Below are 56,741 nucleotides of genomic sequence, written 5' to 3'. Positions count from 1 at the left end.
AGCTCCGCGGGCCTCTCGACGCCCAGCCGGTGGTCGAAGTCGCCGCTCGCGACCGTGCGCACCTGCTCGGTGAGCTGGGCGATGGGCTTGAGCACGGTGAGGTGCACGATGAACCCCAGCCCCACGCCCGCGGCCAGGAGCACCAGGAACAGCACCCACAGCGCCACGTTCAGCAGGCCGATCTGCTCGGCGACCTCGGGCCTGGGGCTCATGGCGCGGGCGTCGGCGATCATCTTCATGATGACCGCCGCCCCGGCCAGGAACGCCACCGTGGTCACCGCGCCGGTGAAGACGAACAGGCGGGCGACCGGCAGCCTGCCGACCCCGGTGGCCGGCTTGGCCGGAGGCAGAGGATGGATGCTCATGTGCCGCTCCTGCTCACGAGCATCGCGGCGAGGTCGTCGCTGAGCGTGCCCACATGCCTGATGAGCCGATCGAGGTCGATGGCGCCATGCTGCTTGACGAGGTCCACCAGCCCGTCGACGCCCAGCAGTTGCCGGTTCTCGCCGACCGCCGCCTCGATCAGGCCGTCGGTGTAGAGCATCATCGACCACCTCTCGCCCAGCGGCACGTCGATGGCCGTCCACTCGATGTCGGGGAAGATGCCGAGCGGCGGCCCGGACGGCCCGCCGCCGAGCGCCTCGATGACGCCGTCGCGCACCAGCACCGGAGGCGGATGGCCGACCACCCGCATCCTGGCGTGCGTCAGGTCCGGCGTGATCGTCGCCATGCAGAGCGTGGTGAAGATCTCCGGCGCCTTGCGCTCGGCCCGCAGCAGCGTGTCCATCGTGCGCAGCAGCAGGTCACCGCTCTGCCCGGCGAGCACCAGCGTGCGCCAGGCGATGCGCAGCGCCACCCCGAGCGCGGCCTCGTCCGGGCCGTGCCCGCACACGTCACCGACCACGATGTGCACCGAGCCGTCGGGAGTCTGCACGGTGTCCAGGAAGTCACCGGCGAGCCGGGAGCCCTGCGTCCCCGGCAGGTAGCGCGTGACGTGCCGCAGCTTCTTGGTGTGCAGCAGGGGGACGGGCAGCAGGCCGTTCTCCAGGCGGGCGTTCTCCTTGGCGGTCAGCTCGGCCTCGACCAGCCTGATCTGCGCCAGGTCCGCCCGCTTGCGCTCCATCGCGTACCGGACCGACCTGGCCAGCAGTCGCGCGTCGACGTCCTGCTTCACCAGGTAGTCCTGGGCTCCCGCCTGCACGGCCGCCACCCCGACGTGCACATCGCGCAGACCGGTCAGGACGAGCACCGCCGCGTGCGGGGCCATCGCCAGCACCTGCTCCAGCGCTTCGAGACCGGTGGCGTCGGGCAGCGAGAGGTCGACCAGCACGCACTGGATCTCCGAGGTCAGCTTGGCCCTGGTCTCCGCCAGGTTGCGCACCCAGGTGATCCTCGGTGGCGCCTCGGCCTGCCTGAGCAACTCCTCGACGAGAAACGCGTCCCCGTCATCGTCCTCTATGAGGAGCAGCGTCAGCGTTTCGGAGAGAGTTGCCGTCACACACGCCTCTTCGGGAAGTGGGGGTCGTCGGGCTCATTCTGCGATGAGTTCCACCCCTTGCGGAAGGGTGCCGTCCTGGCCGGCTTCATGGACGAAGGCGAGCAGAGTAGCGCGAAACGCCTGCGCCGCGCGGGTCGGCTCCACGTCCTTACGGTGCGCCAGCGCGATCGTCCGGGTCAGTCCCGGCGGCGCCAGCGGCGTGCCGGCCACCCCCGGGCGCCCGTCGAGCACCATCGACGGCACCACGGCCACGCCCAGCCCGGCCTCCACGAAACGCAGCACCGCGTCCATCTCGCCGCCCTCGATGGCGAACCTCGGCTCGAACCCGGCCTGCCGGCAGGCCGCCAGCGTCGCCTCCCGCAGGTCGTAGCCACGCCGGAACATCACCAGCGGCCTGCCGCGCAGGTCCTCGATGCGCAGGTACGGCTTGTGCACGCGATCGTGCGCGGGCGAGACCACCACGAGGTTCTCGCGCAGGATGTCCTCGGTCACCAGGGAGGGGTCGTCGTGCTGCAACGGCATGATGATCAGTGACAGGTCGAGCTGGCCGCGGGCCAGGGCGCCCACCAGGTCCCGCGAGCCGCCCTCCTCCACCAGCAGGCCGATCCCCGGGTAGGCGTCGTGGAAACGGGCCAGCACGTCGGCCACCAGCCCGGCGCACAGCGACGGCGTCGCCCCCAGCCGCACCCTGCCCCGGCGCAGGCCGGCGAGCTCGGCGACCTCCTGCCTGGCGGTGTCGGCGTCGGCCAGCATGCGGCGGGCGAGCGGGAGCAGCGCCTCGCCCGCCGGGGTCAGCGTGACGTTGCCCCGGGCACGGGAGAACAGCGGGGCGCCGAGCTCGGCCTCCAGCGCCTTGATCTGCTTGCTCAACGACGGCTGGGCGACCCGCATCCGCTGGGCCGCGTGGGTGAAATGCCTGCTCTCCGCCACCGCGACGAAGTACGCCAACTGCTGCAGCTGCATGTGATATTCCTCGCACCGGCTGACTCGGATGCCCGTACGGCTGCCGTACAAACCAGACATCATAGCCGGAGGCTATGGAAACCAGGCCCGTGATGACTTGGACGGGCACCCGCGCGATACCTAGCGTCAGGAGATGTGACAGCCACGATAGAGCGCGGCGCCGCTACAGCGCCGATTCCCCCCAAGCCCGCTGACAAGCCAACGCGCGGCAGGCCGCGTGGGTTCCTGGCCTCGTCCAACGGCAAGAAAGTCGTCATGGCCGTCACGGGGGCCGTGATGGTGCTCTTCCTCGTCGGCCACATGCTGGGCAACCTCAAGATCTTCATCAGCAGGGACTCGTTCAACGACTACGCGACCGCCCTGCGCACCCTGCTGGAGCCGCTCGCGCCGTACCGGACGCTGCTGACGATCGTGGAGGTCGTGCTCGCCGTCTCGGTCGTGCTGCACATCTGGGCCGCCATCTCCCTGTCGCGCCGCGCCCACGCCGCGCGGCCGGTGAAGTACGCCGCCAAGAAGTCGCAGGCCGGCGGCTACGCGACGCACATCATGCGGTACGGCGGCGTCACGATCGTGCTGTTCCTCGTCTGGCACCTGCTCGACCTGACCTTCGGTGTGGTCAACCCGAAGGGCCCCGTCTCCACGCCGGCCGACCGGATGATCGCAGGGTTCGACCCGTCCCGGTGGTGGATGACGCTGATCTACCTCGTGGCCGTGGTCATGGTCGGTCTGCACCTGCGGCACGGCATCTGGAGCGCCTTCCAGACGCTCGGCTGGGCCAACCGCAACCGCTACAAGGCACTGCGCACGGGCGCCGCGCTGGTCTCCGCCGTACTCGTCATCGGCTTCCTCGCGCCGCCCCTCGCCATCACGTTCGGAGTGGTCAAGTGAAATACGCCGAGGGATCGCCGATCCAGGACACCAAGGCTCCCGAGGGTCCGATCGAGGATCGCTGGGAGAAGCGGAAGTTCGCCGCCAAGCTCGTCAACCCGGCCAACAAGCGCAAGCTCAACGTGATCGTGGTCGGCACCGGCCTGGCCGGCGGGTCCGCCGCCGCGACGCTGGGCGAGCTCGGCTACAACGTCAAGTCGTTCTGCTACCAGGACACGCCTCGGCGCGCGCACTCCATCGCCGCGCAGGGCGGGATCAACGCCGCGAAGAACTACCGCGGCGACGGCGACTCGGTCTACCGCCTGTTCTACGACACGGTAAAGGGCGGCGACTTCCGCTCCCGCGAGTCGAACGTCTACCGGCTGGCCCAGGTCTCGGTGAACATCATCGACCAGGCCGTCGCGCAGGGCGTGCCGTTCGCCCGCGAGTACGGCGGACTGCTCGACACCCGCTCCTTCGGCGGCGCCCAGGTCTCCCGTACGTTCTACGCCCGCGGCCAGACGGGCCAGCAGCTCCTGCTCGGCGCCTACCAGGCGCTGGAACGGCAGGTCGCGGCCGGCACCGTGGAGATGTTCACCCGGCACGAGATGCTCGACCTGATCATCGACAACGGCCGGGCGCGCGGCGTCATCGTGCGGGACATGGTGACCGGCGAGATCGAGCGGCACGTGGCCGACGCCGTCGTGCTCGCCACCGGCGGCTACGGCAACGTGTTCTTCCTGTCCACGAACGCCAAGGGGTGCAACACCACGGCGATCTGGCGGGCGCACGAGCGGGGCGCGTACTTCGCCAACCCCTGCTACACCCAGATCCACCCCACCTGCATCCCGGTCTCCGGCGAGTACCAGTCGAAGCTGACGCTGATGTCGGAGTCGCTGCGCAACGACGGCCGTGTCTGGGTGCCGCTGCGCAAGGGCGACGACCGCCTGCCCGGCGACATTCCGGACGACGAGCGCGACTACTACCTGGAGCGGATCTACCCCGCCTTCGGGAACCTCGTCCCCCGGGACATCGCCTCCCGCGCGGCCAAGAACGTCTGCGACGAGGGTCGTGGCGTCGGCCCCGGCGGCCTCGGCGTCTACCTCGACTTCCGCGACGCGATCGGCCGCCTCGGCCGCGACGCCGTGGAGAAGAAGTACGGCAACCTGTTCGAGATGTACGAGCGCATCACCGGCGAGAACCCATACGACCAGCCGATGCGCATCTACCCGGCCGTCCACTACACGATGGGCGGCCTGTGGGTGGACTACGACCTGCAGTCCACGATCCCCGGCCTGTTCGTGATCGGCGAGGCGAACTTCTCCGACCACGGCGCCAACCGGCTCGGCGCCTCCGCGCTGATGCAGGGCCTGGCCGACGGCTACTTCGTGCTGCCGACCACGCTCGGCGACTATCTGGCGGCCGGGCCGTTCGGCGAGGTCAACGAGGAGGCCGTCGCCGAGGCCGAGGCCAAGGTGACGTCCAGGATCGAGCGGCTGCTCGCTGTCAACGGCACCCGCACCCCGGACTCCTTCCACCGGGAGCTCGGCCGGCTCATGTGGGACTACTGCGGCATGGAGCGCACCGAGGAGTCGCTGCGCAAGGCGCTGGAGCGGATCCCCGAGCTGCGCGCCGAGTTCTGGGCGAACGTCAAGGTTTCCGGCGCCAACGAGGAGCTGAACCAGGTGCTGGAGAAGGCCGGCCGGGTGGCCGACTTCTTCGACCTGGCCGAGCTGATGTGCCTGGACGCGCTGGTGCGCTCGGAGTCGTGCGGTGGCCACTTCCGCGCCGAGTCGCAGGACGCCGACGGCGAGGCCCTGCGCGACGACGAGCACTTCGCGCACGTGTCGGCCTGGGAGCACTCGCCCGAGGGTGAGCCGGTGCTGCACAAGGAACCGCTCGAGTACGACTACGTCAAGATGAGCCAGCGGAGTTACAAGTGAACCTGACCCTCAAGGTCTGGCGGCAGAGCGGCCCCTCCGACTCCGGACGGATGGTGAAATATCGGGTTGAAGAGGTGTCTCCGGACATGTCTTTCCTGGAGATGCTCGACGTCCTGAACGAACGCCTCATCCTCGAAGGCGACGACCCGATCGCCTTCGACCACGACTGCCGCGAAGGCATCTGCGGCATGTGCGGCATGGTCATCAACGGTGTCGCGCACGGCGAGCAGGTGGCCACCACGACCTGCCAGCTGCACATGCGCCACTTCGAGGACGGCGCCACCATCACCATCGAGCCGTGGCGGGCCGCGCCGTTCCCCGTGGTCAAGGACCTGGTCGTGGACCGCAGCGCGTTCGACCGGATCATCCAGGCGGGCGGCTTCGTGTCCGTCCCGGCCGGCTCGGCGCCCGACGCGCACAGCCTGCCGGTCCGCAAGGAGGACGCCGACTCGGCGTTCGACGCGGCCACCTGCATCGGCTGCGGCGCGTGCGTGGCGGCCTGCCCCAACGGCTCCGCCTCCCTCTTCACCGCCGCCAAGATCACCCATCTGAGCCTGCTGCCCCAGGGCCAGCCGGAACGCCTGTCCCGCGCCAAGGCCATGGTGGACCAGATGGACGCCGAGGGCTTCGGCGGCTGCACCAACACCGGCGAGTGCACGGCCGTCTGCCCCAAGGGCATCCCGCTGGACACCATCGCCCAGATGAACAGCGACTACCTCAAGGCCAACGCCAAGTAGGCCGTGTCTTCGGAGAGCCGTACGGGTGCCGTACGGCTCTCTTCAGCTCTGTCTCGTCGGCCGGCATGCCGGCCGGCCCACGCAAAGGGCCTCGCCCTCAGGCGCTTCGCGCCGACCGGCTCAGGCGCCCTCATAAGGCGCCTGCGGCGCAACCCCGGCCTGCGGCGACCGAAGCGGTGTGGCTGGCCATGATCTGGCAGACCACGACGATGAGTAGACCGCCGGCTGCTTTCAACGACCACGTCTGGAGTCGGTGGCCTTCGGGTGCCCGGTCCCCGCCCGGGTTATCCACAAAGTTCGCTGCTCTTCGTCGATTGCGTACCACAAACGGCCGCCCGATGTCGCCTCGTATTGCCACTGCTCCAGAGACTCACCACCAATCTTGACCTCTCCGAGCGCACCTCTCAGGGGATGCTGACGGCTGTCCACATGTCGTGGATCACTGGTGATGGCGACCCAAGCCCGATCCAGATTTTCCGGAGCCTGAGCGAGGAGATGCCCCCACCCCTCAGCGGCACGCCGGTCGGCGAACCGTATGTGCCACGGGTTGGGCCGCGGCACCTCGTCACCTCGGCCCGCCATCACGGTGCGTCTGCCGGCCGGGTGACCTCTGGGCCGTCGCCAGGGAAGGGTCCCTGGAGGTCGCCGGCCAGCTCGGGGTCGCTCCAGATCACAGCGGTGGATCGCCAGGAGGTCAGCGCGCGCCCGAAGGGCAGGAGCTCTCCGGTGTCGGCTCCTGCCATCAACTGACCGAGCAGCTCGCGTACGCACTCCTGCCGCTCTGTCTCCGGCAACCAAGTGAGCCAGGGCAGCTCTTCGGCCAGGACTTCCTCAGCCAGACTCAGGTTACGTCGGGCGACGATGGCCAACGCGCGGGCGGCGATGTGCAGGCTGTCGGATCCGGCTTGGAAGCGCTCCATCCGCATAAGGACAAGGTTCTCGTCATCACGTCGTTCGAGGATGATGTCGGCGTGGTCGAGAGAGGGGAGGACCTGTGATGGGCCGCGCAAGAAAGCGCTGTACTGAAAATTCTTAGTCACCATGGACACAGAATATCTGAACTAGTTCAGATAGGGAACGGTTCGCCTGTGTGGCTCGCCCTTGCCATGGTCGGCGTGACGATGATCGTGCTGCTCATGGCGTCGAAGTCCGCTCTCGGCAAGTTCGCCCGCCCGCGATCCGCCTGATCAACCACTGGCTGTGGCTCCCCCTTCCGGGCGGATGCGCTCATTTTCCGGGGTCCCCCGGTTCATGAACGCTGCTACGCCGTCCAGGATGCGCGCGAGGCCGAAGGAGTAGTCGAACTGCCGCTCCTCCTCGGGAGTGTCCGCCGGGTAGTCGAACGCCCCCGCGTCGATCGCCGTACGCAGGGCGGGGAAGCGCCGCTCGTCGGCGAGCGCGCCCAGCAGGCCGCTGTAGGCGGCGATCGACTCGCCCGAGGCGGCCTCGCCGAGGTCGGCGGTCAGGCGGGCGGCGGTGTGCATGTAGTTGGCCACCAGGAGCACCACCCCGACCTTGTCGCTCTCGGTGAGCCCGGTGCCGCGCAGTGTGCCGAGAGCGCGATCGGTCCAGGCGAGCTGGTTGGGCGTGATCGGCGGCCCGGTGATGGGCAGGTGCACGATCCAGGCATGGGCCCGCAGCATCACCCACTGGGCCCGGCACCAGCGCTCCAGCCCGAGCCGCCAGTCGTCGCAGGACTCGGCTGGCTCGGCCATCTCGGCCGGTAGTGCGGCGACCGAGTTCAGCATGAGGAGCAGCAGCTCGTTCTTGCTCTTGACGTGCCTGTAGAGCGACATCGTGGTGAAGCCGAGCCGCTCGGCGACCCTGGCCATCGAGACGGCGTCGAGGCCGCCGGAGTCGGCCAGCTCCACCGCCGCTCGCACGATGCGGGACAGGCTCAACCCCGTCCTGGGCTCCGGCTGGTCGAGCCGTTGCCAGAGCAGGTCGAGCCCGGCGGGCAGCTTGTCGTCCATCGTTCCTGCCTTCGTTCGAGCTTGCGCTGAGCAGAAGTGTATGTCATACACTCGGTGTATGACATACACAGCGGTGATCGTGGGTGGCGGAATCGCAGGGTCGCTGAGCGCGATCGCTCTGCACAAAGCGGGCATCACCTCCGTCGTCCATGAGGCGTACGACCGGAGTGCGGACCACGTCGGCGCCTTCCTGACCCTGGCGGTGAACGCGCTCGACGCATTACGCGCGCTCGATCTCGACCTGGACGGGGTGGGCTTCGACACGCCGAAAATCACCTTGACCAGTGGTTCCGGCAGGAAACTCGGCGAACTGCCCTACGGCACGGCCGTCTCGGAGGGCGCCAAGAGCCGGACCGTGAAACGTGCCGACCTCTATCGGGCGCTCCGCGACGAGGCCGTCCGCCGCGGCGTGCGCATCGAGTACGGCAAGCGGCTCGTCGAGGCCGAGACCACCGGCGGCCGGGTCCTGGCGAGGTTCGCCGACGGCGGCACGGCCACGGGCGATCTGCTGATCGGCGCGGACGGCCTGCGCTCGCGTACCCGCGAGATCATCGATCCGCACGCTCCGGGCGCGCGGTACGCGGGGCTGCTCAATACGGGCGGCTACGCGCGCGGCGTATCGACCGGGAGTGAACCGGGCACGATGCACGCGATCTTCGGTAAGCGCTGTTTCTTCGTCTACACCGTGGATCCGTACGGAGAGGTGTGGTGGATGGCGCAGCCCGCGCGGGCCGACGAGCCCGCACCGGGCGAGTTGGCCGCGATCACGCCGGAGGAGTGGCGCGCCCGCCTGATCGACCTGTTCCGCCACGACCGCGGGCCCGCGGTGGACCTCATCACCGCGACCGGCGAGATCTTCACCGGCTGGAACACCTACGACCTCCCCACCGTGCCGCGATGGCACCGCGACCGGATGATCGTCATCGGCGACGCCGCCCACGCGACCTCCTCGTCGATCGGGCAGGGCGCGGCCATGGCCATCGAGGACACCGTGGTGCTGGCCAAATGCCTGCGCGACGGCCCCGACGTCGACTCCGCCTTCACCACGTACGAACGGGCGCGGCGCGGGCGCGTGGAACGCGTCGTCGAGCAGGGCAAACGCACCGGCGAGTGGAAGGCGCTCGGCCCGCTCACCAGAGGGGTGCGTGACCTGGTCATGGGCCTGGCCATGAAGCGCATGGCCCGCACCGGCGACGACCCGAGCGGCTGGATCTACGACCACCACCTCGACTGGGACGCGCCGGTCATTGGTCGCGCTGTCGGAGGTCGGCCGTAGAGTGCCGGAGGACACTGTTCGACGAGCCTTCGGGAGACAAGCAATATGGCGGTCCGCATCGACCTGACCTTCGACTGCGCCGATCCGGTGCGGCTGGCGGAGTTCTGGAAGCTGGCGCTGGGCTACGAGGACGAGCCCCCGCCGGCGCCTTACGCGACCCGGGAGGAGTGGCTGGAGCAGTTCGATCTGCCCGAGGACGACGGCGACGGGGCCTGGCTGCACGACCCGGCCGGTGTCGGGCCGCGGCTGAGCCTGCTGGAGGTGCCCGAGCCGAAGACGGCGAAGAATCGGCTGCACATCGACGTCCGCGTGGCCGGTGCCGGCACGGCGGAGGAGAAGTGGGCCAGGATCACGGAGAAGGCCGCGATACTGACGGCGGCCGGGGCCTCGGTCCTGTGGGAGGACCCCGGTCACCACGTGACCATGGCCGACCCGGAGGGCAACGAATTCTGCGTCTGCTGAGACTCGATGGGCTGCACATCCTAAACTGTATGCTTCGAAACATACAGAAGAGGTGACGCCATGGAGAAACCCGCGCGGGTGCTGGCGCGAGACACCGAGTGGTCGACATTGGCGCAGTTCGTCGAGCACCCCGACGCCCGGTTGCGGCTGGGTGTCGTGTCGGGGCGGAGACGAGTGGGGAAGAGCTACCTGCTGCGCGCGCTCGCCGAGGCCGGCGGAGGGCTCTACGTCACCGCGGTCGCGGAGGAAGGAGTCGTGCCCGCGAGACGGCGGCTCGCCGCGGACATAGCGCGATACGCGGGCATCGAGACTTCGCTCATCGGCGACGCGAGCTGGGAATCCCTCCTGACCACCGCCATCGACCTGGTGCTACGCCGCAGCGGGAGTTCCGGCCTGCTGGTCATCGATGAACTGCCGTACTGGATGACGCACTCGCCCGAGCTGCCCGGCCTGCTCCAGTTGCTGTACGACCAGTCGCAGGCAGGCCATGGGCACCAGGGTGGGCGGGTGATCGTGTGCGGTTCGGCGATCTCGGTGATGAACGAGTTGCTGTCGGGCACCAAGGCGTTGCGTGGCCGGGCCGCACTGGATCTGCGTCTGCGGCCGTTCGACCTGCCCACCATGGCGCGGCACTGGGAGGTCGGCGATCCATCCGTGGCCTTGAGGATGCACGCCGTCTTGGGAGGCTCCCCGGGCTACCGAAATCTGGCCGGCGTGCCGGCGCCGCAACGGCCGGAAGAGCTGGACGCCTGGGTCCAGGCCACGGTCCTGGACCCGACCCAGGCGCTGTACTCCGGAAGCGAGAGCGAATACCTGCTGCGCGAGGACCCACGGTTCACCGGGAGCACGCTGCACTACGGGATCATCAACGCCGTCGCGGGCGGGGCCACGAGCCCGGCCAAGATCGGTGGGCTGCTGGAGCTTCCCCGCTCATCGCTGACACGTCCGATCGAAGCATTGGTGAGCGCGGGATACCTGCGGCACGACAGCGACCCGCTGTGGGAACGACGGTCGGTGATCAGCGTCGCCGACCCCATCATCCGCTTCCACAACCTGATGACCGTCCCCCAGCGTGATCTCGTCGACACCGGCCGGTCAGCCGAGGCCTGGCGGCGGGCTCGGCCCACCTTCGCGGCCCGCATCCTGGGGCCGCACTTCGAGGACTGCGCCAGGGCCTGGCTCCGAGGTCAAGCCGACCCTGCCGTCTACCACTCTGCGGGCCAGGTCACCGCCACGGTGGTCAACGACAGGAAAGGCCAGGCCAAGCATGAGATCGACGTCATCGCCCTGGACAAGCGGGCAGGGCAGGCGGTGATCGGCCTCATCGGCGAGGCCAAGGCGACCGTGACCAGACGCGGCGTGGCGGACCTCGACCGGATGGACGGCCTCAAAACACTGCTGGGCGAGCATGAGCACGACACGACGATGGCGACCCTGGCGATCTTCTCCCTCGAAGGCTTCCACCCTGAGCTGATCGCCACGGCACAGCGCAGGGGCGATGTCCTCCTGGTCGATCTGGAGACGATGTTCGGACTCAGGGGGCCGGTGGCCGTGCCGACGGCGGGCGGCGCCGCAGGGAGAACCAGAGGACCGACGCCGTGAGGGCGGCGAGCGTCCCCGCGACCCCCATGACGGCCGCAACCGAGATGTGGTCGACGACGACGCCACCGGCCAGCGCGCCGAGGGACAGCGTGGCCTGGAACGACGAGGTGAACAGGATCGAGGCGGCCTCCGGCGCGTGCGGAGCCGACCTGGCGAACCAGGTCTGCGAGCAGACCGGCACCGCGCCGTACGCGATGCCCCAGATGACCAGCAGCGTCAACGCGCCCGCCATGGAGCCCCCGGCCACCGGGAGCAGGGCGGTGGCGGTGGCCAGCAGGGCGGCGGCGGTCATGGACGTGGCGCGCGGGTGGCGGGACAGCGCCGCGCCCGCCAGGAAGTTCCCGGCGATCCCGGCGACTCCGTACACCAGCAGGTAGGTGGTGACCGAGCCCGCGCTCACCTGCGTGACCTGCAGCAGGAAGGGAGTGACGTACGTGTACGCGCCGAAGTGGGCGAGCACGATGAGGACGGTCGCGAGCAGCGCCAGCCGAATGCCGCCGTCGCCGAGGAGGTCGCGCAGCGCGGACAGGCGGGTGGGCTGCCCGGCCGGCAGCGATGGCAGCAGCACCAGGAGCGCGACGAACACCCCCAGGCTCAACAGGCCCATGACCACGAACGCCATCCGCCACCCGGCCAGATGCCCGATCAGCGTGCCGACCGGCACACCCAGCACCGAGCCCAGCGGGACGGCGGAGAAGATCACCGCCGTGGCCGTGCCTGCCTGCTCACGCCGGACCAGCCGTACGGCCAGACCCGCCCCGATGGACCAGAAGCCGCCGATGGTGAGGCCGACCAGCGCCCGGGAGATCATCATCACCCAGTAGGCCGGGGCCGCGGCGGCCAAAAAGTCCGCCACCGCCAGCAGCAGCATCAGCGCGCAGAGCATGAACCGCCGATCAAGTCGCGCGGTCACGACGGTGAGGGACGGCGCCGCGACGGCGGCCAGCAATCCGGGCAGCGTCATGGTCAGGCCCGCCGTGCCGTCCGAGATCCCGAACGTGGACGCGATGGGCGTCAGCAGCCCGATGGGCAGGATTTCCGTGGTGACGATGGCGAAGATGCCCATCATTACCGCGACGACGGCCGGCCAGATCGTCAGCGGCGAGCGAGATGGTCGAGTGGGGGCTTCCAGCACTGGTAGGTCCCTATGGTCGGCGAACTGCTGTCACGAAGCAGTGCAGCAGCCGGGGACGCCAGAAGCTGGCGGGTTTCCGACCTGAGCGATCGGCCTGAACGCTATTATAGATGCATCTATAATATCTATACGCATAGCTATCGGAGGATCAAGGTGATCCAGAAGCCTGAGCGGTTGTTCGGGCGAGAGCCGGAGTGGGCGGAGCTGGTCGACTTCGTGACGGCTCCGGTCGCGGGCGCGACGCTCGGGCTCGTCTACGGTCGCCGGCGCCAGGGCAAGACGCTCATGCTGGAGTTGCTGGCACGCGAGACGGGCGGCATGCTCTTCGCCGCCACGCAGCAGACCGAGGAGCAGAACCTCGCCGACCTGGGGGCCGCGTACGCCGCGCATCGAGGGCTGCGGCAGCCGGTCGTCTTCAGCAGCTGGCGGGACGGGCTCGATGAGTTGCTGCGCCTCGGCGAGGAGCGGGCGGTGCCCGTAATCATCGACGAGTTCCCCTACCTGGTGTCCGCGACGCCCGGCCTGCCGTCCTACCTCCAGCAGGCACTCAGCCCGCTCGGGCATGCCAAGGAGCACACCAGGACGCGACTCATCCTGTGCGGCAGCGCTCTCACCACCATGGCCCAGTTGCTCGGCGGCGGCGCTCCGCTGCGCGGGCGGGCGGTGCTGGAGCTGGTGGTCAGGCCGTTCGGCTTCCGGGAGGCGAGCGCGTTCTGGGGGCTGGATCACGATCCTGAGCTGGCGTTCCGGGTGAATGCCCTGGTCGGTGGGACCCCCGCGTACCTGGAGATGTGCGGCGGGTCAGGACCGGCCGCCCGTGGCGAGTTCGACCGGTGGGTGGGGCGGCGCCTGCTCAACCCGGCCTCGGCGATGTTCCGGGAGGGCGGGCTCCTGCTTCGCGAGGAGCCGTCGATCACCGATCCCAGCTCGTACGCGGCCACGTTGACGGCCATCAGCGCCGGAAACCATCGCCGTTCCGAGATCGCCGCCGCACTGGGACGCCCCGCCACGGCCATGGCGCACCTGCTGGGGGGATTGACCGACATCGGGCTCGTAGAGCAGGTGGACGACGCGCTGCGGGACAAGCGGAGCGTGTTCAGGATCGCCGAGCCGGTCGTCCGCCTGCATCAGCTGATCAGTCAGCGGTACGAGCCCCAGCTGGTGACCGGCCGGGCCGAGCACGTTTGGCAGGTGAACGCCGACACCGTGGCGTCGAGGATCTACGGGCCCCACTTCGAAGATCTCGCCCGGCAGTGGTGCTTCCAGCACGCGTCCACAGAGACCCTCGGCGGAGTCGCCACGGCCGTCCGTCCCAGTGAGATCGCCTGCCGACAGCACCGCCGGGGACACGAACTCGATCTGGTGATCGTCGAGAGAAGCTCGTTCGCCGCCGACCGGATCATCGCGATCGGCGAGGCCAAGGCCACTACGATGCCCATGGACCTGCCCCAGCTCCAGCGGCTGGAGCATCTGCGGGCACTGCTCCCGGACGCCCGCGTCGAAGCGCCGCCCAAACTGCTGCTGTTCGCCCGGTCCGGCTTCGCCGGTGAGCTGGCTCGCGTCGCGGACGGGCGCGCCGACGTCGAGCTCGTGGATCTGCCGCGCCTGTACGGCGGCGAATAGGCGCTACGGCGTCCAGGTGGCGGTGTCGTCGATGCGTCGGCGCCACAGTTTCTCGCTCTCGCCGCCCGGCTCCCAGCGGGCGCTGAAGTCGAGCAGGTCGCGGCAGCGGGCCAGCATGCAGGCGTGCCGATCCGGCCACGCCGGCACGGCGGCGGCGTAGGCGTCGAAGAAGTGGCGCAGGTGCGGCACGTGCTCCGGATGGTGGGCGCGGACGATCCACTCGCACCAGGCCAGATCCTCAAGCGGGTGCCCCGGGTGGGCCCACTCCCAGTCGAGGATGGCGGCCGTCTCGTACGTCACCGGATCGAACAGCATGTTCTGCGGCCCGTAGTCGCCGTGCACGATGCCCAGCCGGTGCAGGCGGGCCAGGGTGCGCCCGCACTCGGCGAGCACTTCGGCGGCCCGGCCGTCGTCGAGCAGGTCCTGGCCGTGCGCACCGGGCACGAACCGCATGCTCACGCTCGTGTCGGTGACGGAATGCACCCGCGGCACGGGCAACCGGCCCCGCAGCCGCCGCAGGAACCTGGCCTCCGTCCTGAGCCGGACCCCGGCGTCAGGGCCCTGGTAACACTTGACGACCAGAGCGCCGTCTCCGACCGTGCTGTTGGTGTACCCGTGCTCCACAGCCAACGATTGTGGCCTACTCCTGGGGCAGGTGTGAGACGGCGCGCCCGGATTGTCAGCATGTTGTACGCGGTGTCATATCGATCATATTTTCGGTCACTTCGCGCAACGGTGCAGCTGAAAAATCGTTTGTGTGACCAGCGATCTTTTGAAAATGTTGTCGGGCTATGCGCCCCCTCCCCGAAGCCGATCCCGGCATGCCCGACATTCGCAGCCCGCTCCGCTACCTGTGGTGGAACGCGCGCCGGCAGAGCCGTGCCCTGCTGACCGGCATCGCCTTCGCCACCCTGTGGTGGCTGGTCCAGGCATTGGTGCCGGCCGTGCTCGGCAAGGGGGTCGACGCCGTCCGGGCGCAGGACACCCGCGCCTTGCTCACCTGGTCGGCGATCTTGCTCGGCCTCGGCCTGGTGCAGGCGGTCACCGGCATCATGCGCCACCGCTTCGCCGTCTTCAACTGGCTGTCGGCCGCCTACCGCACCGTACAACTGACCGCCAGGCACGCCGCCCGGCTCGGCGCCACCCTGCCCAAGCGGCTGTCGACCGGCGAGGTCGTCAGCGTCGGTAACTCCGACATCGCGCACATCGGCGGCTCGATGGACATCCTGCTGCGCGGCACCGGCGCGATCGTGGCGATCGTCACGGTCACCGTGATCCTCCTGTCCACCTCGCTGCCGCTCGGGCTGCTCGTGCTGTTCGGCGTGCCGCTCATGGCCCTGGCCGTCGGTCCGCTGCTCAAACCGCTGCACAGACGGCAGAAGCGGCACCGTGACCTGACCGGAGACCTGTCCACCCGATCGGCCGACATCGTCGCGGGCCTGCGGGTGCTGCGCGGCATCGGCGGCGAGCAGGTGTTCGCCGGCCGCTACCGCGAGGAGTCCCAGCGCGTCCGGCACGCGGGCGTCGGCGTGGCCAAGGTCGAGTCGCTGCTCGAAGGCGCCCAGATCGTGCTGCCCGGCCTGCTCATCGCGCTCGTCACCGGCCTCGGCGCGTCGTTCGCCATCGCCGACGAGATCACCCCCGGCCAGCTCGTCTCCTTCTACACCTACGCGGTGTTCCTGATCGGGCCGATGCGCACCATCACCGAGACCGCCGACCGGCTGACCAAGGGGCACGTCGCGGCGCGTCGCGTGGTCCGGATCCTGGCCATCGAGCCGGAGATGACCGGCGGCACCGACGAGGCCGTGGGCGGTGTCCTGCGCGACAGCTACAGCGGCGTGACCGTCCTGCCCGGCAGGCTGACCGCCCTGGCGGCCGGCACACCCGAGGACGCCACCGTGATCGCCGACCGGCTCGGCCGTTACAGCGCGGGCGACGTCACCTTCGGCCCCGCCGACCTGGCCACCCTGCCCATCGACGAGGTCCGCGCGCGCATCCTGGTCGCCGACAACGGCGCCCGCCTGTTCACCGGCCGCCTGCGCGACGAGCTCGACGTACGCGGCACCGCCTCCGCCGAGCAGATCCAGCAGGCGCTGTACGCGGCCTGCGCGGAGGACATCGTCGAGGCGCTGCCCGACGGCCTCGACGCCCAGGTGGCGGAGGCGGGGCGGGAGTTCTCCGGCGGCCAGCAGCAGCGGCTCCGGCTGGCCAGAGCACTGCTCGCCGACCCGGAGGTGCTCATCCTGGTGGAGCCGACCAGCGCCGTTGACGCCCACAGCGAGGCCCGCATCGCCGAGCGGCTGGCCAAGGCCCGCGCCGGCAAGACCACGCTGGTCTGCACGACCAGCCCGCTCGTGCTCGACCGCACCGACCAGGTGATCTACGTACGGGACGGCCGGGTGCACGCCGAAGGCACCCACCGCGACCTCCTGGACACCTCACCCGCCTACGCCGCAACCGTGACCAGAGGGGAGGACTGACGAGATGGCACGTGAGATTCTGCCCGTCGCCGATCAGAGACAGGTGCGCGCCTACGCCCGGCGGCTCACCCTGAGATACCCGCGCCGGCTCGGTGTCGCCCTCGGCCTGCACGGGCTCGCGGCCGCCGCCGGGCTGGCCGTGCCGTGGCAGCTCGGCGGCCTGGTGCAGGACGTCCAGGACGGTGTCCAGGTGAACCCCTGGCTCGTCGCCGCGGGCATCGGCGCCTTCCTGCTGCTCCAAGGTGTGCTCGTGCGCTACGCGGTGCTCGCCTCGGCCAAACTGGGCGAGAAGGTGCTGGCCCGGCTGCGCGAGGAGTTCGTCGACCGGGTGCTCGCCCTGCCGCTGTCCACCGTCGAGCGCGCGGGCGCCGGCGACCTGCTCACCAGGACCTCCCGCGACGTCGACTCCCTGTCCAGGACGGTCCGGCACGCGGTCCCGGAGACGTTGATCGCGCTCGTCACGTTCACGATCACCGTCGGCGCGCTGGTGCTGGTCGGCCCGCTGCTCATGCTCCCCGTGCTGATCACCTCGCCGCTGCTGTACTTCACCACCCGCTGGTACCTCAAGCGGGCCCGCGACGGCTACCTGCGCGAGAACGCCGCCTACGCGGAGATGACCGAAGGACTGGCCGAGACGGTCGAGGGCGCCCGAGTCATCGAGGCGCTCGGCCTGCATCAGCGACGGCAGGAGCGCACCGATCGCGACATCACCAGGTCGTACGCCGCCGAACGCTACACGCTGCGCCTGCGTACCATCTGGTTCCCCACCGTGGAGCTCGGCTATGTGATCCCGGTCGTCTCGACGCTGCTGGCCGGCGGCCTCCTCTACACCCGTGGCTGGGTCACGCTGGACCAGGTGGTCACCGCCACCCTGCTTGCGCAGCAGCTCATCGACCCGCTCGACCGTTTCCTGATGTGGATCGACGAGCTGCAGGTCGGCGGCGCGGCCATGTCCCGCCTCCTCGGCGTCGCCAACGTGCCCGACGACCGGGCCCCCACCGACGACCGACCGGCGAGCGAACTGCTGCGGGCCGACGAGGTGCGCTACGCCTACCGTGCGGGCCGCGACGTGCTGCACGGCGTGTCACTCACCGTCCGGCCCGGCGAGCGGCTGGCCATGGTGGGCCCGTCAGGCGCCGGCAAGTCCACCCTGGGCAGGCTCCTGGCGGGCATCCACGGCCCACGCGCCGGCGCGGTCTCCGTCGGCGGCGTCCCCCTCGTGGACCTGCCCCTGGACGACCTACGTGGGCACGTCGCGCTGGTCACCCAGGAGCACCACATCTTCAAGGGCAGCCTGCGCGACAACCTGCTGATCGCCCGCCCGGATGCCGACGACACCGCCGTCCGCGACGCCCTCACCGCGGTGGACGCCCTCGACTGGGTGCTCACCCTGCCGGACGGCCTGGACACGGAGGTCGGCTCAGGAGGAGTGCTCATCCCACCGGCACACGCCCAGCAACTCGCCCTCGCCCGCCTCGTCCTGGCGGACCCGCACACCCTGGTCCTGGACGAGGCCACCTCCCTGATCGACCCGCGAGCGGCCAGACACCTCGAACGCTCTCTCGCCGCCGTGCTCGACGGCCGCACCGTCATCGCCATCGCCCACCGCCTCTACACGGCCCACGACGCGGACCGCGTCGCCGTGGTGGAGGACGGCCGCATCACCGAACTCGGCTCCCACGACGAGCTGGTGGCCCAGGGCGGCTCGTACGCGGCCCTGTGGGCCAGCTGGCACGGCACCCCGTCCCCGGATCAACGTCAGAGTGAGGTCGTACGGCCGACCAGGTGACGAGCGCCGCGTCCCAGGAGACCCAGGCCCGCCAGGTCGCCGCAGGCGAGATGGGCTGCTTCTAGGTGGAGCCGGGCGTGGACGGCCGCATGATTGGTCAAGCCTTGCTCGCGCGTCTCATGCAGGTAGACGCATTCGCGGATGCGCTCTTCACCGGTCCATCAGGAGGTCGAACTCCACGGGCTCGCCGCCCCGTTATCAGGGCGGCATTGATTCCGTTCGCGCCCGCCTCGGAGATCGACCGGCGTGTGGAGATCCGTATGACACGGCAGAAGGTTCTACGGTGCGACAGTCCACTCAACCGCTACAGCCTCACCTTCGACCAGTTGCGTGCAATAGCGCTCAATCCGGACAATTCGGTAGAGTTGATCTCGAAAGTGATTGGGCACCTGTAGATGGAAGAAAATCTGCAAGACCTGCAGTCGAATCCCATCGACCCCAACACCCTGGTCTGGCGGAAGAGTCGGCGAAGCGACGGCGGCAACGGCTGCGTAGAGGTCGCACTCGCCGACACCGCGCCTGCCGACGCTCCGCACAAGGCCAACCGGCGGGGCCCCTTGCTGGTCATTCGCGACAGTGAGAACCCGACGGGTCCCACCCTGACGTTCACCGCTCCTGAGATCCGAGCCTTCTTCGCAGGGGTCAAGGATGGCGAGTTCGACGATCTGATGTGACTCAGAGGTCCCGGATCACTGGGTTGGGCGCCGGCATTGTGAGGGGTGCCAGGCGGAAGTTGCTGCTCTCTGCAGCGGGTCGCTGGGGCTGCCCGATCAATGGTGGGTCTGTCCTGTTGATCCGTATGGTCGGAGGCGGTGGAGCGGTTCAGCACATCGTGCTTTTGGGGGGCAGGGTCCCTTCGGTGAGGTAGCGGTTGATGTGGTCGCGGGCGCAGGGGTTGGTGCCGTAGAGGGTGTGGCCGGGGCCTTCGTGGCGGATGGTGGCGCTGCCGGGCACCTGGGAGACGACTCTGGTGACCGCGTCGGACTCGCCCCACGCGCCCGCGCCCAGCAGCGGCGGGAGGCCCTTCGGCAGGGGAGCGGGTGGGTTGGTGACCGGGGCGGGCCAGCCGAGGCAGGCGAGCATCCCGGTGGCGAGGGTGTTGGCGGCGCCCGCGTTGGGGGCGGCGCGGCGCAGGCGGGCTACGGTGGCGTTGAGGTCCGCGCGGGTGGCCGGGCGGGGCCAGTCGACGCATTCGGTGACGCCGGTGGACTGGTCGGGGTAGCGGTGGCCGCGCTCGGGGACGAAGGCGGAGGCGTCGCCATCGTGGGCCGCCCGGATCGCCTTGGCCAGCGTGGGCCAGGCGGGCTTGCCCTGCCTGGCGGAGCTGACCGCGAAGGACTGCAGGTCGCGGCCTGTGTAGGCGACGCCGTCCTTGGCCTTGACGGGGGTGTGGTCGGCTCGGGCGATCAGGGAGCGCCACTTGCGTGGGACGTCGGGGCAGTCGCCGGCCTTGCACCAGGCGAAGAAGCGGGTCAGGGACTCCTCGTTGCTCTTGGCCATCTCTTCCAGTTCGCGGGTCCAGTCGGTGGAGCTGTGGCTCCAGGTGCCGTCGAGGACCATCGTGCGGACGTGGGCGGGGAAGAAGCGGGCGTAGTCCTGGCCGTAGAAGCCGGCGTAGGAGGCGCCGTAGTAGTTGAGCTTGGCGCCGCCCAGGGCTTTGCGGATCGCCTCCATGTCGCGGGCGTGGTCGGCTGAGCTCATGTTGGCGAACAGCTCGGGGTCGCTCTGGCGGCAGTGCTCGGCGATGCCCCGGTTGGTGTCGGACAGGCGGGCGAAGTCGGCGTCGTCCTCGGGGAACTCGGCGATCGGGTAGCGCGACCAGAGGCAGGGCAGGCCGGTGCTGAGACCGCCGAACTGCTTGCCGTAGCCACGGGTGTCCCAGGTGACGATGTCCATCCGCTCACGCAGCTTGGCCCACCAGTCGGGGAAGCGCTGGGTCATGCCGATGCCGGGGCCGCCCGGCCCGCCGTAGGCCACCAGGGCCGCCCCTGTGGCGGTGCCGGTGGCCTTGAGGCGGCCCAGTTTGAGCGTGATCTTGCGGCCGTCAGGCTTACGCCAGTCGACCGGAACCTCAAGATCGGCGCACTGCATGCCGATCTTGTCGTCCGGGCAGGCGCTCCAGGTCAGGCCGTCGGCCTGCCGCACCTGGCCGAACGAGGCCTGACGCACCTGGTTGAGAAAGTCCTGCCGCACTCGATCGGCAGAGTGCTGCAAGACTTGGTCGGCAGAGTGCTGCTGGGCTTGGTCGGTGGAGGGCAGTGTTTGGGGACCGCCCGAGCCGACGAGAGTCAGGGCGATCACGAGTGACTTCAGCATGCGGCGAGGATGCCGGAACCGGCACCCCGCCCACATCAACCCACGGTCTGGTCCCACAGCCGCCGAATCAGACCAGGGTCTGTCATCCCAGCACGTGCAGCGACCTCTTGAGGAACTCGACCTGGAGCAGCATCAGGTTCTCCGCCACGACCTCCTGCGGTGTCATGTGGGTGACGCCCGACAGCGGCAGCACGCTGTGCTGACGGCCCGCCGCGAGCAGCGCCGAGGACAGCCGCAGCGTGTGGGCGGCGACCACGTTGTCGTCGGCCAGCCCGTGGATGAGCAGCAGCGGCCGGTCCAGCTTGGCCGCGTCGCCGAACAGCGAGGAGTTGTCGTAGACGTCGGGCTGGTCGTCGGGGTGGCCCAGGTAGCGCTCGGTGTAGCAGGTGTCGTACAGCCGCCAGTCGGTCACCGGAGCCCCCGCCACGGCCGCGTGGAACACCTCGGGCCGGCGCAGGACCGCCAGCGCCGCCAGGAAGCCGCCGAACGACCAGCCGCGGATCGCCACCTTCGTCAGGTCGAGATCGTCGGGATACTGCTCGGCCACCCCGTGCAGGGCGTCCACCTGGTCCTCCAGCGCGGGCGTGGCCAGGTCGCCGAGCACCGCCCGCTCAAAGTCGGGACCCCGGCCAGGGGTGCCGCGCCCGTCGGCCACGATCACGGCGAAGCCCTGCTCGGCGAACCACTGGCTCTCCAGATAGCCGCCGCGCCGGTTGAGTACGCGCTGCGCGTGCGGACCGCCGTACGGATCCATCAGGACCGGGAGGGGGCGGGAGCCTGGCTCGTGCCACGAGGGGAGCACCACGGCGGTGGACAGGTCGCGGCGGCCGGAACGGCCGAGCGAGACGCGCAGGTCGAGGCCGGGGCGCTCGGCGTAGGAGGGGATCGGGATCGCCATGCCGTCGCGGCGCACCACCGTGGTGGAGACGCCTTCGACGTCGAGGCTCTGCTCGCTCAGCACGCCCACGCCGCCGGCCATCCGCCCGGAGAACACGCCGGACCTGGTGGAGACCGGCAGCAGCGAGTGGCCGTCCCAGGTCCACAGCTGGATCTCGGTGGGGTCGCCGCTCGCGCTGAACAGCACGCTGTCGTGGTCGACGTCGAGCACGGCGCGCACCTGCAGCGTGGGCGGGGTGACGGCGCGGTCGCCGACGAACAGGCGGTGACCGCCGCCGTCGGTGGCCACCCAGACCAGCGAGCCGTCGTCGAGGTGGGCGGGCACGCCCCCCACGATGTCCACCCAGGCCGGGTCGGTGTCCTCGCGCACCAACTCGGACCCCCCGGTCGCGGGATCCACGGTGAGCAGGCGCATCGTCTTCTGGTCGCGCGACAGCGTCACGATCGACAGCGCGTGGGCGTCCCAGGACGCGGCCGCGAGGTATTCCTGCTCGTACGGCACCGCGACCCGGGACCCGTCCAGCCCCAGCACGAACAGCTCGGTGACGGCGTTGGGCGTGCCGGCCGCCGGATAGCGCTGGGCCACGGGCGGGCGGTCGGGGTTGGCCGGGTCGGCGATGTGCCAGGTCTGGACGGGAGTGTCGTCGGCCCGCTCGACCAGCAGCGCGTCGCTCGACGGCGACCACCAGTGGCCGCGCATCCGGTCCATCTCCTCGGCCGCGATGAACTCCGCCAGCCCGTAGGTGACCTCCGGGGATTCCGGCGCGGCCAGGGTCCGGTCCTCACCGGAGGCCAGGTCGAGCACGTGCAGCGCGCCGCCGGTGACATAGGCGACACGTCGCCCGTCAGGGGAGATGCGCGGGTCGATGACCGCGCCGGTGGTCTCCAGCCGGCGCGTGCTCCCGTCGGGCAGTTCGGTGACGTGGAGGCCGCCGGACAGCGCGAAGGCCGCCCGGGTCACGGTGGCGTCCGTGGAGTAGGCGACGACGCCGCCCGCCTGCTCACGGCTGCGCTCGCGCCGGGCGCGCTCCTCCGGCGGGAGGTCGCGGTCGTCGGCGTCGAGCGTGCGCGGGTCCACGACCAGCCGCTCGACGTGCGTCTCGGTGTCGAGCTCCCACAGGCAGGTGACCGGGTCGGTGCCGGAGCGGGTGCGCAGGAACAGCACCTTCCCGCCGTCGGGTGAGATCGTGAAGCCCCTGGGCACCCCGAGGGTGAAGCGGCGGGTCCGGGCGGACAGGCGCGGGAAGCTCTGACTCATGGGCCCAATCCTGCCAGCAACCAGGTGTTGGTTACGCTCGGGACCATGATTGACCGACGGCTGCTGCTTGTGCACGCCCACCCGGATGACGAGTCGATCGGCACCGGGGCGACCATGGCGCGCTACGTCACCGAAGGCGCCCACGTCACCCTCGTGACCTGCACGCTGGGCGAGGAGGGGGAGATCATCCCGCCGGAGCTCGCGCACCTGGCGGCCGACCGGGACGACACGCTCGGCCGGCACCGGATCGGGGAGCTGGCCGCGGCCTGCGCGGCGCTCGGGGTGGAGGACCACCGCCTGCTCGGCGGGCAGGGGCGCTGGCGCGACTCGGGGATGATGGGCGCCGCCTCCAACGACCGGCCCGAGGCGTTCTGGCAGGCCGACGTGGACGAGGCGGCCGGCGAGCTGGTCAAGGTGATCCGTGAGGTACGGCCCCAGGTGCTGGTCACCTACGACGACAACGGCCACTACGGCCATCCCGACCACATCCAGGCGCACCGCGTCTCCTGGCGGGCGGCCGAGCTGGCCGCGGACGCGGGTTTCGGCGAGGGCGATCCGTGGCTGATCGCGAAGTTCTACTACACGGCCAGCGCCAGGTCCGTGATGCGCCGTACGAACGAGGCGCTCAGCGAGGCCGGCACCGGCTTCCTCGTCGAGAGCGTGGACGAGATGCCGTTCGGCAGCCCCGACGAGGTGATCACCACCGAGGTCGACGCGCGCCCGTGGATCGGCCACAAGGCGGCGGCCATGCGCGCGCACGCGACGCAGATCACCGTGCGGGAGCCGTGGTTCGCGCTGTCGAACGACATCGGCCAGGAGATCCTGGGCGTGGAGCACTTCGTCCTGGCCAGCGGGTCGCGCGGGCCGGCCGTGCCGGGGCCGCCGATGGAGGCGGGTGGGCTCGGTGAGCCGTACGACCGCGAGAACGATCTGTTCGCCGGCATCCACTAATCTCGTTCGACATGGAGCAACGCAGCCAGGCCGAGTCGGCCCTGGCAGGAGCCGCCTACGGCATGCTCTTCGTGCTGGGCGTCGTCATGGGCGTCGTGGGCGGGTTCACCCATGGCGGTGAGATGTGGCCGGTCGGCCCGGTCCCCGTCATGGCGATCATCTGGCTGCTCGCCCTGTTCGGCATCTGCCTGGGCGCGGGCAGGATGATGCGCTCGCGCCTCGGTGCGGGGGTGACCGCGGCGGGGTGGCTGCTGGTGTCGATGGCATTCTCGTTCGAGCTGGGCGCCGGCGACCTGGTCATCTCAGGAACCACCGCCGGGTACGTCTACCTCTACGGAGGGATCTGTGCCCTGATCGCGGCCGTCGCGCTGTCGCCGTCGTCGGGGCGCTCGTGGTTGTTGCACGGGCACCCGGAGAGCGGCCAGTTATAGAAGCATAAAGTAACCTTTGTGCACCATGGATCTATAGAGCGGCACCTGGACCGGGAAACCTACCGTAAGGTCGTCGGCCGGTTCGCCACGGGCGTGGTGATCGTCACGACCCGTGTCGGCGACGTCGACCACGCCATGACGGTCAATTCGTTCACCTCCGTGTCGCTGGATCCCCTGCTCGTGCTCTTCTGCGCCGAGAAGGTGGCCCGTTTCCACGACGCCGTGCTGGAGTCGGGCGTGTGGGGGGTGTCGGTGCTGCCCGCCGGCATGCGGGACGCCTCGCAGTTCTTCGCGCACCGCGGGCGGCCGCTGAACGGGCAGCTCGCCCGCTGGCCGCACCACCGGGGCGGGTCGGGAGTGGCGCTCTTCGACGCCGCGCTGGCGACAGTGGAATGTGACACGCACGCGGTCTATCCGGGCGGGGACCATTCCATCATCGTGGGAGCCGTGACAGGTCTGGGCATGCCCGCCGAGGGGCCGCCGCTGATCTATCACGACGGTGCGTACAAGAACCTGTGAGGCGGCGAGCGTGAACAGGCGTCATCGGGTCCGACGGGTGGTCAACTACGTCAATCTGGCCACCCCGCTCGGCTTGCTGCTCAGCGTGGTGGGCGGCGCCACCAGGCGGCCGGGGCCCGACGGGCTGGTGCTCGCCTGCGGCTACCGCTACCGCTTTCCCATCGCCGGCGCGTTCACGGTCGGCAACGTGGTGCTGACCAGGCGCGAGTCGCTCGACGATCGGCTGCTCGCGCACGAGGCCAGGCACGCGACCCAGTGGGCGTGCTGCGCGGGCCTGCCCATGCTGCCGCTCTACCTGCTGGCGATGCTGGCCTCGGTGCTGGTCTGCGGGGACCAGGCCTCGTACAACCGTTCACTGAGTTTCAAGGATTGTCAGTGATTCGCCCGTGGTGGGCGAAGGTCCTCGTCTGATCCGGGCAGCGGGTACCCGGTGCGGGGTTGACGTTTCACGGCCACCTGCCCCGCTAGGCGGGGTCTTATGGTCGGCTCCACGTCCGTTTTCGGTCTCCGGGCCACTCCCGGCGACCGTGCGCTTCACCAGCGAGGCGAGGTTGCGTGCGGCGTTGTGGTCGCGGTCCATGGTCAGCCCGCACCCGTCGCAGGGGTAGGTGCGCATCCGCAGCGGCAGTTTGGTTTTCACTGCCTGGCAGGATGAGCAGGTCTTGGAGGAGGGGAACCAGCGGCTCGCCACCAGCAGTCGGCCGCCGTTCCAGGTGGTCTTGTAGGCGAGTTGGCGGCGGATCTCACCGAACCCGGCGTCGGAGGCGGCGCGGGCCAGTCGCCGGTTGCGGATCATCCCGGCCACGTGCAGGTCTTCGACCACGATGGTGCCGTAGGTGCGGGCCAAGCTCGAGGTCAATTTGTGGATGCCGTCGCGGCGCAGCGCCGCCACCCGATGTTCCGCCCGGTTGCGGGCCGCGTTCGCCCGCAGCCACCGCTGCGACGGCCGCTGCCGGGTGCGCCGGTCGGGGCCGTGTTTGCGGGAGACCGCCCGCGACAGACGGCGCAGCCTGCGTGCGGCGGCGTTGAGGTGGCGGGGGTTGGCGACGGGCGGGCGTCCGTCGGAGAAGACCGCCAGGGTCTTGATGCCGAGATCCACCCCGATCACCGCGTCCGGCCGGGCAGGCACGGCCACCGCGCGTTCGGTGTGCACGATGAAGCTGACGTGCCAGCGGCCCTCCTGCCACCGGACCGTCGCCGAGGCGATCCGCGCCCCTTCGGTGAGCAGGCGGGCGAGTTGGGTGACCGGCTCGTGGGTTTTGATCCGGCCCAGCACCGGCAGGATCACGTGGGTGTGGCCGTCCAGCCGGATCGTGCCGGTGGTGAAGCGCACCGACCGGGCGGTGCGGCGTTTGGTCTTGAAGCGGGGGAAGCCCATCGTCGGGCCTTTGCGCTTACCGCTCTTGGAGTCGCGCCAGTTCGATAGGGCGTCGGCCAGGCGGGTCAGCCCGCAGGCGTAGGCTTCTTTGGAGTTGTCCGCCCACCAGGGGGCGATCTCGTCCTTGACCTGGTTCCAGCGTTTGCGCAGCGCGGGCATGGACCAGGACAGGGCCGGGGTGAGCCGGTCGTCGGGGATGCCGTAGGAGCGTTCGGCCTCCCGCTGTGCCAGGTTGGCCTTCACTTGCGCCAGGCCCCAGTTGAACGCCACCCGCACCGCCCCGCAGTGCGACGCCAGCGCGGCGGCCTGACGTGCGGTCGGATCCAGCGCGAAACGGTAGGCCTGCACGACACGCACGACGATCCCCTCCCCTCGTGTATTCGAGAGTGTGTGCGAACGACTGTACCAGCATGGCCGCACACTGGGTAATGCTTTGCACGCACATCGTGACGATCGAGGGAAGGGGCAGGCAGCGCCGGCCAGACACGGCGCGAAGCCGCAGGCCCTTCCAGCGTCCCTCTCCTGCCGTCCATCGGCTCGCAGGCCACTGAGCCGACCCCGATCACCACGTGACAGCCCGCGATCGCGCTAGAGAAAACCAGATGAAGACTGACGAACACTGATGCGAACCACAGCGGTTACCAACCCCTTCGAGCGCCTGGCGAACCTGGATGACGGCGGATATCCGCGCGCGCCCCTGCGATGGCGCGGACGCGCAGGTGAGCGTCGCTCCGCGTGAGTGATCCACCGCGCGGGGCAGTGGCAGTCCATGACGCAAGAGATCACTCACGCTCCCACCCGGCCGGAGAGTTTCCGCGACAGGCTCACCGAACCCCTCCCGGACGTCCGCGAGTTGCTCAGCATCATGTGGCACACCATGTTCCCCCCGGACCTGCGTGACGCCGGCCGTATCCCCGTCGCCGCCGGCTCCGCCCCGGCCGTCACGGGAGAGTCGGCGGTCACCTGGGTCGGCCACGCGACGTTCGTGCTGCGGATCGGCGGGCGCACGATCCTGACCGACCCCGTCTGGTCACGCCGGCTCCCCGGCGTGCGCTCCCGTCTGACGGCGCCGGGTGTCGCCTGGGAGGATCTGCCGGAGATCGACGCCGTGGTGATCAGTCACAACCACTATGACCATCTGGACTGGCCGACCGTGCGCAGGCTGCCGAGGGACACGCCCGTCCTGGTGCCGGCGAACCTGGGGTCCTGGTTCACCCGGCGCGGCTTCACCGAGGTCATCGAGCTGGACTGGTGGGAGTCCGCGCAGGTCGGCGGCGTGCGCTTCGACTTCGTGCCCGCCCATCACTGGAGCAGGCGCACGCTCTGGGACACCTGCGGGACCCTGTGGGGCGGCTGGGTGATCGACGGCTCGGTCTACTTCGCGGGCGACACCGGTTATGGCGAGCGGCTGGCGCGGATCGGTGAGCGGTACCCGGGGCTGGATCTGGCGCTCATGCCGATCGGCGCCTATCAGCCGCCGTGGGCGATGGAGCCGGCCCACGTCAATCCGGCTCAGGCGGTCCAGGGCCACCTGGACGTGGGCGCGCGGCGGATGGCCACCATGCACTGGGGCACGTTCGTGCTGTCGGGTGAGCCGCTGCTGGAGCCGCTGGAGTGGGTGCGCTCGGAGTGGGCGGCACGCGGCCTGCCCCGCGAGGACCTGTGGGATCTGGCGGTGGGGGAGACGCGGTCCTTCGCTGTCTGAGTGGCCGCCGATCAGGGCGTGAGGCGCAGAGTGTGCGTGGCGGCCTTTTTGACCGAGTCCGTATTCGAGTACATCGGCAGCAGCTCACCCCTGGCCCAGCGCGGCGCCTGGTCCCAGTAGTTGGCGTGGAAGGCGTGGCCGGAGGCGCCCGTCAGGTTGATCCACTGTGACTTGTCCAGGTCGGCCAGGTCCACGATCATCCGCATGGAGGGCACCGTGGTGATCGAGTAATCCTCCCGGACGTCCCAGCCGGTGGCGTTGACCGCGTCCTTGCCGCCCGGCACCGACAGCGGGCCCCGGTTGAACAGGGCCTCGATCGGCGCGATCCCCGACGTGCCGAGGGAGCCGTTGGTGAGGGTGAGCCGGTGCAGATCGCCCCACCGCCACGCCTTGACGTCCGTGCCCAGCAGGCCGGACACCTCCTGGTAGGCCGAGGCCATGGCCTGGCGCAGGACGTCGTCGCGGCCCTCGGTCCGCCCCTCGGTCGTGACGTCGTCCCAGAAGGGGTCGTCCGGGGTGTCGAGCAGCCGCCCGACCACCTCGTACCAGCGGTCGCCGCCGCTCGGCCAGGCGCGTTCGGGCAGGTCGTCGTGGAAGGTCAGCCGCAGCAGGTGCCGCCAGATCGCGTTGAAGTACGCCGCCGGAGCCGAGTCGATCCCCTGGGAGCCGTCCCAGCCGTCGAGCAGCCGCCTGGCCCCGGTGCTCGGGCCCGCCAGGTCCACCGCCATCAGCGCCGGGACCAGCTTGGCCGCGAAGCCGTTGTGGGTGTCCTGCTGGATCCGTGACATGGTGGCGGTGTCCACCTTGCCCTTGCCGATCTCCTCCCGCAGCCGGTCCAGGATGCGCTGGGAGCGGTAGCCGTACGCCCAGTCCTTCGTCAGCAGCGGCTCGTAGCGCCGGGGGTCGATGACGGCGTTGTTGGCGGTGACGATGAAGCCCTCCGCCGGGTTGCGCACCGACGGGAGTTGGTCGTACGGGATGGGGGCGGTCTTCCAGTCGTACTCGCCCGTCCAGCCGGGGACGGGCACGGTGCCGTCCCCCTTGGCCCGTACGGGGATGCGGCCGGGAGCCTGATAGCCGATGGTGCCGGTGACGTCGGCGTAGACGAGGTTCTGGGCCGGCACCTCGAACAGGGCGGCGGCGGCCCGGAACTCGTGCCAGTCGCCGGCCTCGTTCAGCGCGAAGATCGCGTCGGCCGTCCTGCCGGGCATCAGCGCCGTCCAGGACAGGGCCACGGCGTTCGCCTCGCCGGTCTTGTCGAGACCCTCCTGGACGCCGCCAATCACGCCGTTGACCAGCGGCCCGTGCCGCGTGCCGCGCACGGTGAGCAGGACGGTCTTGCCGCCCGCCACCTTGATGTGCTCCTCCCGGGTCTCCAGCTTGACCTGTTCGCCCTGGTAGAGGTAGCTGTCGCCGTCCACCTGCTCCAGGAACAGGTCCGCCACGTCGGGGCCCAGGTTGGTGAACCCCCAGGCGATCTCGTCGGTGTGGCCGATGATCACGCCGGGGACGCCCGAGAAGGAGAAGCCGGTCACGTCGAACGCGCACGTCTCGGTCAGCTTCCGGCAGTGCAGCCCGACCTGGTACCACACGGACGGCATCGACGCGGACAGGTGCGGGTCGTTGGCCAGCAGCGGCCTGCCGCTGGCCGTGTGCTCGCCTGCCACCACCCACGAGTTGGAGCCGAGGCCGTCACGGTCCACGCCGCCCATGGTGCTGGGCACCGCGGCGAGCGTCGCGGCGGCCTGGGTGATCACGCGCGCGCCCGCGCGGGGCTCGTCCTTCTTCTTGCGCCGGCCCGGCTCGGCTTCCTGATCGAAGCGCTCCTGTGCGATCGCGCCCCGCGTGACGATCGGGTCGTGCTGGTCGTACGGATAGTCGGGGTAGAGCTGCTCCACCCGCTCGGCCGGCAATTCGGTGCGGGCCAGCGCGCGATCGATCTCGGTGCCGAGGTTGGAGCGCAGGTCCCAGGCCATGGCCTTGAGCCAGGACAGGGAGTCGAGCGCGGTCCAGGGCTCCGGCGTGTAGCCGCCGTTGGTCACCTGGAGCACGGAGTACTCGAAGCTGCGGTCGGAGGCGTTGGGGTTGGCCGCCAGCCAGGCGTTGACGCCTTTGGCGTAGGCGTCGAGGTAGCGCTTGGTGGCGTCGGTCAGGTCGGGTAACTCCTGCTCGGCGACCCGGCGCCAGCCCATCGTCCTGATGGCCTTGTCATTGTCGAGCGTGGTCCGGCCGAACAGCTCCGACAGCCGCCCGGCGGTCAGGTGCCGCCGGAAGTCCATTTCCCAGAACCGGTCCTGCGCGTGCACGAAGGCCTGGGCCATGAACAGGTCTTCGGAGGTGTCAGCGTAGATGTGCGGAATTCCCGCTTTATCACGATAAATCTCTACATTCCCGGATAAACCGGGGAGCCGCAGGCTGCCCTCCATCTGAGGGAACGACTGTCTGACCGTGTAGACGACCACCGCGGAGAGTACGAGCATCAGCGCCAGGAGGACAGTCAGAATCCGCAGGAACCAGCGCAATGGCCAAGGCATCCATGCATAGGGCCGCATCCTCATGAATACCTCCAACTTCCCAGGCTGTCCCAAGTCTGACAGCCCTCGATCACTCCTCCTGCCGCCGTCACAGCCGGTCCGGGCCCCGGTACGGCACGGAATCTCGCAACCCCGTTGCAACCCAAGATCTGCCTATCGTGCGTACGGCGCGTATCCGTCCACACCCCCGCACCAGGACGGCGCCACCGGGCGGACGGCCCCTGCCATGCCGTCCGCCCACCCTCAACGAACGAAGATCGACCCACTATAAATGATCATGGACCGTACGCGGGTCAGATCCAGGTCTGCCCCTCCGGGGCGTCCGTGATCCGGACCCCGAGCGCGGTCAGCTCGGCGCGCAGGCGGTCGGCGGCGGGCCAGTCCTGGGCCTCCTGCGCGCGGGACCGCTGCTGAAGCAGCTCGGCCGCGCCGGGCGGAAGCGCCGCCGGCGACTTGCCGATCTCGATGGACAGGTCGAGGCCGAAGATCTGGTCGAGATGCAGGAACGACTCGAATTTGGCGCCCGGCGCCACGGACTCGTCGCCTTCGAGGTCGAGCAGGACGCGCAGCGCGGCCGGGGTGTCGAGGTCGTCGTCGAAGGCGGCCTCGACGCGCTCCACGTAGGAGGTGGCCATCGGGGCGCTCGGCGACTCCGACCACGCGGCGACGCGGGAGCGCCAGCGGCGCAAGGTCTGATCGGCGGCGCGCAGGCCGTCCCAGGTGAGGTTCATCTGGTGGCGGTAGCGGTGCTCCAGCAGCGCCAGCCGCACGGCCAGCGGGTCGAGCCCGGCGTCGGCCACGTCGGAGAGCCGTACGAGGTTGCCGGTGGACTTGGCCATCTTGCGGCCGTCGAAGATCAGGTGCTCACCGTGCACCCAGTGCTCGACGACCTCGTGCCCGGCCGCCGCGTCGGACTCGGCGCGCTCGTTCTCGTGGTGCGGGAAGCGCAGGTCGGCGCCGCCGGTGTGCAGGTCGATGCGCTCGCCGAGGAAGGTCAGCGCCATGGCGGAGCACTCGACGTGCCAGCCGGGAAAGCCGCGCCCCCACGGGGTGTCCCAGGTCAGCTCGCCCTCGGCGGGCCGCCACAGCGCCCAGTCGGCGTGGAAGCGCTTGCGGGGATCGGCGGTCACGAGGCCGTGCGCGGGCTTCAGCGTGTCCAGCCGGTTGCCGGAGATCTCCCCGTAGCCGGGGAAGGACCGGGCGGCGAAGAAGACCGCGCCGTCCGGCGTGGTGTAGGCGTGCTCCCGCTCGATCAGCTTGGCGATGAGCTCGACCATCTCGCCGATCGTCTCGCTGGCCCGCGGGGTGTGCTCGGCCGGCCGCAGGTTGAGCGCCGCGCTGTCGGCCTTGAAGGCGGCCTCGTAGTCGCGGGCCAGCTCGGCGGTCGAGCGGCCCTCGGCCCGCGCCCCCAGGTGGACCTTGTCCTCGCCGCTCTCGGCGAGGTGGCCCACGTCGGTGATGTTCTGGCAGACGACCACCCGCACCCGCTGCCGCTCCAGGACTCTGCGGATCAGATCGGACAGCAGGTAGGAGCGCAGATTACCGACATGCGCGCGCCGGTGAACCGTGGGACCGCAGGTGTACATGCGCAGGGCGCGAGCGGGCTTGATGGACTCGACCTGCCTGGCGCGCGTGTCGTGAATCCGCAGCATATGACGAGACTATCTGGAGTCACCCGCCCAGGTAGCCGAGGATGTCCCGGTCGCCGCGTTCGCGCAGCCGGGCGAAGACCTCCTCGCGGGTGGCGCTCTCCGGCAGCCCGATGCGGGCGCCGATGAGCCGCAGCCCCTCCGCCTCCGACGTCACCGGGGCGGTGTAACCGATGAGGTAGAGCGCCCGGTTCAGCGGCGGCATGCCGGTGGGAGCGCCCGGCAGGAAGCGGGTCAGCAGCTCGCCGCCGTCCGACACGGTGAGGAAGACGTGGTCCCCCTCGCCGGCCTTGAAGTCGGCCAGCACGTTGCGGATGGAGCCCATCGTCGGCTGGTTGTGCCAGCTGATCACCACGTCGCCGGACGGCGTCGCGGCGGTGAGCTGCCCGCCGGGGGCCATCCCGAGGTAGGCGGCGAAGCCGGTCGGCAGCGGCGAGCCCGAGCCGCGCAGATGCTCGGCGTTGACGTCCACCCGGTGCCACCAGCGCCCGTCGCGGCTGCGGAAACTGCGCCGGGTCTCCGGCACGTCCTTGCGCGGCTGGTACGGCTCGGCCTCGCCGGTGGGGGAGGTGCCCGCCACGCGGATCCACCCGCGCTGGGTCCGCTCGAACCCGGGCCCGCCCGAGTAGGCGCGCACCGAGCTCTCGCTGACGTCGTAGCGCGAGGTGAGGCTGGTCACGATGGTGCTGACCGAGGCCTCGCCGCCGGCCCGCTCGATCTCCCTGGCGATCATCTCCCTGATGCCCAGGTACTCGTCGCCGCCCCAGCGGGTCAGGCCGTACTTGTTCCTGTCGACGCGGCGGAAGCGATCGTCGGCGGTGAGCTGGTTGCGGATGCCGACCAGGCTGTAGTCCTCGCCGATCCGCTCCTGGATCTCCTCCGGCGCCATCGGCCGCTTGGCGACGGCCAGCACGGCCTCGGCCTTCTCGTTGATGCTGCGCGGCCACGGCACCACGTGCTGGTCCAGCACCCGGAGCTGGGGCACGGCCAGGATCCACCGCTCGGCCACGTCCTCGCGGACGCCGAGCTGGGCGACCATGCTCACGGCCTCGGCCAGCGGGCGCGGCCCGTCGGCGAACAGCTGGCGGGTCTTCTCCCGCAGCTCGTCGGCGCCGCCCGCGACCAGCCAGCCGTCGGCCTGTTCGTAGCCGGTCAGCAGGGTGCGCACGAACCTCCAGGCGGGGATGCCCAGCGCGTGCAGGTCACCGCGGTGCCAGGGCACGGCCGCCGCGAGGTCGTCGGCGGGCACCGCGGAGCCGAGCCTGCCGCGCAGCCAGGTGACGTGCGCGACGAGCGCGACCGCCTCGGGGCCGCCCAGCCAAGCTTCGACGTGGTCGCGCAGGTCCCGCTCGATCTGCCTGATGCGCTCCCTGGTCACCGAGAAGCGCTGTGCCAGCTCGTCGAGCGTGACCCGGTTGACCGCGTACAGCCGGTCCCTGGCGATGGCCCGCTGCCGCTCGTCCATGGCGGCGAACACGGCGTCGATCACCTCGGGCAGCGGCCTGTCCGGCCGGGCCGGCACGGGGACGGCCGCGGCGGCCGGCTCCAGCAGCCGGTCGAGCACGCCGCCGAACAGCTTCTGCACCACGTCCTTGCCGAGCATCTCCGGCGTCCGCTCGGATTCGGCGGGGTCGGAGAAGCGCAGCAGCGGCAGGATGTCGCCCAGCAGCAGGTGTCCCCAGTGGGCCACGGCGAGGTCGGCCAGCCGCCCCGCCACGATCTGCGTTCCGACGATGGCGCACACGCGGTCAAGCGGGATCGCCTGCCACCACGCCTCGGGCAGCTGCGGCTCGTCCGCGATCGGCGCTATCTGGCCAGGCGAGGTCCAACGCAGGGGTGGCGCGATGTCGCTCAGACTGAGGTTCATTGGGGTCCAACCGGCAATGGGTAGATATCCGCAGTTCAGACTATGTGATCAGGAGGACAAAAATGGGCTTCCTCTCCCTGAATGGGATATATAGAGCATCGAACGGGCCCGCGTACAGGCCACGAACAGCATGCTTCGCTCACGCTGCAGCGCCCGCGCGCGGGCGCCGGGGTCATCGGGAGGCTGCTCCGGCACGACCCCCTCGGACACCCCGATCAGCGCCACCCGGTCGAACTCCAGCCCCTTGAGATTCTGGAACGTCGACACCCGCACCGGCGCGTCGCCCAGCACCCGCCGGGCCTCGCGCACCAGCCGGGGGTCCCGCGCGGCCACGGCGATCCGATCCGCGGGCACGCCCTCCTCCAGCCAGCCGGCGACGGTGATCGCCAGCCCGGCCAGCTCCGCGTCGAGCGTCTCGTACGCCCGCACGACCGGCCGCTCCCCGCCGTGCGCGCCCCGGAAGCCGAACATCGCCGACATGCCCTTGACCAGCCCGTCGGCCGGCCCGCCCCCGCGCACCCTGACCGCGAACGTGACCAGCTCCCGCGACAGCCGGTGCGACAGCCTGAGCGTGTGCCCTACCGCCGGGATGCCCACCGAGCTGAGCGCCACATGCGTGTCGGTCACCCGCTGGTGCGGGTCGCCGACGATGAACAGGTCGTCGTACGTGCGCGGCACCGCCGCCCGCAGCAGCCGCCACTGCGCCGGGCTGACGTCCTGCGCCTCGTCCACCACTATGTGACGGTACGGTTTGCGCCCCGGTTCCACGTCGTCGAGCAGGTCGCCCGTCGTCCTCGACAGCAGCATGAGCGCCTCGTCGACGATCTCGTCCATGCTCCGCGCGCCCGGCCCGACCAGCGCCGGCCGCCTGCCCTCCGACTGGGCCACGATCCGCATCGCCAAACGTTCGGGATTGTCCACCTCGACCCGCTTGCGCACCACGTCGTCGGGAATGAGCCGGTCCAGCCTGGACGACAGGTCCTCGGCCAGCCCCTGCGAGAACGTCACCAGCAGCACCGGCCCCCGGCCGCGCGCGGCCAGATGCGCGGCCCTGTGCAGCGCCACGAGCGTCTTACCGGTCCCCGCGCCGCCGATCACCAGCACGGGATGGTCGTACCGCGCGGCCTTGACCAGCCGGTGCTGCGGCGGATGCAGGAACGTGTACCAGCCGGGCGCCGTCAGCACCTGCTCCAGCTCGACCTTGTCGGCGGTGAACACCGCCCGGTCCGGGCTGCGCAGCAGCGCCGCGTGCAGATCGTCGGGATCGACCGGCTCCCCGCCCACCCCGGCGGCTCCCTCAGTGCCGCCGTCGACGGCCCGGCACGCGTCCAGCTCCCGCCACGCCTCCGCGAGGGTGCCACCTCTGGCCAGCACCGCGAGTGGCAGATGCTGCGTCGGTGGCAGCAGCGGCGCGAGCGCCTCCACGTCGGCCTCGGTGGTGATGAGCCGCACCAGCGGCAGCGCGCGCACGTCGATGCCGAGCGCCATCAGGTCGCTGTCGCAGATCGGCTCGAACAGCCGGGAGCCGCCCGCCGACCGGCGCAGCGCGGGCTCCACCCGCTCCAGCGCCTCGGCGTCCCACTCCTCGACCACGCCGATCACCGCGTTGATCCCGTACCGATGCCTGGTCGCGTACGCCCAGGCCTCCGGCTCGGGCAGCGCGGTGATCAGCCAGTAGACGTCCTTCTGGCGCACCACCACGCCGCGCAGGCCCTCGGCCAGCCGCAGCGTCGCCACCCGCGCGTCCCTGCCGCCCCTGACCCGCTCCGGGTGCGGGGCGCCGGCCACGTTCAGCAAAAACCGCCGCAGCGCGACCACGGCGTCCCTGCGCACCGGCGGGGCCAGTGCGCTGAGCTCCCTCGGGAACGCGGGGCCGATCGCGAGCCGCGGCACGGCTCTCAGTCCAGGAGGGCGAGCAGGTCGCGGTCCCCGCGCTCGCGGAGCCTGGTGAGCAGGTCAGGCAGGCCCACCGGGCCGGTCATGCCGATCCTCGTGGCGATCACCCTGGCGGCCTGGTCCCGGGTCCCGCCCGGCGCCGTGTAGCCGACCAGGCGCAGCGCCTTGGTGATGTGCTCGGCGCCCTGCGCGGCCACCGGCAGGTGCCTGGCCCGCAGCACGCCCTCGTCCGACAGCGTGAGGAACAGGTGGCCGCCCTCCTTGGCCCCGACGTCGGCGAGCAACCGCTCGATCGTCTCCAGCACCGGTCTGCCGTGCCAGGTCATGGTCAGCTCGCCGGCGGCGCTCCTGACCGTCCTGCTCTCCCCGGGCGACAGCCCCAGGTAGGCGGCGAATCCGGTCGGCAGCGCGCACTCGCTCCCGGACAGCTGCTCGGCCGTCACGTCGATGCGCAGCCACCACCGCCCGTCCGGCTGGCGGAAGCACCGCCTGGTCTGCGAGACGTCCTTCAACGGCTGGTACGGCTTGCCGGCCTGCTCGCCCGCGGACCCGTTGCCGTCGCCCGGCACGGCCACGGCCGGCGCGAACGCCTGGAACTGGGACGGCACGGGATCCGGCGGCACGAACCCCGGCGGCAGCGAGGCCGCCTGGGGCATCGGCTGTCCGGGCATCGGGCCCAGCGGCAGCGGCGCCGCCGGGGCGAAGACGGATGGCGCCGCGCCCTCGTCCGACTCGAACGACTCCTGCGGCGGGACGTGCGGCCCCGGCGGCAGGGTCGCCAGCACGAACTGCCAGGCCGGCACCTCCAGCGCGCGGATCTCCCGGCCGTGCCAGGCCGCGGCGCTGATCAGCCGCTCCTTGGGCGCGGTCGTGCCGATCGTCTTGCGTAGCTCGTCCAGATGCGCCCGGTAGGGGGCGGCTTCGTCGCTGGCCAGCCAGTTGTCCAGCTTGGTCCACAGCCGCACCTCGGTGGCGGAGATCTCGGCGGGGGGCACGGCGAACAGCTTGGCGAGCTGGTCCACCGCGGACGGCTGGTCGGTGAAGACCCGGTTCTGCGCCACGGCCCAGCTCTTGTCGTCAAGCCCGGCGAACGCGGCCTCGATGAGCCCGGGCAACTCCTCCACCTCGCCGTCCGGCTCGGGATCCTGCCCCTCCTGAGATGCGGCGTCCTGAGATGCGGCGTCCGGCACCGGCGTCAGCCCGGCGGCTTCGGCACTGCCATCGGGATCCGACTCGGCGTCGGCATCCGACTCGGCGTCGGACTCGAACGCGGCATCGGCATCCGACTCGGACGCGGCATCGGACTCAGCGCCGGCTTCGCCGGCTTCGTCGATCGGCTCGTCGCGGGCGTCGAGCACGGCCGGACCGGCATCCTGCCCGGCCCCGAGCGCCGCCGGCTCTGCCTCCTCGGGGGCCTGCTCGGCGTGCTGCGCGGCCTGCGGCTCCTCCTCGGACTCCTCGTCCAGGGTGTCCTCGCCGCGCTCGTCAGGCGTCGCCTGAGCCTCTTGCGCGTGCGCCTCATGCGCGCGCGCGACGGCAGCTGCGGACTCGGAGAGCACCACCGCCGACTCCGGGGCGACGACCTCAGACCCGGCGGCCTCAGACCCGGCGGCCTCAGACCCGGCGGCCTCAGACTTGGCCGCCTCAGGGTCGGCGGCCGTGGGCTCGGCGATCTCGTGGTCGGGGGTGGCCGCTGCGGGCTCGGCCGGCTTCGCCTCGGCGGCGACGGCCGCGGCTGCGGCTGCGGCCGGCGAGGCCTGCGCGACGGCCTTCTCGGGCGCGAGGGCCTTCTCGGGTGGGGCGGGCGGCTCGGGGTGGCGCGGCGCGGGGTGGGCGGTGGTGGGCGCCAGCCGTACGAGCGCCGCCGAGAACAGCGCGTTCAGCACCGGACGGGCGTGCACGAACGGCTGGTCGACCAGCTCCCGGCTGGTCAGCGCCAGCAGGCCGGCCCACGAGCCCGCGCGGTCGAGCGCGATGGCCACGTGCGGATCGTCCGCCTCGTCGGGATCCAGCAGGTGCAACGCCGGCAGCACGTCGCCCACGGCGGCGGCGGGCCAGTGCTCGAGCGCGATCTCGGTGAGCAGCCCGCCGAGCGCATCAGGCCCGATGGCCGCCAGCACGCGCGGCATGGGCAGGCTCCGCCACCAGCCGTCCGGCAGGTCGGGCTGCCCGGTGAGCAGCGTGATCGTGGACGCGTCGCTCCACCTCAACGGTGGTACGAGGTCGCTCAGGCAGAAGTTCATCCCGTTCCGTTCACCAGCCCCTCACGCCGCCGTTTCGTCGCGGGCTCTTCACCGTCGAGTAGCGATGCCATCATCTCGCGCCTACGAACAGACCATAGTCCGGCAAAACAGCCCTACGCATCATGCACTACGCATCAGCGTCGAACGGCAGCGAACCGCAGACGCACGTAGTCGGCCATCCAGCCCGTCTCCCTGCGCAGCGCCGGCGCGGCCAACTCGTTCACCCGCTGGAGCAGGGGCTCGACAAGATCCGGCGGCAGCCCTTCGAGAGCAGAGGCGGCGAACACCCGCACCCAGTCGGCGGCCCCTCCGGGGCACTCGTCGAGCGGGGTGGGCCGGTCGAAGTACTCCAGCAGCCGCACCAGGAAACCCTCCCGCTCCAGCAGGCGGGCGTAGTCGGCGGGCGTGGGGAAATACCAGGGCAGTTCGGGCTCGCGCAGGCCGTACTCCCGCCAGGCGGTGAGCATGGCGGTGGTCAACTCGGCGCAGTTGCCCGCCCCGCCCATCTCCGCGACGAAGCGGCCGCCCGGCACGAGCGCCTCGCGCACGCTGCCGACGACCGCCGCGGGGTCGCGGCTCATCCAGTGCAGCGCCGCGTTGGAGAAAGCCGCGTCGTACGGCCGGGCCACGGTGAAGTCGTGCCCGTCGCCGACGATGAAGTTGATGCCGGGATACTGCGCCAGAGCCTTCTCGATCATCCCGGCGGAGCCGTCGATGCCGAGCACCTCCGCGCCGCGGAAGGCGATCTGCGCGGTCAGCACGCCGGTGCCGCACCCGAGGTCGAGCACGCGTTCGCCGGGCTGCGGGTCGAGCAGGTCGACCAGCGGCGCGCCCTGCGTGGACACGTAGCCGAAGCTGCTGTCGTAGGCGCGACTGTTCCACCGCTCCAAGCTCGGTGTGTCATATCGCAAGACGGATCAGCTCTCATTCATCAGACATCGGGCCCCCGTGGCCGTGCTGTCGATTTCACTTTAGAGCCAGATTGTCTCTGCGACATATCAAGTCACTTGGGTATCACCCCACGTTTCGCGCCCACTCCTTCTTCAGGTAGGACTTACCCGCGTCGGTCTGCGGGATCGTCAGCAGCACGGGAGGCCCGGGGGCGACGGGCAGTTTGGCCGCCTGCTCAGTGTCGAGGGTGCCGCGCATGAGCATGGCCTCGGCGCGCGCCGGCCGGGCGTACCCCTTCTGGAGCAGGTTCTGGCCCTCGTCGGAGAAGAGGAACTCCTGCCAGAGCCGGGCGGCGGCCGGATGCGGCGCGGTTTTGCTGATCGCCTGTACGTGGTAGGAGCCGAGCGGCGCCTCGCGGGGGATCGTCACCTTCCAGGAGCCGGCGTCCTGGGCGCTGCGGGCGGCGTTGAGATGGTCCCAGCTGACGATCGTGTTGGCGTGGGCGGGATCGGTCAGCTGCCCCGCCTTCTTCAGCCTGCCGAACAGCTCCACCCCGCGCCGCGGCTGCGGGACCCCGCTGCGCAGGGAGGCGGCCATCACGCCCTTGAAGGCCGCCGCCGAGCGCAGCGGGTCGCCGTCCAGCGCGACCTTGTAGCCGGGCTTGGCGAGATCGGCGAAGGAGGCGGGCGCGGGCACGGCGCGGGGGTCGTACCCGATGGACATGTAGCCGCCGTAGGCGGCGTACCAGGCGCCGGCGGAGTCCTTGATGTGGTCCGGCAGGTCCTGCCAGCCCTGGACCTTGTACCGCGCGAACTTGCTCGCGCCGGACACCGCCACGTCCAGGGTCAGATCGAACACGTCCGGCTTGAGCTGAGCGGCGGCGTCGAGCGAGCGGCTGCTGCTCGCCTGGGGCTCCAGCTCCTTGACCTCGATGTCGTACGTGTCGGCGAAGGTGTCGATGATCTCGCCGTAGTTCACCCAGTCACGGGGCAGCGCGATCACGGTCAGCGCGCCCTCCTGCTTGGCGGCCTGGGCGAGCCGCTCCATGGTCCCGAACCCCTCCTTCATGGAGGCGGCCTTGACGTTGACGGGCTTACCGGGCTGGGCCGGCGTCGCGGGCGACGCGCCGCATCCGGCGCTGACGAGGATGGCAGTTACGGCTGCGCAGGTACGTACGGTCACACAACGAATACTTACCGCTACGGCCGCCCAGGTCGAGGAGGCGCGGCCGGAACCACCCGTCCGGCCACCAGCGACTCCTCGGAGATCTCCGCGACCGTCCCGTCCCGCCTGCGGATCCGCAGCACGCCGCCGTCCCACGATTCGAGCGTCCCGACGACGTCGCTGAAGCCTCCGGGCACCCGTCTGCGCGTGGTGATCCGGGCTCCCACGTCGGCGGCTGAGATAGTGATCACTAGGCGAGCGGCCACGAGTTTGCCACCCTCCGTTCCAGCCAGTTGGTGAGCACGGCAATACTAGGGCGTAGCAAACCGCGGTCAGAGTCATGCCATGGTGCGGAGAAGAAGGAGCTCGAGGTGACCTACGTCATCGCGCAGCCTTGCGTGGACGTCCTGGACAAGGCGTGCATCGAGGAGTGCCCCGTCGATTGCATCTACGAGGGCGAGCGCATGCTTTACATCCACCCCGACGAGTGCGTGGACTGCGGCGCGTGTGAGCCTGTGTGCCCGGTCGAGGCGATTTTCTACGAGGACGACCTTCCCGAGCAGTGGAAGGACTTCTACAAGGCCAACGTGGACTTCTTCGAGGACCTGGGTTCTCCCGGAGGTGCCTCGAAGGTCGGCAAGATCGAGAAGGACCACCCGGTCGTGGCGGTCCTGCCGCCGCAGGCCGCCGAGGCGTAGGCGGCCGCCTCACGTCGCGGCTCACCCGCGGGCCACGCGCCCGCGGGTCGGCCTTTCACCCCCGGACGGGGGCAGCGCCACCGTGTCGTGCGGGTCGTTCGCCTGCGCGCACTACGACCCGCGGCGCGCCGACCGATGACCCTGGAGAACCATGAAGAACCTGCCTGACTTCCCCTGGGATCGGCTGGAGCCGTACAAGGAACGCGCCCGTGCCCACCCGGACGGGATCGTGGACCTGTCGGTCGGCACCCCCGTCGACCCGGTGCCGGGGCTCATCCAGGACGCGCTGGTGGAGGCGGCCAACAGCCCCGGCTACCCGCTCACGCACGGCACCAAGGCGCTGCGCGAGGCGGCCGCCGGGTGGCTGCGCCGCAGGCAGGGCGTCATCGTCGAGCAGCAGGACGTGCTGCCGGTGATCGGCTCCAAGGAGTTCGTCGCCTGGCTGCCCAGCTATCTCGGCGCCAAGCGGGTGGTCTTCCCCGAGCTGGCCTATCCCACCTACGACGTGGGCGCCCGGCTGGCCGGAGCCGCCGCCACGGCCGCCGACGGCCTGCTCGCGCTCGGCCCGCAGCACGTGGACCTGGTCTGGGTCAACTCACCCGGCAACCCCACCGGCAAGGTGCTGCCCGCCGAGCACCTGCGCAAGGTCGTCGCCTGGGCGCGCGAGCGCGGCGCGGTGGTCGCCTCCGACGAGTGCTACATCGAGCTCGGCTGGGAAGAGCGGCCCATCTCGATCCTGCACCCCGACGTCTGCGAGGGGTCGCACGACAACCTGCTGGCGCTGCACTCGCTGTCCAAGCGCTCCAACCTGGCCGGCTACCGCGCCGGGTTCGTGACCGGCGACCCCGTCCTGGTCAAGCGGCTGCTGGAGATCCGTAAGCACGCCGGCATGCTCATGCCCGGCCCGGTGCAGGCCGCGATGACGGCGGCGCTCGGCGACGACCGGCACGCCGACGAGCAGCGCGAGGTCTACGCCGCCCGCCGCGCCGCCCTGCGGCCCGTGCTGGAACGGGCCGGCTGGCGCATCGACCATTCGACCGCAGGCCTGTATCTCTGGGCGTCCGACGGCCGGAGCGCGTGGGACCAAGTGAGCCGGCTCGCCGAGCTCGGCATTCTGGTCGCCCCCGGTGAGTTCTACGGACCGGCAGGTGAGCGGCACATCCGGGTCGCGCTGACGGCCACCGACGAACGCGTCGGTGCGGCAGTGCGCCGCCTCCAGTAGTATCGCCCCTCAAGCGCTCTCCATCGGGGAGGTCGGAGGTCGCTTGCAGGACAAATAGATAACGGGCGTTAGCCCAGGCTAACCGCGAGTGGAGCGAGCCGAACGATGAGCATGACCTCCATGGTCGTTCTCGGGCTGAGCGTCGCCACCGTCCTCCTCCTCTTGGGGGCCTTCCTGGCCACCTTGCGACAGGACAGGAAGGGCCGCACGCCCGAGCAGCCAATGCAGGTCGTTCCCGCCGAGCCCCCGTTGGCCGCGCCGGTCAGCGTGCCGGGGCGGGCCGGTGCCGACTACGTCGACCCGCGCACCATCAAGGTGGGCGACAAGATCGGCGTGCACGGGTCGCCGGCCCGTGTGCTCGGCGCCAAGCACGTCTCCTGGCAGGGTCAGGAGTGGGTCGAATACCGGCTGCGCGACAGCGTCCGGCGGATCCAGTGGCTGTCGGTGGAGCTGCGCGGGGGCGTGACCCCCGGCGAGCCGACCCACCTCGAGGTGCTGCTGTGGACCGACGTGCCCACCGAGGGCATGATCCCGGCGCGCAGCATGCTGATCATGGAGGGCGTCGAGTTCTTCCCGCTGGAGCGGGGCACCGCCGCGTTCCGGTCCGAGGGCAGCACCGGCGTGCCCGACAGGGGCCTGCTCGACTTCGCCGACTACCGCGCCGGCGACGGGCGGCTGCTGTCCTTCGAACGCATCCAGGGCGCCTCCTGGACGGCCAGTTACGCCCAGCCGCTGGCGCCCGGCTCGATCACCATCGTCAGCCGCGCCTCCTGACCCGTCAGGCCAGCTCGACCTTCCTGGCGCCCGCCTTGCCGCCCTGCTGCCACTCCGTCAGGCGCATGTCGTTGGACCAGGTGGCGCCGCTGTAGGTGACCCGGCGCAGGTCGTACTTCTGCGCGTGGGCCACCGACCAGGCGGCCACCAGCCAGCCGCGCCGCGCGCTGGTGATGGACGTGCTGCCGAGCGCCCGGGTGAGCTGACGGCGGGCCTCGCCCGCCCGGGGGCGCGGCGTGGCGCTCTGCCCGGCCTCCGGCGGATACCAGCAGTGCAGGGCCTTGGGCACGCGCCCGGTGAACGCCTGCGCGAGGAGCTTGGCCTCCTCCTCGTGCGGCGCGTAGGCCTCACCGGCGGCCGAGCGCTGCACCGCCTGGGCGGCCTCGGCCAGCGGCATCTTGCGGTAGCCCTTGACCTTGACCAGCGCGGCGAAGAACCTGTTGGTGGCGTAGACGGGGTCCATGATCTGCTTCTTCTTCCCCCAGCCCTGGGACTCGCGCTGCTGGAAGATGCCGACCGAGTCGCGGTCGCCGTACTCGACGTTGTAGAGCTTCGACTCCTGCAGAGCCGTCGCGTAGGCGATCACCACGGCGCGCTCCGGCAGCTTGCGCCGGGCCGCGACCGCCGCGATGGTGGCCGAGACCTGCGCCTGCTCGATGTCCAGGTCCCGGTCGCCCAGGGGGGTGCGCACGGTGCAGTAGGCCTCGGGCACGACCATCGGGTCGGCGCGCTTGAGCAGTTGGTAGAGGCCGAAGGTGATCCCCACCGCGAGGACGACGACGACCACCGCGATGGTGATGACTCCTCGGGAGAAGCGCAGGTGCACGCTGAGAAACCTACCCGGCCAGATAGGCTCCGTGCCCATGAGGGACGTGAGCACCCTGTCACCGATACCCGAGGTGATAGACGCGCTGTGGGAGCGTCGGGCCGAGCTGTCACCGGCGGACGCCGAGGCGCGCGCCGCCGTCACCGGCGCCGTCGACCTGCTCGACCAGGGCCGGGCCCGGGTCGCCCGGCCGGTCGGCGACACGGTGGTCGTGGACGAGCGGGCCAAGCGGGCGATCCTGCTGAGCTTCACGGTGCTCGGCATGTCCCGCTCCCAGGTGGGCGACTTCCACCACCACGACCGGCTGCCGCTCAAGAACACCCTGGACGGCGTACGGGTGGTGCCCGGCGCGATCGCGCGCTGGGGCTCCTACCTGGCGCCCGGCGTGGTGCTGATGCCGTCCTTCACCAACATCGGCGCGTACGTCGACAGCGGCACCATGGTCGACACCTGGGCCACGGTCGGCTCCTGCGCGCAGATCGGCAAGAACGTCCACCTGTCCGGCGGCGTGGGCATCGGCGGCGTGCTGGAGCCGCCGAACGCGGTTCCCGTGGTCGTCGAGGACGAGGCGCTGATCGGCAGCCGGGCCATGATCGTGGAGGGCGCCCGGGTGGGCCGCGGCGCGGTCGTCGGCGCCGGCACGATCCTGTCCGCCTCCATCCCGGTGATCGACGTGCTGACCGGCGCCGAGCTGAGCCGCGGCCGGATCCCCGACTGGTGCGTCGCGGTGGGAGGCACCCGCCAGAAGGAGTTCCCCGGCGGCACGTTCGGCCTGCCCTGCGTGCTGGTGCTCAAGCGCCTGGAGCCGGGGGAGCGGCACGACAAGGCAGCGCTCAACGAGGCGCTGCGCGAACACGGAGTGAACACCTGATGCTGGATCTCACGCAGGACGTGCGCGCGCTGACCGCGGCGATCGTCGACATCGAGTCGGTGAGCGGCGCCGAGCAGGCGCTGGCCGACCAGGTGGAGCGGGCGCTGGCCGCGCTGCCTCACCTGAAGGTGGACAGATCGGAGCAGACCATCGTCGCCCGCACTGAGCTCGGCCGTGGTGAGCGGGTGCTGATCGCCGGGCATCTCGACACCGTCCCCGTCGCCGCCAACCTGCCCAGCCGCGTCGAAGGCGATCTCCTCTACGGCTGCGGCACCTCCGACATGAAGGCCGGGGTGGCCGTCGCACTCAAGCTGGCCGCCACCGTGCCCGTCCCCAACCGCGATGTCACGTACGTCTTCTACGACTGCGAGGAGATCGAGGCCGACCGCAACGGCCTCACCAGGCTGGCCCGCGACCACGCCGACTGGCTGAGCGCCGACTTCGCGGTGCTGATGGAGCCCACCGACGGGGTGATCGAGGGCGGCTGCCAGGGGACCGTGCGCGCCGAGATCGTGGTGACCGGCAAGCGGGCGCACAGCGCCAGGTCCTGGTTCGGGGTCAACGCCATCCACGGCATCGAGCCGGTGCTGGCCAGGCTCAACGCCTACCAGGAGCGGCTGCCGGTCGTCGACGGGCTGGAATACCACGAGGGGCTCAACGCGGTCGGCGTGCGCGGCGGCGTCGCCGGCAACGTGATCCCGGACGAGTGCGTGGTCACGGTCAACTACCGCTTCGCCCCTGACCTGTCGATCGAGCAGGCCCAGGAGCATGTGCGAGAGGTCTTCGACGGCTACGAGGTCCGCTTCGTGGACGCGGCGCCCGGCGCGCGCCCCGGGCTCACCCACCCGGTGGCCGCCGCGTTCACCGCCGCCGTCGGCGGCACGCCCCGGGCCAAGCTGGGCTGGACGGACGTGGCCCGCTTCTCGGCGCTGGGCGTGCCGGCCGTCAACTACGGCCCCGGCGACCCCAACCTGGCGCACCAGCAGGGCGAATACGTGTCACTGGCGAAGATCGTGGACAGTGAGCGGGCGATGCTCGCCTGGCTCGCGTCGTGAGAGGACCCCGGACAGTGTGAAAGTGGCTCTCCTCGCCGGCCATTTGGCGGGGAGAGCCACTTTCAGTCCCGAGCAGCACCCTCGCCGGTTAGACGCAGGCTCCGCGAAATTCGGTTCCAGGTTTCACGGGAAGTTTTCCAAGATTCTTTCGAGCGGCCTCCGGGAACGGTCCCGAGCCGAGGTAGAGCTGGGTATCAGCAGGCCAGAGCGGCCGTGGGAAGTGTGTCGAAGGGCTAGCGTGACGGATATGAAAGCAACGCGCCGCGAAAGGCGACGAGGACAGGCCGTGCTGCGCGGCAAGATGGTGGACGAGGGCACGCACGACCAGCGTCTGCTGGCCCGGCAGGGACCGGCCGACTGGGTGCACATGGATCCGTGGCGGGTGATGCGCATCCAGTCGGAGTTCGTGGAGGGCTTCGGCCAGCTCGCCGAGCTGCCCCGGGCGGTCACCGTGTTCGGCTCCGCCAGGACCCCCGGCGACTCACCCGACTACGCGATGGGCCGTGAGCTCGGCACCGCCCTGGCCCGCAGCGGCTACGCGGTGATCACCGGCGGCGGCCCCGGCGTCATGGAGGCGGCCAACCGCGGCGCCACCGAGGTCGAGGGCGGCGTCTCGGTCGGGCTCGGCATCGAGCTCCCCTTCGAGCAGCGCATGAACGACTACGTGGAGCTCGGCATCGAGTTCCGCTACTTCTTCGTACGCAAGACCATGTTCGTCAAATACTCCTGCGGTTTCATCGCCCTGCCCGGCGGCTTCGGCACCCTCGACGAGCTGTTCGAGGCGCTGACCCTGGTGCAGACCGGCAAGGTCACCTCCTTCCCCGTCGTGCTGATGGGCTCGGAGTTCTGGGGCGGGTTGCTGGAATGGATCAAGGCGAGCCTGCTCGGCACCGGCAAGATCGCACCTCAGGACCTCGACCTGATCACCGTCACCGACGACGTGGACGAGGCCGTGCGCGTCATCATGGAGGCCGACCGGGCCAGGTCCGTGGCGACCTGGGACGAGGAGCAGGCCGTCGAGGCCCAGGTGGCCGAGCCGCAATAGGCTGGCTCGTCGTGAACATCTGCGTCTACTGCTCCTCCAGTCAGCACATCGACGACAAATACCTCGCCCTGGCGGCCGAGGTCGGTGCCGAGCTCGCCCGGCGTGGCCACACCCTGGTGAGCGGCGGTGCCACCGTCTCCTGCATGGGCGCCGTCACCAGGGCCGCGCGGGCCGGCGGCGGCCACACGGTCGGGGTGATCCCCCAGGTGCTCGTCGACGTCGAGGTGGCCGACCGGGACTCCGGCGAGCTGATCGTCACGGCCGACATGCGCGAGCGCAAAGGCGTCATGGACGCTCGTTCCGACGCCTTCCTCGTGCTGCCCGGCGGCATCGGCACGCTGGAGGAGCTGTTCGAGATCTGGACGGCCAGGGTGCTCGGCATCCACGACCGCCCTCTGGTGATCCTCGACCCGTGGGGCCTCTACCAGCCGCTCAAAGACCTGGTGAGCGGCATGTACGACCAGGGGTTCACCCGGGCGAACGTGTTCGACGCCATCTCCTGGACCACCACCGTCGAGCAGGCCTTCGCCCACCTGGAGGCCCGTCCCCAGCCGGTGCGGCCCAGTGTCGAGGAGCTGGGGGAGGCCGCGGGCTGAAGAGTCCCGTCCGGCACCGGGCGGGGCAAGCGCGGGACTCGTGCCCTGCTGGTATGAGTACGATGCCAATGTGCTGGTCATACTCGCCATCGCCGCGCTCGCCATCCTGATCTGCGTGGTGCTGGTCTCCCTGGGCAAGGGCGGTGAGCTGACCGAGTTCCCGCCGGACGTGCCACCCCTCAACCTTCCTGAAGCCGGGCAGCTGACGGCCGTCGACCTCATGGCGCTCGAACTGCCGGTCAACGTCGTCGGCTATCACACGCAGTCGGTCGACGAGAGCCTGCGCCGAGCGGCCACCGCGATCAGCGCCCGCGACACCAGGATCGCGGTTCTGGAGCAGCGCGTCTCCGAGCTGCTGTCGAGGCGGCTGTACGCCCGCCAGGAGGTCTACGCGGCCCCTGGCGGCGGCCCGCGCACCGACCATGAGCCCGAGGCCCCCGCCGCGCCGAGAGACCTGCCCGAGGAGGGGGACTCGCCGACCGAGTCCGGCGAGCACCTGCCGCAGGCGGTGGACGGCAACGCCGACCACGCCCCCGCCACCTGGGGAGAGGTGGACTCGCCGGCCGCGTCCGGTGACCGCCGGCCGCGAGCGGTTGACGGTGACACCGATCACGCCCCCGCCACGTGGGGGGAGGTGGGCTCGCCGCCCGAGTCCGGTGATCGCCTGCCGCAGGCGGTGGACGGCGACCCCGAGCAGGCCCCCGTCAGGTGGGGAGACCGGGCGCCGGCTACCGAGGAGGCCGCCGCGGACCAGGACGGCGACGCAAAGACAGCCGCACCGGGCGCCGAGACGACCGCACCGGGCGCCGAGACGACCGCACCGGGCGCGGAGACGACCGCCGGGACGGACGCCGGGCGGACGGGCGAGCCCGAGATCGAGCGGGAGGGCGAGCGGGACGGCGAGCCCGCGCGCGTGGCGCATGGCAAGGCCTCGGACGAGCGCCCATGACCGAGATCATCCGATGCGCCTGGGCAGCCACTGCGGACACCCTCTACACCGCCTACCACGACGAGGAGTGGGGCCGGCCGGTCCGAGGGGACGACAAGGTCTTCGAGCGGGTGACGCTGGAGGCGTTCCAGTCGGGGCTGTCGTGGCTGACGATCCTGCGCAAGCGGGACAACTTCCGGGCCGCGTTCGACGGCTTCTCCATCCCGAAGGTGGCCGCCTACACCGAGCAGGACGTCGAGCGGCTGCTCGGCGACGCCGGCATCGTGCGCAACCGGGCCAAGGTGCGCGCGGCGATCGTCAACGCCAGGGCCGCCCTGGAGCTCCCCGGCGGCCTGTCGGACCTGGTCTGGCGCTACGCCGACCCGTCGCTGCCGGCGCCCAGGTCGATGGCCGACGTGCCGGCCGTCACCCCGGCCTCCAAGGCGCTGGCCAAGGACCTGAAGAAGAACGGCTTCACCTTCGTCGGCCCCACCACCGCCTACGCCCTGATGCAGGCCATCGGCCTGGTCAACGACCACATCGAGGGCTGCGTGGCCCGCGTCGCCCCGCAGCTCAGCGGCCGGTGAAGACGGGGCGCTCCTTGGCGAGGAAGGACGTGGTCGCGTCCAGGTGATCCCTGGTGGCGACGCACTCGTCCTGAAGGTCGGCCTCCAGGATCAGGGCCTCCGGCAACGCGTGCGTCGCCGCGTACGCCAGTGCCTGCTTGGTGGCGGCGAAGGCCCGCGTCGGCCCGTCGGCGAGCCGCTGGGCGAGCTCGGCGGCGGTCTTGAGCACCTCGTCGGCGGGCACCACCCGGGTGACCAGGCCGAGCTCCAGCGCGCGGGCCGCGTCGACGGGCTCGCCGAGCAGCATCAGCTCGCTCGCGCGGCCCAGGCCGACCAGGCGCTGCAGCGTCCACGAGGCGCCGGAGTCCGGGGCCAGCCCGATGCCCGCGAAGGCCAGCGCGAACTTGGCCTTCTCCGAGGCGACCCGCAGGTCACAGGCGAAGGCGAGCGAGGCGCCGGCGCCGGCGGCCACCCCGTTGATCGCGGCCACGACGGGCTTGTCCATGGTGGTGAGCAGCTCGACGATCGGGTTGTAGTGCGCGCGCACGGTGTCGGCCAGGCCGCGGCCCGCCTCCAGGTTGGCCGCGTGCTCGTGCAGGTCCTGGCCCGCGCAGAAGGCCCGGCCCGAGCCGGTGAGCAGGACGGCGCGCACCTGCTGGTCGCTCGCCGCCCGCCGCAGCGCCGCCAGCAGCGCGACCTTGACCTCGGCCGTCAGCGAGTTCATCGCCTCGGGGCGGTCGAGCGTGATGGTGGCGACGGCGTCGGTCATCTCGTAGCGGATCAATGCAGCTCCCTGTCGACGAACGCGGCGGCTGCGGGCAGCAGCCTGGCGGCCTCCTGCTCGAAGAAGGCCCGTGCCTTCTCGCCCGGCCAGCCGGCCGGTAGTAGCTCGGGTGGCAGACCAGGGTCGCGAAACAGGAAATTTCGCCATCCGTGCACGAGTCTGCTCCTGGTCGCGAACACCTGGTCGGCCGATGCCGTCTCCGGCAGGGCGCTGACCAGCGTGACAGCCTCGGCGTGCCAGCTCTCGTACGCCTCGCCGATGGCGGTCAGATCCCACGCCCGCGCGACCAGTTCGCACGGGTCGCCGCCGAGCGTCGCGTCGAACCTGTCGGCGCGCACCCGCTCGCCGTCGAGCAGGGTGTCCAGCTCCACGGCGGACCGGGGGCCGATCCAGGTCGTCTCCGACAGGGCGGCGTAACCGAGGAAGGTCAGCTCGGCCCTGATCCGCTCACGGCGCGGACGGTCCTTGACCGGACCGAAGACGATCACATGCCAGCGGCCGGGCCAGGTCAGTGTTCCGGCTCGGTAAATTCTTAATGCCGCCTCATCCAGCCGTCTGACGCACTTCGGGGTGAGCCCGTAACCCGCTCCCTGGGGAAGCCTCACGGACTGTAGCCATCCCTGCCGGACCATCCGGGAAACGGCCGTACGCACTGCCGGAGCGGCGATTTCCAGGGGGTTCATGAGCTTGACGAGTGCGGCCACGGACGCCTGCCCACCGCGCGAGCGCAAGTGGTCCCCATAGAGGTCGAACAGAGCGGCGCGTGCATGCACAAAGTCCAGTTTGGACCCCTTCGCCACCTTGGACAACGCATTCTGGGAGGAGATCGTTACCCATGAGGGCTCTCGATGCGGGAGAATAGGACATCACAGAAGACGTGAATGCGCCGACCTCCCCCATGGAGGCCGGCAATCGCGGGCCGCGGGAGCCCAAGGCAGGAAGGGATGCACGCATGGCGGCGATGAAGCCGCGGACCGGCGATGGTCCGCTCGAGGTCACCAAGGAAGGGCGCGGCATTGTCATGCGAGTCCCCCTGGAGGGTGGCGGACGGCTCGTCGTGGAGATTTCCGCCGACGAAGCGAAGGCGCTCGGCGAGGCGTTGAAGAACGTCGTCGGCTGAGAGTTCCCTGAGACAACTTTCCGGCCCCACGACCCTGGCGACCCTGGCGCCAGGGTCGATGACGTTGAGGAGTGACCGTGCCCATTGAGACCGCCGCGTTGGTGGTCGCCGACGTTCCCGCCGACGCTGACCTGCTCGCCGTGCCTTACTCCGCGGAGCTGAATCCCGCGCTCGCGGTGGACCTGCACGTGCCTGTCGCCGACCTGCTGGCTCATTACGAGGCCAAAGGCGAGGCGGGTGAGATCGTCGACGTCCCGGTGGCGCGGGCGGACGGTGTCGGCCGGGTGCTGCTCTACGGCGTGGGCGACGGCTCTCCCACGGCCCTGCGCAGGGCCGCGGCGACGCTCAGCCGCCGGGCGCGCGGCAAGGCGCGGCTGGCCGTGGTGGTGCCGGCCGGCGACGTCACCGCGTTCGCCGAGGCCGCCCTGCTCGCCACCTACTTTTTCAAGATCGGAGCGCCGGGCAAGAAGCCCGTGGGGGAGATCACCTTCGTCGGCGCCGACGAGCAAGGCGTACGACGCGGCCGGATCGTGGCGCAGGCGGTCGCGCTCGCCCGTGACCTGTCCAACATGCCCGGGTCGGTCAAGACCCCCGCCTGGCTCGCCGAACGCGCCACCGAGCAGGGCGTCACCGCGCGGGTGTGGGACGAGGAGCAGCTCAAGGCCGACGGGTTCGGCGGCATCGTCGCCGTCGGCATGGGCTCGGTCAACCCGCCCCGGCTCATCCAGCTCTCCTACACCCCCGCCGAGCCCGCCACCCGGCACGTCGTGCTCGTGGGCAAGGGCATCACCTTCGACTCCGGCGGCCTGTCGCTGAAGCCGACGGCGAACATGAAGACCCAGAAGACCGACATGGCCGGCGGCGCCGCGGTCATCGCCGTCCTCGGCGCGCTGGCCGAGCTCGGCGCTCCCGTCCGGGTCACCGGCCTCATCGCCGCGGCCGAGAACATGCCCTCCGGCACCGCCCAGCGTCCCACCGACGTGATCAAGCAGTACGGCGGCCGCACGGTCGAGGTGCTCAACACCGACGCCGAGGGGCGCCTGGTGCTGGCCGACGCGCTCTCCTACGCCGACGCCGAGCTCGACCCCGACGTGGTCGTCGACATCGCCACCCTCACCGGCGCGATCACCGTGGCCCTCGGGCGCGACGTCGGCGCGGTCTACGCCACCGACGACGACCTCGCCGAGCAGCTCGTGGCCGCCGGCCGGTCGAGCGACGACAAGCTGTGGCGGATGCCGCTGATCGAGGACTACGCCGCCGGGCTGAGCTCCTCGATCGCGGACCTGGCCAACGTCGAGATCGGCTCCACCTACGGGGGCGGCTCCATCACGGCGGCGCTGTTCCTGCGCGAGTTCGCGGGCAAGCGGCCCTGGGCGCACCTGGACATCGCGGGTGTGGGGCGTAGCTCGGTGGACGAGGGCGTCCTGACCAAGGGCGCCACCGGCTTCGGTGTACGGCTGCTCCTGGAGTGGCTGACCAAGCCGTAACCGAGCGTACGGCCTGCTATTCGGCGATCTTGACGGCGGCGAGCAGGCCGTCGCCCAGCGGCATCAGCAGCGAGCGCAGGCGGTCGTCCGCCTGCACGAGCTTGCCCAGCTCGCGCAGCGACACCGTGTCGGGGTCCCGTTGCGTGGGATCGGCCACCCGGTTGTGCCACAGCACGTTGTCGAAGGCCACGATGCCGCCCACCCGCAGCAGGCGTACGGACTCCGCCAGGTAGTCGGCGTACTCCTGCTTGGCGGCGTCGGCGAAGACCAGGTCGTAGCCGCCGTCGGAGAGCCTCGGCAGCACGTCGAGCGCCCGGCCCGCGATCAGCCGCACCCGCCCGCCCGCGAAACCGGCCTCCGCGAACGCCTGACGGGCCAGCCGCTGGTGCTCCGGCTCCACGTCGACGCTCGTCAGCGTGCCGTCGGCGCGCATGCCGCGCAGCAGCCACAGGCCCGAGACGCCGCAGCCGGTGCCGATTTCGACGACCGACTTGGCGTTGAGCGCGGTGGCGAGGAAACAGAGCGCCGCTCCGCCACCGGGAAGGATGGGCGGAGCCCCCATTTCCAGCCCGCGCTGCCGCGCCGCGTGCAGGATCTCATCCTCATGATGGAACTGCTCCGCATAGGCCAGAGTGGCCTCTACCGGACTGGTCATCGGCCTCCTCCCCCCACTTTCGTGCGATTGGTCACCGATCGCAGCCTAGGGGAGACACGCCGGGACGGGAACTCAGGAGGGGCTCGAGGCGTTGCAGGTTTAAACGGGCTTTGCCGGTCTGGAAGGCAGCCAGTGCGCACGGAGGGACAAAACCAGGCACTATGGCGGTAGCGGTGGTCCCAGAGAGAGGAGTGCTGGTGGACGAAAGTGACCACCAGGCTGATACTCCGATGTCACATGAGCACGAGTCCGGCGCAGGGCGCAGTGTGCCCGAGTCCGGCATGAGTTCAATCGCGCCCGAACCCGACTGGACCCCTCCGTCGTGGGACGAGGTGGTGCGGAACCATTCCGCACGCGTCTATCGCCTGGCTTACCGCCTGACGGGCAATGTTCACGATGCCGAGGACCTCACTCAGGAGGTCTTCGTCCGGGTCTTCCGATCGCTGTCGAGCTATACGCCCGGCACGTTCGAAGGCTGGCTGCACCGGATCACGACCAACCTGTTCCTCGACATGGCGCGGCGCAAGCAGCGCATCAGGTTCGAGGGGCTCGCCGACGACGCCGCCGAGCGGCTTCGCGGTCGTGAGCCGTCACCGGCGCAGGCATTCGACGACGCACACCTCGAGCCGGACATTCAGGCCGCGCTCGACGCGCTCACTCCCGAGTTCCGGGCGGCGATCGTGCTGTGCGACATCGAAGGCCTGTCGTACGAGGAGATCGCGGCCACGCTCAGCGTCAAGCTGGGGACGGTCCGGAGCCGCATTCATCGTGGCCGGGCGCAGTTGCGCGAGGCGCTCGAGCATCGGGCTCCCCGTAATTCTCAACTCCCCCCGACCTTCACCCGTGGGGAGGAAGTCTGATATGGCTCATCTTGGTGAACGTGTTTCCGCGCTGGTAGACGGCGAGCTCAGTCACGCCGAGCGCGAACGTGCTCTCGCCCATCTGACGTTCTGCGCCGACTGCAGGCGGGAGGTGGACTCGACGCGGGCGCTGAAGTCGCGCCTGCGCTCGCTCGACCACCCGCCGATGCCGGCCGATCTCACGATGTCGCTCCTGCGGATGTCCGAGCCCGGTGGGCCGTTGCCGCCCCGGGAGCGGCCTTTCCCTACCCGGACGTTCGGCGGCGTGCCGATCCCTGGGCCGCACAGCATCGCCCCTTTGGACAACCGCCCGGGAAGGGGCGCCCATGGTGGCGCCTCTTCGGGTCCGGGCCGGGGCGGTAGGCGCCGCACCACTTATGTGGCGGTCAGCGTGGTGTCCGCGGCCGTCGCGCTCGGCACGTTCTTCGCCGTGTCCGGTGCGGCGCAGCAGGGCACGCCCCCGGCGGTCGAGCTGGTCAAGCGGGTGCAGCAGCCGCCCTCGGTGACGCCGACGGCGCCGCCGTCCACCGCCACGCCCTGAAAGCCGGGCCCTGCTGGGATACTCGTGATGGCGTAGTCCGTGGCGTGGGGGGCATACGATCTGGGATCGGGATTTGTCAGGGCATTTGCTGACAACTGCTAACGACTCTCGTATGCCGATCGCACCATGATTGCGGTGTCCGAGCAAGGAGTGGTGAGAACTAGATGACCGACGAGACGCGCCCCACCGAAGGACGCACGCCGTCGGACAGCTCCGGGCCACAGGGACGCCCGGAGTTCCTGCCGGTGGGTGGGCAGCCGGAGCCGTCCGGCGGGCCCTCCGGCAACCCGTGGGGCGACCCCTCGGGCAGCGGCACCCCCTCCTACGACAATGCGTTCGGCGCCCCCCGTGCCGACACTCGCGCCTACGAGGCCCCCACCTTCGGGGAGGGCCCGTCCTTCGAACGGCCCGGCGGTGACGGCCCTGCGTTCCACCCGCCCGGTGGTGACGGCCCATATCTCAGGCCCGGCGGCGAGGGATCTGCTTTCCAGTCGCCCGGTGGTGACGGCCCATATCTCAGGCCCGGTGGTGAGGGGTCTGCTTACCAGTCGCCCGGTGGTGAAGGCCCCTCTTTCCGGCCCAGCGGTGAACGGTCCCCGTTCCAGCGGCCCAGCGGGGATGACTCGGCCTTCCGACGGACCAGCGGTGACGATTCGGCCTTTCAGCGGCCCGGTGGTGACGGGTCCGGCTTCAGCGGGTCCGGTCCGTCCCCCGGTGCCGCCGGTGACAGCCCGGTCTTCGGCAGTCCCAGCGGCGAGGGCCCCGGATACGGCAATCCGAGCGGCGAGACCCAGGGTTTCGGCGGCTCGCGGGGTGACGGTCCTGTGTTCGGCAATCCGAGCGGCGAGACTCAGGGGCTCGGCAGCCCGCGGGGTGACGGTCCGGTGTTCGGCAATCCCGGGGGGCCGAACTTCGGCACCGCGGAGTGGCCGTTCTTCGGCAATCAGGGGCGGGCCGGCGGCGCGCCGCCGCCACCGCCGAACGCCCTGGGCATGGGGCCTACCTGGGGACCGCCGCCCCCTGGTTCGCCCGGCGGCGCGACGTCCGCGGGCAGACGCGGTCCCAGCACGGCGTTCCTGGTCGTGCTCGCCACGGTGATCGCGCTCACGGCCTCCCTGCTCGGCAGTGCGGGGACGTACCTGCTCACCAGGCCGAGCGCCGGCACCGACCCCAGCTACAGCCTGCCCCAGGCGCCGACCGGCGCCACCGACCGGGCGCCCGACTCCGTGGCCGGCGTGGCCTCCCGGGTGCTGCCCAGCGTGGTCTCGCTCGAAGTCGGCAACGGCGGCAACACCGAGGCGGCGAGCGGCTCGGGCTTCCTGATCAAGGACGGGTACGTGGTGACCAACAACCACGTGGTCGCCCTGGCCGCCAAGGGTGGCGAGATCAAGATCGTGTTCAACAACCGCAAGACCACGACCGCCCGCATCGTCGGCCGTGACCCCGGCTCCGACCTGGCCGTGGTCAAGCCCGAAGAGACCTTCGGGACTCCGGAGGCCAGGCTCGGCAACTCCGACCAGGTCGTCGTGGGCGACCCGGTGATCGCGATCGGCTCACCGCTGGGCCTGACGGGCACGGTCACCACCGGCATCGTCAGCTCGCTCAACCGCCCGGTCATCGCGGGGGACGAGACCGGCGCCAGCGGCGAGGAGCCCGCCTACATCAGCGCCATCCAGACCGACGCGGCCATCAACCCCGGCAACTCGGGTGGCCCGCTGGTCAACGGCAACGGCGAGGTCATCGGCGTCAACTCCGCCATCGCCACCCTGAGCCGCTCGCTGACCAGCCAGAGCGGCAGCATCGGCCTCGGCTTCGCCATCCCGGTCAACCAGGCCCGCCGCGTGGCGCAGGAGCTGGTCACCACGGGCAAGGCCAAGCGGCCCAAGATCGGCATCGTGCTGGACAGGGAATACCGCGGCGAAGGCGTCCGCATCGCCACCGGCAACCTGGGCGGCCGGCCGGCGGTGGACAAGGGCGGCCCCGCGCACCAGGCGGGCCTCAAGGCCGGCGACGTGATCGTGGAGGTCGACAACGTACGCCTCCAGGACGGCAACGAGCTGATCGCGCTGATCCGCAGCAAGGCGCCCGGCGCCAAACTCACCATCAAGTACGAGCGCGACAACGAGGAGCACACGGCGACCCTGACGGTGAGCGCCGACGAGGAGCCCGCTCCCACTCCCTCCTGACGACCGCTTGGGGGCAATTGGTACCGCTTGGGGAGGTCGGCTCACCCCGGACAGCCCTTACCCTGGGGATAGGCCGAGGCCGATTCCTCGGGGCGGTGGACTGCTAGGAGCTCAGGTGTTCGGACTTGGCTGGATGGAAATCGGCGCGCTGATCATCATCGCGTTGCTGGTCTTCGGTCCGAGTAAGCTGCCGGAAGTGGCTTCCCAGGCCGGCAGGACGCTGCGCAACCTGCGCCGGATGGCCAACACCGCGCGCGACGACCTGCGCGCGGGCCTGGGGCCGGAGTTCTCCAACTTCGACCCGGCCGACCTCAACCCGCGCAACTTCGTACGCAAGCATCTCCTGGACGACGTCGAGGGAGAGTGGAACGACAAGCCCGAGCCGGACACCTCGCCCGCCTATGCGGGCGCCCCCGGCGGCGAGCTCGGCTTCGGTGAGATCCCCCCGTACGACGCCGAAGCCACCTGACTCCCGAACGT

The 56,741-nt window shown here is 70.6% G+C and carries 53 protein-coding genes (1 of these 53 running past the window's edge); 31 read left to right on the top strand and 22 right to left on the bottom strand.

Annotated elements, in window-relative coordinates:
• The 3 genes in view from IEY87_RS28390 to IEY87_RS28380 are tightly spaced (at most 33 nt apart) and all read right to left on the bottom strand, a layout consistent with a single transcriptional unit that may run on beyond the window.
• Positions 1-365 carry the 5' portion of a sensor histidine kinase gene (locus IEY87_RS28390; protein WP_189141856.1) on the bottom strand. 772 nt of this gene lie to the left of the window's left edge, so 365 of the gene's 1,137 nt are visible here — the first part of the coding sequence; it begins with the start codon at positions 363-365; its stop codon lies beyond the left edge, outside the window.
• Positions 362-1,498 carry a PP2C family protein-serine/threonine phosphatase gene (locus tag IEY87_RS28385; RefSeq protein ID WP_189141855.1) on the bottom strand — a complete coding sequence of 379 codons (1,137 nt, stop codon included), beginning with the start codon at positions 1,496-1,498 and terminating at the stop codon, positions 362-364. Before IEY87_RS28385 ends, IEY87_RS28390 begins: the two co-directional genes overlap by 4 nt.
• Before the next feature lie 33 nt (positions 1,499-1,531).
• Positions 1,532-2,461 carry a LysR family transcriptional regulator gene (locus tag IEY87_RS28380; RefSeq protein WP_189142010.1) on the bottom strand — a complete coding sequence of 310 codons (930 nt, stop codon included), beginning with the start codon at positions 2,459-2,461 and terminating at the stop codon, positions 1,532-1,534.
• A gap of 135 nt (positions 2,462-2,596) precedes the next feature.
• Here IEY87_RS28380 and IEY87_RS28375 point away from each other — a divergent pair, with 135 nt between their 5' ends.
• From IEY87_RS28375 to IEY87_RS28365, 3 genes are read left to right on the top strand one after another with little or no spacing between them, the layout of a single operon-like run.
• On the top strand, positions 2,597-3,349 hold the full coding sequence (locus IEY87_RS28375; protein WP_189141854.1) for a succinate dehydrogenase cytochrome b subunit: 753 nt from the start codon (positions 2,597-2,599) through the stop codon (positions 3,347-3,349).
• A complete protein-coding gene (locus IEY87_RS28370; protein ID WP_189141853.1) occupies positions 3,346-5,271 on the top strand; it encodes a fumarate reductase/succinate dehydrogenase flavoprotein subunit in 1,926 nt (641 codons plus the stop codon). Before IEY87_RS28375 ends, IEY87_RS28370 begins: the two co-directional genes overlap by 4 nt.
• Positions 5,268-6,008, top strand: coding sequence for a succinate dehydrogenase/fumarate reductase iron-sulfur subunit (locus IEY87_RS28365; RefSeq protein WP_189141852.1), 741 nt, complete (start codon positions 5,268-5,270; stop codon positions 6,006-6,008). Before IEY87_RS28370 ends, IEY87_RS28365 begins: the two co-directional genes overlap by 4 nt.
• A 581-nt stretch (positions 6,009-6,589) precedes the next feature.
• On the opposite strand, the gene IEY87_RS28360 is transcribed toward IEY87_RS28365, so the two are convergent.
• Together IEY87_RS28360 and IEY87_RS28355 are read right to left on the bottom strand one after the other, a co-directional pair.
• Entirely contained in the window at positions 6,590-6,928 is a 339-nt protein-coding gene (locus IEY87_RS28360) for a hypothetical protein (RefSeq protein ID WP_225277759.1), read from the bottom strand.
• A gap of 267 nt (positions 6,929-7,195) precedes the next feature.
• Positions 7,196-7,981 (bottom strand): TetR/AcrR family transcriptional regulator, encoded by a 786-nt coding sequence (locus IEY87_RS28355; RefSeq protein ID WP_189141850.1) that lies wholly within the window; start codon positions 7,979-7,981, stop codon positions 7,196-7,198.
• A 58-nt stretch (positions 7,982-8,039) separates the two neighbouring features.
• Between IEY87_RS28355 and IEY87_RS28350 the strand changes: the two genes are divergently transcribed.
• From IEY87_RS28350 to IEY87_RS28340, 3 genes are read left to right on the top strand one after another with little or no spacing between them, the layout of a single operon-like run.
• Positions 8,040-9,257, top strand: coding sequence for an FAD-dependent oxidoreductase (locus tag IEY87_RS28350; RefSeq protein WP_189141849.1), 1,218 nt, complete (start codon positions 8,040-8,042; stop codon positions 9,255-9,257).
• A 45-nt stretch (positions 9,258-9,302) separates the two neighbouring features.
• Positions 9,303-9,719 (top strand): VOC family protein, encoded by a 417-nt coding sequence (locus tag IEY87_RS28345; protein WP_189141848.1) that lies wholly within the window; start codon positions 9,303-9,305, stop codon positions 9,717-9,719.
• A 60-nt stretch (positions 9,720-9,779) separates the two neighbouring features.
• Positions 9,780-11,321 carry an ATP-binding protein gene (locus tag IEY87_RS28340; RefSeq protein WP_225277760.1) on the top strand — a complete coding sequence of 514 codons (1,542 nt, stop codon included), beginning with the start codon at positions 9,780-9,782 and terminating at the stop codon, positions 11,319-11,321.
• Here the strand turns inward: IEY87_RS28340 and IEY87_RS28335 are convergent.
• Complete coding sequence (locus IEY87_RS28335) at positions 11,254-12,390, bottom strand: MFS transporter (protein WP_189141847.1); 1,137 nt, start codon at positions 12,388-12,390, stop codon at positions 11,254-11,256. The two genes, IEY87_RS28340 and IEY87_RS28335, sit on opposite strands and share 68 nt — an antisense overlap.
• Positions 12,391-12,609: 219 nt before the next feature.
• On the opposite strand from IEY87_RS28335, the gene IEY87_RS28330 reads away from it, so the two are divergent.
• Positions 12,610-14,079 (top strand): AAA family ATPase, encoded by a 1,470-nt coding sequence (locus IEY87_RS28330; RefSeq protein WP_189141846.1) that lies wholly within the window; start codon positions 12,610-12,612, stop codon positions 14,077-14,079.
• Between the two features lie 3 nt (positions 14,080-14,082).
• On the opposite strand, the gene IEY87_RS28325 is transcribed toward IEY87_RS28330, so the two are convergent.
• The gene (locus tag IEY87_RS28325) at positions 14,083-14,703 is read right to left on the bottom strand and encodes a phosphotransferase (protein ID WP_189141845.1); all 621 of its coding nucleotides are present in this window, start codon (positions 14,701-14,703) and stop codon (positions 14,083-14,085) included.
• Between the two features lie 167 nt (positions 14,704-14,870).
• Between IEY87_RS28325 and IEY87_RS28320 the strand changes: the two genes are divergently transcribed.
• The 4 genes from IEY87_RS28320 to IEY87_RS28305 all read left to right on the top strand — a co-directional run bounded on the left by IEY87_RS28320 (position 14,871) and on the right by IEY87_RS28305 (position 19,022).
• Positions 14,871-16,559 carry an ABC transporter ATP-binding protein gene (locus IEY87_RS28320; RefSeq protein ID WP_189141844.1) on the top strand — a complete coding sequence of 563 codons (1,689 nt, stop codon included), beginning with the start codon at positions 14,871-14,873 and terminating at the stop codon, positions 16,557-16,559.
• Positions 16,560-16,563: 4 nt separating this feature from the next.
• Entirely contained in the window at positions 16,564-18,348 is a 1,785-nt protein-coding gene (locus IEY87_RS28315; RefSeq protein WP_189141843.1) for an ABC transporter ATP-binding protein, read from the top strand.
• Between the two features lie 77 nt (positions 18,349-18,425).
• Entirely contained in the window at positions 18,426-18,743 is a 318-nt protein-coding gene (locus IEY87_RS28310) for a hypothetical protein (protein WP_189141842.1), read from the top strand.
• Complete coding sequence (locus IEY87_RS28305; protein WP_189141841.1) at positions 18,744-19,022, top strand: DUF397 domain-containing protein; 279 nt, start codon at positions 18,744-18,746, stop codon at positions 19,020-19,022.
• A 148-nt stretch (positions 19,023-19,170) separates the two neighbouring features.
• Here IEY87_RS28305 and IEY87_RS28300 read toward each other — a convergent pair whose 3' ends face one another.
• On the bottom strand, positions 19,171-20,664 hold the full coding sequence (locus tag IEY87_RS28300; protein ID WP_189141840.1) for an alpha/beta fold hydrolase: 1,494 nt from the start codon (positions 20,662-20,664) through the stop codon (positions 19,171-19,173).
• 82 nt (positions 20,665-20,746) lie between these two features.
• Positions 20,747-22,819, bottom strand: coding sequence for a S9 family peptidase (locus IEY87_RS28295; RefSeq protein ID WP_189141839.1), 2,073 nt, complete (start codon positions 22,817-22,819; stop codon positions 20,747-20,749).
• A 45-nt stretch (positions 22,820-22,864) separates the two neighbouring features.
• Here IEY87_RS28295 and mshB point away from each other — a divergent pair, with 45 nt between their 5' ends.
• Genes mshB through IEY87_RS28275 form a run of 4 tightly spaced genes read left to right on the top strand, consistent with a single transcriptional unit; the run spans position 22,865 to position 25,099 of the window.
• Positions 22,865-23,770, top strand: coding sequence for an N-acetyl-1-D-myo-inositol-2-amino-2-deoxy-alpha-D-glucopyranoside deacetylase (gene mshB / locus IEY87_RS28290; protein ID WP_189141838.1), 906 nt, complete (start codon positions 22,865-22,867; stop codon positions 23,768-23,770).
• An 11-nt stretch (positions 23,771-23,781) separates the two neighbouring features.
• Positions 23,782-24,201: a DUF6113 family protein gene (locus IEY87_RS28285; RefSeq protein WP_189141837.1), complete on the top strand. Its 420-nt coding sequence runs from the start codon at positions 23,782-23,784 to the stop codon at positions 24,199-24,201.
• An 18-nt stretch (positions 24,202-24,219) separates the two neighbouring features.
• The gene (locus IEY87_RS28280) at positions 24,220-24,720 is read left to right on the top strand and encodes a flavin reductase family protein (RefSeq protein ID WP_225277761.1); all 501 of its coding nucleotides are present in this window, start codon (positions 24,220-24,222) and stop codon (positions 24,718-24,720) included.
• Positions 24,721-24,730: 10 nt separating this feature from the next.
• Positions 24,731-25,099 carry a hypothetical protein gene (locus tag IEY87_RS28275; RefSeq protein WP_189141836.1) on the top strand — a complete coding sequence of 123 codons (369 nt, stop codon included), beginning with the start codon at positions 24,731-24,733 and terminating at the stop codon, positions 25,097-25,099.
• On the opposite strand, the gene tnpB is transcribed toward IEY87_RS28275, so the two are convergent.
• Positions 25,073-26,455, bottom strand: a complete 1,383-nt coding sequence (gene tnpB, locus IEY87_RS28270; protein WP_189141835.1) for an IS607 family element RNA-guided endonuclease TnpB — start codon at positions 26,453-26,455, stop codon at positions 25,073-25,075. The genes IEY87_RS28275 and tnpB overlap by 27 nt on opposite strands.
• Before the next feature lie 412 nt (positions 26,456-26,867).
• Between tnpB and IEY87_RS28265 the strand changes: the two genes are divergently transcribed.
• Positions 26,868-27,803 carry an MBL fold metallo-hydrolase gene (locus IEY87_RS28265; protein WP_189141834.1) on the top strand — a complete coding sequence of 312 codons (936 nt, stop codon included), beginning with the start codon at positions 26,868-26,870 and terminating at the stop codon, positions 27,801-27,803.
• An 11-nt stretch (positions 27,804-27,814) separates the two neighbouring features.
• Here IEY87_RS28265 and IEY87_RS28260 read toward each other — a convergent pair whose 3' ends face one another.
• The 8 genes from IEY87_RS28260 to IEY87_RS28225 all read right to left on the bottom strand — a co-directional run bounded on the left by IEY87_RS28260 (position 27,815) and on the right by IEY87_RS28225 (position 40,313).
• The gene (locus IEY87_RS28260) at positions 27,815-30,361 is read right to left on the bottom strand and encodes a penicillin acylase family protein (RefSeq protein WP_189141833.1); all 2,547 of its coding nucleotides are present in this window, start codon (positions 30,359-30,361) and stop codon (positions 27,815-27,817) included.
• A gap of 269 nt (positions 30,362-30,630) precedes the next feature.
• The gene (gene cysS / locus IEY87_RS28255; RefSeq protein WP_189141832.1) at positions 30,631-31,989 is read right to left on the bottom strand and encodes a cysteine--tRNA ligase; all 1,359 of its coding nucleotides are present in this window, start codon (positions 31,987-31,989) and stop codon (positions 30,631-30,633) included.
• Positions 31,990-32,008: 19 nt separating this feature from the next.
• Positions 32,009-33,853, bottom strand: a complete 1,845-nt coding sequence (locus IEY87_RS28250) for a sigma factor-like helix-turn-helix DNA-binding protein (RefSeq protein ID WP_189141831.1) — start codon at positions 33,851-33,853, stop codon at positions 32,009-32,011.
• Positions 33,854-33,901: 48 nt separating this feature from the next.
• Positions 33,902-35,746 carry a UvrD-helicase domain-containing protein gene (locus tag IEY87_RS28245; RefSeq protein WP_189141830.1) on the bottom strand — a complete coding sequence of 615 codons (1,845 nt, stop codon included), beginning with the start codon at positions 35,744-35,746 and terminating at the stop codon, positions 33,902-33,904.
• 5 nt (positions 35,747-35,751) lie between these two features.
• Positions 35,752-37,992: a hypothetical protein gene (locus IEY87_RS28240; RefSeq protein WP_189141829.1), complete on the bottom strand. Its 2,241-nt coding sequence runs from the start codon at positions 37,990-37,992 to the stop codon at positions 35,752-35,754.
• Between the two features lie 134 nt (positions 37,993-38,126).
• Entirely contained in the window at positions 38,127-38,903 is a 777-nt protein-coding gene (locus IEY87_RS28235; RefSeq protein ID WP_189141828.1) for a class I SAM-dependent methyltransferase, read from the bottom strand.
• A gap of 103 nt (positions 38,904-39,006) precedes the next feature.
• Entirely contained in the window at positions 39,007-40,065 is a 1,059-nt protein-coding gene (locus IEY87_RS28230; RefSeq protein ID WP_225277763.1) for an ABC transporter substrate-binding protein, read from the bottom strand.
• A gap of 17 nt (positions 40,066-40,082) precedes the next feature.
• The gene (locus IEY87_RS28225; protein ID WP_189141827.1) at positions 40,083-40,313 is read right to left on the bottom strand and encodes a putative acetyltransferase; all 231 of its coding nucleotides are present in this window, start codon (positions 40,311-40,313) and stop codon (positions 40,083-40,085) included.
• A gap of 105 nt (positions 40,314-40,418) precedes the next feature.
• Between IEY87_RS28225 and fdxA the strand changes: the two genes are divergently transcribed.
• The 3 genes from fdxA to IEY87_RS28210 all read left to right on the top strand — a co-directional run bounded on the left by fdxA (position 40,419) and on the right by IEY87_RS28210 (position 42,741).
• Positions 40,419-40,745 carry a ferredoxin gene (fdxA, locus tag IEY87_RS28220; protein WP_189141826.1) on the top strand — a complete coding sequence of 109 codons (327 nt, stop codon included), beginning with the start codon at positions 40,419-40,421 and terminating at the stop codon, positions 40,743-40,745.
• A gap of 151 nt (positions 40,746-40,896) precedes the next feature.
• Entirely contained in the window at positions 40,897-41,967 is a 1,071-nt protein-coding gene (gene dapC, locus IEY87_RS28215) for a succinyldiaminopimelate transaminase (protein ID WP_189141825.1), read from the top strand.
• A gap of 105 nt (positions 41,968-42,072) precedes the next feature.
• Complete coding sequence (locus IEY87_RS28210; protein WP_225277764.1) at positions 42,073-42,741, top strand: DUF4178 domain-containing protein; 669 nt, start codon at positions 42,073-42,075, stop codon at positions 42,739-42,741.
• 4 nt (positions 42,742-42,745) lie between these two features.
• Here the strand turns inward: IEY87_RS28210 and IEY87_RS28205 are convergent, their stop codons facing one another.
• Positions 42,746-43,606 carry a hypothetical protein gene (locus IEY87_RS28205; RefSeq protein WP_225277765.1) on the bottom strand — a complete coding sequence of 287 codons (861 nt, stop codon included), beginning with the start codon at positions 43,604-43,606 and terminating at the stop codon, positions 42,746-42,748.
• On the opposite strand from IEY87_RS28205, the gene IEY87_RS28200 reads away from it, so the two are divergent.
• From IEY87_RS28200 to IEY87_RS28175, 6 genes are all read left to right on the top strand, one after another.
• Positions 43,605-44,438, top strand: a complete 834-nt coding sequence (locus IEY87_RS28200) for a 2,3,4,5-tetrahydropyridine-2,6-dicarboxylate N-succinyltransferase (protein ID WP_189141824.1) — start codon at positions 43,605-43,607, stop codon at positions 44,436-44,438. The genes IEY87_RS28205 and IEY87_RS28200 overlap by 2 nt on opposite strands.
• The gene (dapE, locus tag IEY87_RS28195) at positions 44,438-45,493 is read left to right on the top strand and encodes a succinyl-diaminopimelate desuccinylase (RefSeq protein ID WP_189141823.1); all 1,056 of its coding nucleotides are present in this window, start codon (positions 44,438-44,440) and stop codon (positions 45,491-45,493) included. Before IEY87_RS28200 ends, dapE begins: the two co-directional genes overlap by 1 nt.
• Before the next feature lie 247 nt (positions 45,494-45,740).
• Positions 45,741-46,538, top strand: a complete 798-nt coding sequence (locus tag IEY87_RS28190; protein ID WP_189141822.1) for an LOG family protein — start codon at positions 45,741-45,743, stop codon at positions 46,536-46,538.
• Positions 46,539-46,549: 11 nt separating this feature from the next.
• Complete coding sequence (locus IEY87_RS28185; protein WP_189141821.1) at positions 46,550-47,134, top strand: LOG family protein; 585 nt, start codon at positions 46,550-46,552, stop codon at positions 47,132-47,134.
• A 70-nt stretch (positions 47,135-47,204) separates the two neighbouring features.
• Complete coding sequence (locus IEY87_RS28180) at positions 47,205-48,083, top strand: hypothetical protein (RefSeq protein WP_189141820.1); 879 nt, start codon at positions 47,205-47,207, stop codon at positions 48,081-48,083.
• Complete coding sequence (locus IEY87_RS28175) at positions 48,080-48,649, top strand: DNA-3-methyladenine glycosylase I (RefSeq protein WP_189141819.1); 570 nt, start codon at positions 48,080-48,082, stop codon at positions 48,647-48,649. The genes IEY87_RS28180 and IEY87_RS28175 overlap by 4 nt, the downstream gene beginning before the upstream one ends.
• Here IEY87_RS28175 and IEY87_RS28170 read toward each other — a convergent pair.
• Positions 48,636-49,397, bottom strand: a complete 762-nt coding sequence (locus tag IEY87_RS28170) for an enoyl-CoA hydratase-related protein (RefSeq protein ID WP_189142005.1) — start codon at positions 49,395-49,397, stop codon at positions 48,636-48,638. The two genes, IEY87_RS28175 and IEY87_RS28170, sit on opposite strands and share 14 nt — an antisense overlap.
• Before the next feature lie 11 nt (positions 49,398-49,408).
• Positions 49,409-50,185 carry a PaaX family transcriptional regulator gene (locus tag IEY87_RS28165; RefSeq protein WP_189141818.1) on the bottom strand — a complete coding sequence of 259 codons (777 nt, stop codon included), beginning with the start codon at positions 50,183-50,185 and terminating at the stop codon, positions 49,409-49,411.
• 179 nt (positions 50,186-50,364) lie between these two features.
• On the opposite strand from IEY87_RS28165, the gene IEY87_RS28160 reads away from it, so the two are divergent.
• Complete coding sequence (locus IEY87_RS28160; protein ID WP_020545024.1) at positions 50,365-50,532, top strand: DUF3117 domain-containing protein; 168 nt, start codon at positions 50,365-50,367, stop codon at positions 50,530-50,532.
• Between the two features lie 77 nt (positions 50,533-50,609).
• Complete coding sequence (locus IEY87_RS28155) at positions 50,610-52,019, top strand: leucyl aminopeptidase (protein WP_225277766.1); 1,410 nt, start codon at positions 50,610-50,612, stop codon at positions 52,017-52,019.
• 16 nt (positions 52,020-52,035) lie between these two features.
• Here the strand turns inward: IEY87_RS28155 and IEY87_RS28150 are convergent, their stop codons facing one another.
• On the bottom strand, positions 52,036-52,674 hold the full coding sequence (locus IEY87_RS28150; RefSeq protein WP_189141817.1) for an O-methyltransferase: 639 nt from the start codon (positions 52,672-52,674) through the stop codon (positions 52,036-52,038).
• 161 nt (positions 52,675-52,835) lie between these two features.
• Between IEY87_RS28150 and sigE the strand changes: the two genes are divergently transcribed.
• From sigE to IEY87_RS28130, 4 genes are all read left to right on the top strand, one after another.
• Entirely contained in the window at positions 52,836-53,534 is a 699-nt protein-coding gene (sigE, locus tag IEY87_RS28145) for an RNA polymerase sigma factor SigE (RefSeq protein WP_225277767.1), read from the top strand.
• A gap of 1 nt (position 53,535) precedes the next feature.
• Entirely contained in the window at positions 53,536-54,075 is a 540-nt protein-coding gene (locus tag IEY87_RS28140; protein WP_189141816.1) for an anti-sigma factor family protein, read from the top strand.
• A gap of 164 nt (positions 54,076-54,239) precedes the next feature.
• Entirely contained in the window at positions 54,240-56,261 is a 2,022-nt protein-coding gene (locus IEY87_RS28135; protein ID WP_189141815.1) for a S1C family serine protease, read from the top strand.
• Between the two features lie 115 nt (positions 56,262-56,376).
• A complete protein-coding gene (locus tag IEY87_RS28130; RefSeq protein WP_189141814.1) occupies positions 56,377-56,730 on the top strand; it encodes a sec-independent translocase in 354 nt (117 codons plus the stop codon).
• Positions 56,731-56,741 lie beyond the last annotated feature (11 nt).

Origin of the sequence: Nonomuraea glycinis (assembly GCF_014646515.1) — a bacterium.
Classification (GTDB): Bacteria; Actinomycetota; Actinomycetes; order Streptosporangiales; family Streptosporangiaceae; genus Nonomuraea; species Nonomuraea glycinis.
Note: the sequence above shows the minus strand (reverse complement) of the source record. Positions and strands in the feature narration are given on the sequence as shown.

Coding starts and splice junctions, on each gene's coding strand:
- IEY87_RS28380 (WP_189142010.1), bottom strand. CDS start 2,461: ATGCAGCTGCAGCAGTTGGCGTACTTCGTCGCGGTGGCGGAGAGCAGG.
- IEY87_RS28360 (WP_225277759.1), bottom strand. CDS start 6,928: ATGGAGCGCTTCCAAGCCGGATCCGACAGCCTGCACATCGCCGCCCGC.
- IEY87_RS28355 (WP_189141850.1), bottom strand. CDS start 7,981: ATGGACGACAAGCTGCCCGCCGGGCTCGACCTGCTCTGGCAACGGCTC.
- IEY87_RS28350 (WP_189141849.1), top strand. CDS start 8,040: ATGACATACACAGCGGTGATCGTGGGTGGCGGAATCGCAGGGTCGCTG.
- IEY87_RS28345 (WP_189141848.1), top strand. CDS start 9,303: ATGGCGGTCCGCATCGACCTGACCTTCGACTGCGCCGATCCGGTGCGG.
- IEY87_RS28340 (WP_225277760.1), top strand. CDS start 9,780: ATGGAGAAACCCGCGCGGGTGCTGGCGCGAGACACCGAGTGGTCGACA.
- IEY87_RS28335 (WP_189141847.1), bottom strand. CDS start 12,390: ATGATGGGCATCTTCGCCATCGTCACCACGGAAATCCTGCCCATCGGG.
- IEY87_RS28320 (WP_189141844.1), top strand. CDS start 14,871: ATGCGCCCCCTCCCCGAAGCCGATCCCGGCATGCCCGACATTCGCAGC.
- IEY87_RS28315 (WP_189141843.1), top strand. CDS start 16,564: ATGGCACGTGAGATTCTGCCCGTCGCCGATCAGAGACAGGTGCGCGCC.
- IEY87_RS28305 (WP_189141841.1), top strand. CDS start 18,744: ATGGAAGAAAATCTGCAAGACCTGCAGTCGAATCCCATCGACCCCAAC.
- IEY87_RS28300 (WP_189141840.1), bottom strand. CDS start 20,664: ATGCTGAAGTCACTCGTGATCGCCCTGACTCTCGTCGGCTCGGGCGGT.
- IEY87_RS28295 (WP_189141839.1), bottom strand. CDS start 22,819: ATGAGTCAGAGCTTCCCGCGCCTGTCCGCCCGGACCCGCCGCTTCACC.
- mshB (WP_189141838.1), top strand. CDS start 22,865: ATGATTGACCGACGGCTGCTGCTTGTGCACGCCCACCCGGATGACGAG.
- IEY87_RS28285 (WP_189141837.1), top strand. CDS start 23,782: ATGGAGCAACGCAGCCAGGCCGAGTCGGCCCTGGCAGGAGCCGCCTAC.
- IEY87_RS28265 (WP_189141834.1), top strand. CDS start 26,868: ATGACGCAAGAGATCACTCACGCTCCCACCCGGCCGGAGAGTTTCCGC.
- IEY87_RS28260 (WP_189141833.1), bottom strand. CDS start 30,361: ATGAGGATGCGGCCCTATGCATGGATGCCTTGGCCATTGCGCTGGTTC.
- cysS (WP_189141832.1), bottom strand. CDS start 31,989: ATGCTGCGGATTCACGACACGCGCGCCAGGCAGGTCGAGTCCATCAAG.
- IEY87_RS28250 (WP_189141831.1), bottom strand. CDS start 33,853: ATGAACCTCAGTCTGAGCGACATCGCGCCACCCCTGCGTTGGACCTCG.
- IEY87_RS28240 (WP_189141829.1), bottom strand. CDS start 37,992: ATGAACTTCTGCCTGAGCGACCTCGTACCACCGTTGAGGTGGAGCGAC.
- dapC (WP_189141825.1), top strand. CDS start 40,897: ATGAAGAACCTGCCTGACTTCCCCTGGGATCGGCTGGAGCCGTACAAG.
- IEY87_RS28210 (WP_225277764.1), top strand. CDS start 42,073: ATGAGCATGACCTCCATGGTCGTTCTCGGGCTGAGCGTCGCCACCGTC.
- IEY87_RS28200 (WP_189141824.1), top strand. CDS start 43,605: ATGAGGGACGTGAGCACCCTGTCACCGATACCCGAGGTGATAGACGCG.
- IEY87_RS28205 (WP_225277765.1), bottom strand. CDS start 43,606: ATGGGCACGGAGCCTATCTGGCCGGGTAGGTTTCTCAGCGTGCACCTG.
- dapE (WP_189141823.1), top strand. CDS start 44,438: ATGCTGGATCTCACGCAGGACGTGCGCGCGCTGACCGCGGCGATCGTC.
- IEY87_RS28190 (WP_189141822.1), top strand. CDS start 45,741: ATGAAAGCAACGCGCCGCGAAAGGCGACGAGGACAGGCCGTGCTGCGC.
- IEY87_RS28175 (WP_189141819.1), top strand. CDS start 48,080: ATGACCGAGATCATCCGATGCGCCTGGGCAGCCACTGCGGACACCCTC.
- IEY87_RS28170 (WP_189142005.1), bottom strand. CDS start 49,397: ATGACCGACGCCGTCGCCACCATCACGCTCGACCGCCCCGAGGCGATG.
- IEY87_RS28160 (WP_020545024.1), top strand. CDS start 50,365: ATGGCGGCGATGAAGCCGCGGACCGGCGATGGTCCGCTCGAGGTCACC.
- IEY87_RS28150 (WP_189141817.1), bottom strand. CDS start 52,674: ATGACCAGTCCGGTAGAGGCCACTCTGGCCTATGCGGAGCAGTTCCAT.
- sigE (WP_225277767.1), top strand. CDS start 52,836: ATGGCGGTAGCGGTGGTCCCAGAGAGAGGAGTGCTGGTGGACGAAAGT.
- IEY87_RS28140 (WP_189141816.1), top strand. CDS start 53,536: ATGGCTCATCTTGGTGAACGTGTTTCCGCGCTGGTAGACGGCGAGCTC.
- IEY87_RS28135 (WP_189141815.1), top strand. CDS start 54,240: ATGACCGACGAGACGCGCCCCACCGAAGGACGCACGCCGTCGGACAGC.